The organism is Chryseobacterium balustinum (genome assembly GCF_900168205.1).
In the GTDB taxonomy this organism is placed as follows: domain Bacteria; phylum Bacteroidota; class Bacteroidia; order Flavobacteriales; family Weeksellaceae; genus Chryseobacterium; species Chryseobacterium balustinum.
In genome coordinates, this window is record NZ_FUZE01000001.1 from 689,662 (window position 1) to 747,332 (window position 57,671).

The 57,671-nt window shown below is 33.1% G+C and carries 55 protein-coding genes (1 of these 55 running past the window's edge); 23 read left to right on the forward strand and 32 right to left on the reverse strand.

Translation table 11 applies throughout. From position 1 onward, the window contains the following. Window positions 1-189 precede the first annotated feature (189 nt). Both B5X64_RS03340 and clpB read right to left on the reverse strand, forming a co-directional pair. Window positions 190-645 carry a hypothetical protein gene (locus tag B5X64_RS03340; RefSeq protein ID WP_079463872.1) on the reverse strand — a complete coding sequence of 152 codons (456 nt, stop codon included), beginning with the start codon at window positions 643-645 and terminating at the stop codon, window positions 190-192. Between the two features lie 174 nt (window positions 646-819). Continuing rightward, a complete protein-coding gene (gene clpB, locus B5X64_RS03345) occupies window positions 820-3,414 on the reverse strand; it encodes an ATP-dependent chaperone ClpB (protein WP_079463873.1) in 2,595 nt (864 codons plus the stop codon). A 400-nt stretch (window positions 3,415-3,814) separates the two neighbouring features. Here clpB and B5X64_RS03350 point away from each other — a divergent pair, with 400 nt between their 5' ends. Together B5X64_RS03350 and B5X64_RS03355 are read left to right on the forward strand one after the other, a co-directional pair. Next, window positions 3,815-4,390, forward strand: a complete 576-nt coding sequence (locus B5X64_RS03350; RefSeq protein WP_079463874.1) for a TetR/AcrR family transcriptional regulator — start codon at window positions 3,815-3,817, stop codon at window positions 4,388-4,390. A 101-nt stretch (window positions 4,391-4,491) separates the two neighbouring features. Then, on the forward strand, window positions 4,492-5,511 hold the full coding sequence (locus tag B5X64_RS03355; RefSeq protein WP_079463875.1) for an LLM class flavin-dependent oxidoreductase: 1,020 nt from the start codon (window positions 4,492-4,494) through the stop codon (window positions 5,509-5,511). A 43-nt stretch (window positions 5,512-5,554) separates the two neighbouring features. Here the strand turns inward: B5X64_RS03355 and B5X64_RS03360 are convergent, their stop codons facing one another. The 4 genes from B5X64_RS03360 to B5X64_RS22740 form a co-directional block, all read right to left on the reverse strand. Next, window positions 5,555-6,001: a PH domain-containing protein gene (locus tag B5X64_RS03360; protein WP_079463876.1), complete on the reverse strand. Its 447-nt coding sequence runs from the start codon at window positions 5,999-6,001 to the stop codon at window positions 5,555-5,557. Between the two features lie 114 nt (window positions 6,002-6,115). Further along, on the reverse strand, window positions 6,116-9,154 hold the full coding sequence (locus B5X64_RS03365; protein ID WP_079463877.1) for an AAA family ATPase: 3,039 nt from the start codon (window positions 9,152-9,154) through the stop codon (window positions 6,116-6,118). 171 nt (window positions 9,155-9,325) lie between these two features. Then, window positions 9,326-10,537: a metallophosphoesterase family protein gene (locus B5X64_RS03370; RefSeq protein WP_079463878.1), complete on the reverse strand. Its 1,212-nt coding sequence runs from the start codon at window positions 10,535-10,537 to the stop codon at window positions 9,326-9,328. Beyond that, the gene (locus tag B5X64_RS22740) at window positions 10,534-10,686 is read right to left on the reverse strand and encodes a hypothetical protein (protein ID WP_164463454.1); all 153 of its coding nucleotides are present in this window, start codon (window positions 10,684-10,686) and stop codon (window positions 10,534-10,536) included. Before B5X64_RS22740 ends, B5X64_RS03370 begins: the two co-directional genes overlap by 4 nt. A gap of 119 nt (window positions 10,687-10,805) precedes the next feature. On the opposite strand from B5X64_RS22740, the gene B5X64_RS03375 reads away from it, so the two are divergent. Both B5X64_RS03375 and B5X64_RS03380 read left to right on the forward strand, forming a co-directional pair. Continuing rightward, complete coding sequence (locus B5X64_RS03375; RefSeq protein WP_079463879.1) at window positions 10,806-11,057, forward strand: VF530 family protein; 252 nt, start codon at window positions 10,806-10,808, stop codon at window positions 11,055-11,057. A 102-nt stretch (window positions 11,058-11,159) separates the two neighbouring features. Then, entirely contained in the window at window positions 11,160-11,660 is a 501-nt protein-coding gene (locus tag B5X64_RS03380) for an FKBP-type peptidyl-prolyl cis-trans isomerase (RefSeq protein WP_079463880.1), read from the forward strand. A gap of 250 nt (window positions 11,661-11,910) precedes the next feature. Here the strand turns inward: B5X64_RS03380 and B5X64_RS03385 are convergent, their stop codons facing one another. After that, on the reverse strand, window positions 11,911-12,288 hold the full coding sequence (locus tag B5X64_RS03385; protein WP_079463881.1) for a YchJ family protein: 378 nt from the start codon (window positions 12,286-12,288) through the stop codon (window positions 11,911-11,913). Between the two features lie 196 nt (window positions 12,289-12,484). On the opposite strand from B5X64_RS03385, the gene B5X64_RS03390 reads away from it, so the two are divergent. After that, complete coding sequence (locus B5X64_RS03390; RefSeq protein WP_079463882.1) at window positions 12,485-13,771, forward strand: TlpA family protein disulfide reductase; 1,287 nt, start codon at window positions 12,485-12,487, stop codon at window positions 13,769-13,771. A 67-nt stretch (window positions 13,772-13,838) separates the two neighbouring features. Here B5X64_RS03390 and B5X64_RS03395 read toward each other — a convergent pair whose 3' ends face one another. Beyond that, window positions 13,839-15,980, reverse strand: a complete 2,142-nt coding sequence (locus B5X64_RS03395; protein WP_079463883.1) for a M3 family metallopeptidase — start codon at window positions 15,978-15,980, stop codon at window positions 13,839-13,841. Between the two features lie 144 nt (window positions 15,981-16,124). On the opposite strand from B5X64_RS03395, the gene B5X64_RS03400 reads away from it, so the two are divergent. Continuing rightward, on the forward strand, window positions 16,125-16,934 hold the full coding sequence (locus B5X64_RS03400; protein ID WP_079463884.1) for a head GIN domain-containing protein: 810 nt from the start codon (window positions 16,125-16,127) through the stop codon (window positions 16,932-16,934). A gap of 1 nt (window position 16,935) precedes the next feature. On the opposite strand, the gene B5X64_RS03405 is transcribed toward B5X64_RS03400, so the two are convergent. The 5 genes from B5X64_RS03405 to B5X64_RS03425 form a co-directional block, all read right to left on the reverse strand. Then, window positions 16,936-18,819 (reverse strand): monovalent cation:proton antiporter-2 (CPA2) family protein, encoded by a 1,884-nt coding sequence (locus B5X64_RS03405; RefSeq protein ID WP_079463885.1) that lies wholly within the window; start codon window positions 18,817-18,819, stop codon window positions 16,936-16,938. A gap of 1 nt (window position 18,820) precedes the next feature. Next, complete coding sequence (locus tag B5X64_RS03410) at window positions 18,821-19,342, reverse strand: NAD(P)H-dependent oxidoreductase (RefSeq protein ID WP_079463886.1); 522 nt, start codon at window positions 19,340-19,342, stop codon at window positions 18,821-18,823. 206 nt (window positions 19,343-19,548) lie between these two features. Next, window positions 19,549-20,352, reverse strand: a complete 804-nt coding sequence (locus tag B5X64_RS03415; protein WP_079463887.1) for a TPM domain-containing protein — start codon at window positions 20,350-20,352, stop codon at window positions 19,549-19,551. Beyond that, complete coding sequence (locus B5X64_RS03420) at window positions 20,333-20,764, reverse strand: TPM domain-containing protein (protein WP_079463888.1); 432 nt, start codon at window positions 20,762-20,764, stop codon at window positions 20,333-20,335. The genes B5X64_RS03415 and B5X64_RS03420 overlap by 20 nt, the downstream gene beginning before the upstream one ends. Continuing rightward, on the reverse strand, window positions 20,761-21,369 hold the full coding sequence (locus tag B5X64_RS03425) for a LemA family protein (RefSeq protein WP_079463889.1): 609 nt from the start codon (window positions 21,367-21,369) through the stop codon (window positions 20,761-20,763). Before B5X64_RS03425 ends, B5X64_RS03420 begins: the two co-directional genes overlap by 4 nt. Window positions 21,370-21,531: 162 nt before the next feature. Between B5X64_RS03425 and B5X64_RS03430 the strand changes: the two genes are divergently transcribed. Then, window positions 21,532-22,023, forward strand: a complete 492-nt coding sequence (locus tag B5X64_RS03430; protein WP_079463890.1) for a dihydrofolate reductase — start codon at window positions 21,532-21,534, stop codon at window positions 22,021-22,023. A 111-nt stretch (window positions 22,024-22,134) separates the two neighbouring features. Beyond that, the gene (locus tag B5X64_RS03435; RefSeq protein ID WP_079463891.1) at window positions 22,135-22,701 is read left to right on the forward strand and encodes a hypothetical protein; all 567 of its coding nucleotides are present in this window, start codon (window positions 22,135-22,137) and stop codon (window positions 22,699-22,701) included. A gap of 172 nt (window positions 22,702-22,873) precedes the next feature. On the opposite strand, the gene B5X64_RS03440 is transcribed toward B5X64_RS03435, so the two are convergent. From B5X64_RS03440 to B5X64_RS03455, 4 genes are all read right to left on the reverse strand, one after another. Beyond that, entirely contained in the window at window positions 22,874-23,284 is a 411-nt protein-coding gene (locus B5X64_RS03440; protein ID WP_079463892.1) for a hypothetical protein, read from the reverse strand. A gap of 5 nt (window positions 23,285-23,289) precedes the next feature. Next, window positions 23,290-23,922, reverse strand: coding sequence for a trimeric intracellular cation channel family protein (locus B5X64_RS03445; protein ID WP_079463893.1), 633 nt, complete (start codon window positions 23,920-23,922; stop codon window positions 23,290-23,292). 73 nt (window positions 23,923-23,995) lie between these two features. After that, on the reverse strand, window positions 23,996-24,460 hold the full coding sequence (gene coaD, locus B5X64_RS03450; protein WP_076557705.1) for a pantetheine-phosphate adenylyltransferase: 465 nt from the start codon (window positions 24,458-24,460) through the stop codon (window positions 23,996-23,998). Window positions 24,461-24,532: 72 nt separating this feature from the next. Further along, entirely contained in the window at window positions 24,533-25,522 is a 990-nt protein-coding gene (locus tag B5X64_RS03455) for a D-alanine--D-alanine ligase (protein WP_079463961.1), read from the reverse strand. A 154-nt stretch (window positions 25,523-25,676) separates the two neighbouring features. On the opposite strand from B5X64_RS03455, the gene B5X64_RS03460 reads away from it, so the two are divergent. From B5X64_RS03460 to murI, 5 genes are all read left to right on the forward strand, one after another. After that, a complete protein-coding gene (locus B5X64_RS03460; protein WP_079463894.1) occupies window positions 25,677-26,717 on the forward strand; it encodes a PASTA domain-containing protein in 1,041 nt (346 codons plus the stop codon). Window positions 26,718-26,787: 70 nt separating this feature from the next. Beyond that, complete coding sequence (locus B5X64_RS03465; RefSeq protein WP_079463895.1) at window positions 26,788-27,855, forward strand: RluA family pseudouridine synthase; 1,068 nt, start codon at window positions 26,788-26,790, stop codon at window positions 27,853-27,855. Window positions 27,856-27,906: 51 nt separating this feature from the next. Then, window positions 27,907-28,857 (forward strand): PorP/SprF family type IX secretion system membrane protein, encoded by a 951-nt coding sequence (locus B5X64_RS03470; RefSeq protein ID WP_079463896.1) that lies wholly within the window; start codon window positions 27,907-27,909, stop codon window positions 28,855-28,857. Window positions 28,858-28,908: 51 nt separating this feature from the next. Continuing rightward, window positions 28,909-30,033, forward strand: a complete 1,125-nt coding sequence (gene hemW / locus B5X64_RS03475) for a radical SAM family heme chaperone HemW (protein WP_079463897.1) — start codon at window positions 28,909-28,911, stop codon at window positions 30,031-30,033. Between the two features lie 65 nt (window positions 30,034-30,098). Next, a complete protein-coding gene (gene murI, locus B5X64_RS03480; RefSeq protein ID WP_079463898.1) occupies window positions 30,099-30,929 on the forward strand; it encodes a glutamate racemase in 831 nt (276 codons plus the stop codon). Window positions 30,930-31,047: 118 nt separating this feature from the next. On the opposite strand, the gene B5X64_RS03485 is transcribed toward murI, so the two are convergent. The 6 genes from B5X64_RS03485 to B5X64_RS03510 form a co-directional block, all read right to left on the reverse strand. Then, window positions 31,048-31,668, reverse strand: coding sequence for a hypothetical protein (locus tag B5X64_RS03485; RefSeq protein ID WP_079463899.1), 621 nt, complete (start codon window positions 31,666-31,668; stop codon window positions 31,048-31,050). A 191-nt stretch (window positions 31,669-31,859) separates the two neighbouring features. Next, a complete protein-coding gene (locus B5X64_RS03490; RefSeq protein WP_079463900.1) occupies window positions 31,860-32,447 on the reverse strand; it encodes an RsmD family RNA methyltransferase in 588 nt (195 codons plus the stop codon). Window positions 32,448-32,518: 71 nt separating this feature from the next. After that, window positions 32,519-33,235 carry a DUF3822 family protein gene (locus tag B5X64_RS03495; RefSeq protein ID WP_079463901.1) on the reverse strand — a complete coding sequence of 239 codons (717 nt, stop codon included), beginning with the start codon at window positions 33,233-33,235 and terminating at the stop codon, window positions 32,519-32,521. An 18-nt stretch (window positions 33,236-33,253) separates the two neighbouring features. Beyond that, window positions 33,254-33,748, reverse strand: coding sequence for a Smr/MutS family protein (locus tag B5X64_RS03500; protein ID WP_079463902.1), 495 nt, complete (start codon window positions 33,746-33,748; stop codon window positions 33,254-33,256). A gap of 97 nt (window positions 33,749-33,845) precedes the next feature. Further along, on the reverse strand, window positions 33,846-34,343 hold the full coding sequence (locus B5X64_RS03505; RefSeq protein ID WP_079463903.1) for a metallophosphoesterase family protein: 498 nt from the start codon (window positions 34,341-34,343) through the stop codon (window positions 33,846-33,848). Beyond that, window positions 34,344-34,793 carry a hypothetical protein gene (locus B5X64_RS03510; protein WP_079463904.1) on the reverse strand — a complete coding sequence of 150 codons (450 nt, stop codon included), beginning with the start codon at window positions 34,791-34,793 and terminating at the stop codon, window positions 34,344-34,346. 149 nt (window positions 34,794-34,942) lie between these two features. On the opposite strand from B5X64_RS03510, the gene B5X64_RS03515 reads away from it, so the two are divergent. Then, entirely contained in the window at window positions 34,943-36,484 is a 1,542-nt protein-coding gene (locus B5X64_RS03515; protein ID WP_079463905.1) for a serine hydrolase, read from the forward strand. A 59-nt stretch (window positions 36,485-36,543) separates the two neighbouring features. On the opposite strand, the gene B5X64_RS03520 is transcribed toward B5X64_RS03515, so the two are convergent. The 3 genes from B5X64_RS03520 to B5X64_RS03530 all read right to left on the reverse strand — a co-directional run bounded on the left by B5X64_RS03520 (window position 36,544) and on the right by B5X64_RS03530 (window position 39,177). Then, window positions 36,544-37,602 (reverse strand): T9SS type A sorting domain-containing protein, encoded by a 1,059-nt coding sequence (locus tag B5X64_RS03520; protein ID WP_079463906.1) that lies wholly within the window; start codon window positions 37,600-37,602, stop codon window positions 36,544-36,546. 227 nt (window positions 37,603-37,829) lie between these two features. Further along, entirely contained in the window at window positions 37,830-38,720 is an 891-nt protein-coding gene (locus B5X64_RS03525) for an archaemetzincin (RefSeq protein ID WP_079463907.1), read from the reverse strand. Continuing rightward, window positions 38,701-39,177, reverse strand: a complete 477-nt coding sequence (locus B5X64_RS03530; protein ID WP_079463908.1) for a SixA phosphatase family protein — start codon at window positions 39,175-39,177, stop codon at window positions 38,701-38,703. The genes B5X64_RS03525 and B5X64_RS03530 overlap by 20 nt, the downstream gene beginning before the upstream one ends. A 115-nt stretch (window positions 39,178-39,292) precedes the next feature. Between B5X64_RS03530 and ruvX the strand changes: the two genes are divergently transcribed. From ruvX to B5X64_RS03565, 7 genes are all read left to right on the forward strand, one after another. Further along, window positions 39,293-39,709: a Holliday junction resolvase RuvX gene (ruvX, locus tag B5X64_RS03535; protein WP_079463909.1), complete on the forward strand. Its 417-nt coding sequence runs from the start codon at window positions 39,293-39,295 to the stop codon at window positions 39,707-39,709. Further along, complete coding sequence (gene def, locus B5X64_RS03540) at window positions 39,706-40,278, forward strand: peptide deformylase (protein ID WP_079463910.1); 573 nt, start codon at window positions 39,706-39,708, stop codon at window positions 40,276-40,278. Before ruvX ends, def begins: the two co-directional genes overlap by 4 nt. 67 nt (window positions 40,279-40,345) lie before the next feature. Further along, window positions 40,346-40,909 (forward strand): DUF5606 family protein, encoded by a 564-nt coding sequence (locus B5X64_RS03545; RefSeq protein ID WP_079463911.1) that lies wholly within the window; start codon window positions 40,346-40,348, stop codon window positions 40,907-40,909. Between the two features lie 451 nt (window positions 40,910-41,360). Then, complete coding sequence (gene mazG / locus B5X64_RS03550) at window positions 41,361-42,128, forward strand: nucleoside triphosphate pyrophosphohydrolase (RefSeq protein ID WP_079463912.1); 768 nt, start codon at window positions 41,361-41,363, stop codon at window positions 42,126-42,128. After that, complete coding sequence (locus tag B5X64_RS03555; protein WP_079463913.1) at window positions 42,129-43,208, forward strand: FUSC family protein; 1,080 nt, start codon at window positions 42,129-42,131, stop codon at window positions 43,206-43,208. A 4-nt stretch (window positions 43,209-43,212) separates the two neighbouring features. Next, window positions 43,213-44,082 carry a hypothetical protein gene (locus tag B5X64_RS03560; RefSeq protein ID WP_164463453.1) on the forward strand — a complete coding sequence of 290 codons (870 nt, stop codon included), beginning with the start codon at window positions 43,213-43,215 and terminating at the stop codon, window positions 44,080-44,082. Window positions 44,083-44,122: 40 nt separating this feature from the next. Next, window positions 44,123-44,935 carry a hypothetical protein gene (locus B5X64_RS03565; RefSeq protein ID WP_079463915.1) on the forward strand — a complete coding sequence of 271 codons (813 nt, stop codon included), beginning with the start codon at window positions 44,123-44,125 and terminating at the stop codon, window positions 44,933-44,935. 69 nt (window positions 44,936-45,004) lie between these two features. On the opposite strand, the gene B5X64_RS03570 is transcribed toward B5X64_RS03565, so the two are convergent. After that, the gene (locus B5X64_RS03570) at window positions 45,005-48,718 is read right to left on the reverse strand and encodes a metallophosphoesterase (protein WP_079463916.1); all 3,714 of its coding nucleotides are present in this window, start codon (window positions 48,716-48,718) and stop codon (window positions 45,005-45,007) included. 26 nt (window positions 48,719-48,744) lie between these two features. Here B5X64_RS03570 and B5X64_RS03575 point away from each other — a divergent pair, with 26 nt between their 5' ends. Then, window positions 48,745-49,917 carry a Pycsar system effector family protein gene (locus B5X64_RS03575; protein ID WP_079463917.1) on the forward strand — a complete coding sequence of 391 codons (1,173 nt, stop codon included), beginning with the start codon at window positions 48,745-48,747 and terminating at the stop codon, window positions 49,915-49,917. 17 nt (window positions 49,918-49,934) lie between these two features. Continuing rightward, window positions 49,935-50,849, forward strand: coding sequence for a bestrophin family protein (locus B5X64_RS03580; protein WP_079463918.1), 915 nt, complete (start codon window positions 49,935-49,937; stop codon window positions 50,847-50,849). 1 nt (window position 50,850) lies between these two features. Here the strand turns inward: B5X64_RS03580 and B5X64_RS03585 are convergent, their stop codons facing one another. The 5 genes from B5X64_RS03585 to B5X64_RS03605 form a co-directional block, all read right to left on the reverse strand. Continuing rightward, window positions 50,851-53,154, reverse strand: a complete 2,304-nt coding sequence (locus B5X64_RS03585) for a GAF domain-containing protein (RefSeq protein WP_079463919.1) — start codon at window positions 53,152-53,154, stop codon at window positions 50,851-50,853. 390 nt (window positions 53,155-53,544) lie between these two features. Further along, entirely contained in the window at window positions 53,545-53,904 is a 360-nt protein-coding gene (locus B5X64_RS03590; RefSeq protein WP_079463920.1) for a hypothetical protein, read from the reverse strand. 663 nt (window positions 53,905-54,567) lie between these two features. Continuing rightward, window positions 54,568-55,149: a hypothetical protein gene (locus B5X64_RS03595; protein ID WP_079463921.1), complete on the reverse strand. Its 582-nt coding sequence runs from the start codon at window positions 55,147-55,149 to the stop codon at window positions 54,568-54,570. Between the two features lie 45 nt (window positions 55,150-55,194). Then, window positions 55,195-55,830, reverse strand: coding sequence for a hypothetical protein (locus B5X64_RS03600; protein ID WP_123920995.1), 636 nt, complete (start codon window positions 55,828-55,830; stop codon window positions 55,195-55,197). Further along, window positions 55,811-57,671: the 3' portion of a peptidoglycan DD-metalloendopeptidase family protein gene (locus tag B5X64_RS03605; protein WP_123920993.1), read on the reverse strand. The gene runs 281 nt beyond the window's last position; the window shows 1,861 of its 2,142 coding nt (coding positions 282-2,142); its start codon lies beyond the right edge, outside the window; the stop codon is at window positions 55,811-55,813. The genes B5X64_RS03600 and B5X64_RS03605 overlap by 20 nt, the downstream gene beginning before the upstream one ends.

Here is a 57,671-nt window from a genome sequence, read left to right on the forward strand (position 1 = left end):
AAGAAATATAGTTTTCAGCAAATTTCCCGAATATTTCACAACAGAAAATAAAAATAAGGAATATTGAAAAGTATCGATAGTGACTTCCTTTAATTCTTTTAAAGAAAACAATTGATGCAATTGCAGCAAGACCTTCTGCGAAGATCATGCAACTCTGTAAAAAAAATTGAAAGTCACTCATGGGGTTGATTAATAAGACTCTACTATTGAAGTATTTGGAGGTATTAGAGTTCCATGATTTTCGGCTAGTGCAATTCCGGTAACGCTAAGTGCTTTTCCTTCTTCTTGAAAAGGATTGAAATCATAGTGTAAGCCTTCTTTTTCTTTTGTAGGGATCATCACCAACGTATGTCTTTTAGCATAGTTGGAAGGAATAGGTTGTGCCGGATCTTCAGGGTATGCTGCATAATAAAATCGGATTCCCAAATCATTACTTTGTACATTAGGATCGACTATTTGAGCCTGAGCTTCTATTTCTGCAATAAAATTTTTTAGCGCTGGCAAATCAAACCATACTGAATGTGCATCGTCTATCTTTATGTTTTGATTAATACAATTTAGTTGATTGTTTCGGTAATTGTCTACCAAATCTTGAATAAGATCCACAGCAAGTGTATTTGGATTGTTTAAGTTGGTGTTGGCCATTTTCTTAGGTTTTATGGGTGTTTTTACAAATTTGCAAAAAAAACTCCTTACAACCCTCCGTTTTTTTACTGTAAATCCTGTCTTTGCAGTTTATTTTTTAATTAAAAAAAATAAGTACCACAGAATGAGATCCGTGGTACTTATTAAAAAATAATATATATGAAAAAAAACTACTTATTTTTCAGCAGGTCTGAAAACCAAACCTGTTTCTTCGAAATAATCAAGCGTAATTCTGTCACCGTCATTCACCGTTCCTGCAAGAATCTCTCTTGATAATTTATTGAGAACTTCCTGCTGAATCACTCTTTTCAAAGGTCTAGCTCCAAAAACAGGATCATAACCTTTGTTAGTCAAATAATTCAAAGCATCTTGTGTTGCAGTCATAATAATATTTCTTTTTGCAAGCATATCATTAAATCCTCTCAACTGATACTGAACGATTTTTCCAATTTCTTTTTTTCTTAAAGGTTGGAACAATACGGTCTCATCAATTCTGTTCAAAAATTCCGGACGAAGCGTTTGTTTCAATAAATCAAAAACTTCAATTTTCGTTTTAGCTACAATTTCGTCTTGGTTTTCTTCCGTGATATTTTCAAAATTCTCCTGAATAATATGCGAACCTAAATTCGAAGTCATAATAATAATAGAGTTTTTGAAATTCACGACTCTACCTTTATTATCGGTCAATCGTCCATCATCCAAAACTTGAAGTAAAGTATTGAAAACATCAGGATGTGCTTTTTCAATTTCATCTAAAAGCACGACTGAATAAGGTCTTCTTCGCACAGCTTCTGTCAACTGACCGCCTTCATCGTAACCAACATACCCAGGAGGCGCTCCAACCAATCTCGAAACTGAATGACGCTCTTGATATTCACTCATATCGATTCTCGTCATATTGTTCTCGTCATCGAATAAAAATTCAGCCAAAGCTTTTGCCAGCTCAGTTTTACCAACACCGGTTGTTCCTAAAAACAAGAAACTTCCGATTGGTTTTTTCTCGTCACTTAAGCCTGCTCTGTTTCTTCGGATGGCGTCTGCAACTGCTGTAATCGCTTCTTCCTGACCGACCACTCTGTGATGAAGTTCAGTTTCAAGATGTAATAACTTTTCTCTTTCGGATTGAAGCAATTTGGTAACAGGAATTCCTGTCCATTTTCCAATCACTTCTGAGATATTATCAGCCGTAACTTCTTCTTTAATTAATTCATTCTGATGGTTTTGCATCTCCAATTCAAGTTTCTGCAAAGCATCTTCCTTCTCCTTAATTTTCCCGTACTGTATTTCAGCAACTTTTGCGTAATCTCCAGCTCTTGAAGCTCTTTCCGCTTCGTGTTTCAGAGATTCTATATCTTTTTTAATCTGTGTTAAATCCTCAGATTTTTGTTTTTCTTTCAGCCATTTAGCATTAATTTCGTTTCTCTGCTCAGAGATTTTCGAGATGTCTTCTTTTAAATGGTCAATTTTCGTTTGATTGCCTTCTCTTGAAATGGCAGCCAATTCAATTTCCATCTGCATCAATTTTCTGTCTAAAACATCCAATTCTTCAGGTTTTGAATTGATTTCCATTCTCAACTTTGCTGAAGCTTCATCAATCAAATCGATTGCTTTATCCGGTAAAAAACGGTCCGAAATATATCTTTGAGACATTTCCACCGCCGCAATAATCGCCTCATCTTTGATTCTTACTTTATGATGTGCTTCATATTTATCTTTAATTCCACGAAGAATAGAGATTGCAGATTCTGTATCTGGTTCTTCCACCATCACTTTCTGGAAACGTCTTTCTAATGCTTTATCTTTTTCAAAATACTTTTGATATTCATTTAAAGTGGTTGCACCGATCGCTCTTAATTCTCCTCTTGCCAAAGCAGGTTTCAGAATATTGGCTGCATCCATCGCTCCTTCACCACCGCCGGCTCCCACCAAAGTATGGATCTCGTCGATGAAAAGAATGATTTGTCCGTCAGATTTTATTACTTCATTTACAACGGATTTTAATCTTTCTTCAAATTCTCCTTTATATTTTGCACCGGCAATCAATGCTCCCATATCCAATGAATACAAAGTTTTATCCATCAGGTTTTCAGGAATATCTCCACTGATAATTCTATGTGCAATGCCTTCTGCGATTGCTGTTTTACCAACTCCGGGTTCACCAATCAGAATAGGGTTGTTTTTTGTTCTTCTCGAAAGAATCTGTAAAACTCTCCTGATTTCTTCATCACGCCCGATTACAGGATCTAATTTTCCTTCTGCTGCTAATTCGTTGAAGTTTTTTGCATATTTTTTTAAGGATTGATACGTCTCTTCTGAGCTTGCAGATGTTGCAGTACTTCCTTTTCTTAATTCTTTAATTCCGCCTTCCAAAAGACTTTTGGTCACGCCCATATCTTTCAGCATTTTCGAAACTTCTGAACTGGTTTCTAAAAGGGAAAGCCATAAATGTTCAATCGTTACAAATTCATCACCCATCTTTTTAGCAATGTTCGGAGCGTCAAGCAAAACTTTGTTTGCGGATTGTGAAAGATAAATATTTCCTCCTTGTACTTTTGGAAGTTTTTCTAAATTTTCACGGTTGCGCTCTCTTACCAAATTAGCATCTGCTTCAGATTTTTTTAATAAGAAAGGCGATATATTTTCATCAACCTGAAAAATTCCTTCCAATAAATGTTGAGGTTCTATGCTTTGGTTACCAAATTCCATGGCTACTTGTTGAGCAGCTTGGATGGCTTCCTGAGATTTTACGGTATATTGATTTAAGTTCATATTTTATGTATTTTTTGGTTTTTATTATTTTGCTGTATTTACAGATTTTAGACATCAGATTTCAGACCATAAAGACTTGAATAAATATTATTTTTTTAAATCTAATCTAAAGTCTGATGTCCTTCAATCTGATTCAATCATTTAATTCGAAAAGTATATCTCAAAAACTGTTCAATTATTAAATTTTCAAAAATAACGGACAAAATTTCCGAAATATTCATTTTTAAGTCTGTTTTGAGAAGACAAAATTTCCGATTTCAAAGGATCAACTGAAAGTTAGGGAAATATATTTCAACAAAAAGTGGAAAATAGAGTGTTTTAAAATTTAGTAAGATTGTATTAAATGATTACATGAAAATCAGAATATTAAAATCAGAATAATTACTTTTGCACTCAACCTATGGAGTTAAAAGAAAAACAGATCAAAATACTCGAAGTCGCAGTAGAACTTTTCAAAGAGAAAGGGTATATGGGCAGCTCGGTAAGGGATCTTGCCACGAAACTAAATATAAAAGCGGCATCATTATATGCACACATCCGTTCTAAAGAAGAGATTCTTGAGTGGATTTGCTTTGGGGTTGCGCATGAGTTTTTTGAAGAGCTTCAGGAAGTAAAAAATACACAAGTCTCTCCGAAGGAAAAGCTTAATTTATTTTTAGATAAACATTTGTCGGTTGTTCTTAAAAACCGCGACGTTACACATATTTACTCTAATGAATGGAAGCATTTGGAAGAAAGATTGCCTGAATTTATTGAATTAAGAAAAAATTACCAGCAAGAAGTAGAAGAACTAATTTCTGAAATTTATCAGGCTGAAAACTGGGAACTAAAATCTTCTGCTTTTACTACAAGATTTATTCTTCATACCCTGAATAATTCTTATTTCTGGTTTAAAAGAAATATAGAATCAACGTCTGAAATTACCGATGAAATAAGGGATAAACTGCTTTTTGGTCTCTTGGGACATCAAAAATAATTTAAAAATCAGCAAGAATTTTTAAACTTGTCAATCTTATCATTCATCAATGTTTTTGAATTTTCGTTCCATTACTTTTGTCTTATCTAAAAATCAAAAATATGGAATTAGGAATAGGAATGTTTGGCGACTTGGCTTTTGACCAAACTACCGGAAAATATAGAAACGCAGGAATTAAAATCAGAGAAATTCTTGAGCAGGTAAAATTGATGGATGAGCTGGGAATTGATGTCTTTGCAATGGGAGAACATCACCGTGCAGATTACGCAGTTTCTTCTCCTGAAATCGTTTTAGCAGCAGCGGCAAGTATTACAAAAAATATAAAATTAGCGAGTGGAGTAACTGTTTTAAGTTCGTCTGAACCGGTTAAAGTCTACGAAGATTTTGCAACATTAGATTTAATTTCTGATGGAAGAGCTGAAATCTTTGTTGGTCGAGGAAGTTTCATTGAATCTTTTCCGCTTTACGGATATTCACTGAACGATTATGAAGAACTTTTTGATGAAAAATTAGAATTATTACTTAAAATAAATTCTGAAGAAAACGTTTCATGGTCTGGGAGATTGCGTGCACCAATGCAGAATCAAACTGTTTATCCGAGAGCAAAAAATAATGGAAAAATTCCAATTTGGAGAGCGGTTGGCGGAACTCCGCAATCGGTTTTAAGTGCTGCACAATTAGGAATGCCTTTAGTAGTTGCTATTATTGGAGGAATGCCAATTCAGTTTAAAAATTTAATAGAATTCTACAAACAGGAGTATCTTAAAGCAGGACATGATGAAGCTGAAATGCAGATTGCCATTCATTCACATACTTTTGTAAGTGACGAAAAGGAAGTTGTAGACGGATATTTTCACAATTATAAATCTCAGATGGATAGAATCGGCTCGTCCCGAGGTTGGTCTCCTTATACCAAAATGCAATATGAAGGTGGAAGAGCCAAAGACGGTGCTTTATTTATCGGAAATACTAATGAAGTTGCCGATAAAATCAATTATATGAAAGAAATTTTTGGAATCACAAGATTTATAGGTCATATGGATATTGGCGATCCTGCGAATGATGTAATGATGAAATCTATTGAGCTATTTGGTGAAAAAACGGCGCCACAAGTAAGATAAAATAAAAGCCTCCATTGAAATATTTCAACGGAGGCTTTTAAATTTAAACCCTATCAAACTTGGCTTTATATTCATTCAAAAGATCAGCAAGATTTTTAGCAGACATTCCGTAAGTATCAGGAAATGCTCCGGTTTTTCCTTTCATTTTGGAGCTTTCCAGGAGTTTTTCATCGATGGTAAAAGTGACCAATTTATTAACGAATATCAATTTAGTTTTAAAACCACTCACTGCCTGCCAAGGAATAAATGTTGTTCTGAAAAGGTTTTTCATTTCAATTCCTTTTTCATCGATTGTAAGATAAGACGAATTGGGAATTATATTGATTACAAAAATAATAAGACAGATTCCAAAAAACACAATATTTAAAACTGCAATGAGCATGTTTTTTTCTAAAAGTGATATTCCCAAGGTGATAAAGCCAATGCTGATAAGAATTAGGATGATATTTTTTATTTTTGAAGGCTTCAAGATAAGAGGTAAATTTTGCATGATAATTTTTAATGGTTCAAATGTAAATAAAAAATGAAAATCTTTGATTTTCTACTGATGTGTTCTAAAATATTTTCAAAATATTAAAACTAAAACGACTTAAGTGTCAAAAAATTAAGCAATCTCAATTAAACTTCCTCTTTCCTCGTCTTTTGTAATATTCAGCGAAACCGGAATTTTTTCTTTCAGTTCTTCAACGTGCGAAATAATCCCCACGATTCTGTTTTCTTTCTGCAGATTCATCAGTGTTTCAAAAACGATATTTACCGATTCCAGATCTTGGGTTCCGAAGCCTTCATCGATGAAAAAGAAGTTTTTCTCAGACTGCGCATGGGTTTGTACACTTTCTGCCAATGCCAAAGCAAGACTTAGAGAAACCTGAAAAGATTGTCCGCCAGATAAAGTTTTTACACTTCTGCTTCGGCCTTCATTCAGGTAATCGATGATTTCAAAATCATGATTTTCGTTCAGTTGCAAACTCAGTTGGTTTCGTGTCATTCGATGAAAACGAACATTCGCATGGTCGCATAATTGACGAAGATAAATAGATGAAATATACTGCACAAAACCAGCTCCTTTAAAGAGATTGGTCATGATTTTTAGATTTTCGCCACGTTTTTGAAGATGCGCTAAATCTTTTAAAAGATCTTCTTTTTTCTTAAATTCTTTTTCCAGTCTCTCAATTTCGGTGACAATTTTTACGACAGAATCATTGGCGATTTTTAAATCATTTTCAAAGCTTTTTAGCTGGTTTTCAAGGGTTAAAAACTCTTCCTGATCGAAAGAGAGATCTTTTAGTTTGGTTTCAAATTCAAGTATGCTGTTTTTTAAAATCTCAAAAGTAATTCTGAATTGCTGAATTTTATTTCTTGTTTCCTGAACATTAATTTCCAGTACGAGAATTTCCTGAATTTCTTCTAAAGTATTGAATTCCTGTTCTGATAAAGCTTTTTTAATCAGATTTTTATTTTCTGAAATTTCTTTTTCAAGTTCAGAGATTCGTTTTTCCAGCTGATTGGCGATTGTTTTTTGTTCAGCTAATTTTGGCGAAATTTCTTCTTTTTCCTTATTTAATTTTTGATAATTCTCTTCAGTTTCAAGATTCGATTGTAATAATTTATTGTAGATTTCTTCGGTTTCAGCGATTGGTTTTTTTTCGTAATCAACCCATTGTAAAAGTTTTAAATTAGCCTCATTTGTTTTGATTTGCTCTTCTTTTTTCGCTTCATCAAGTTTGAATTTTTCTAAAGCTTTATTGTAATTATCAAGATTTTCTCGCTCTTTCTCCAGGTTTTTTTGTTCCAGACCGATTTGCTGATTGAGTTCATCGATCTGTTTTTCAATAGTAAAAGATTGCTGTCGTTTTTCTTCAAAATCATTTTGATTTTCTGCATTAAATTCTTTCCAATTAAAGTTTTTTAAATGCTCTTCAATGTTGATTTGAATCTGCTTTAAACTCTCTTCTTCCGATTTTAATTGTTCTTCGAAAATCTTTTTGCGGTCAAGAATTTTTTCTATTTCTAAAGATTGTTTTTGAATCTGATCTTTTTGAATTTCAATTTGCTCAATCTTTTTCTGAATTTCGTTTAATTCAGAATTCACATCATCAAATTCTACAATATTCGGATGTTCTAAAGCACCACAAAGTGGACACGATTCTCCGTCGTGTAATTCGGTGGCAAAATGAGACAGTTTTTGCTGAACTTCCAATTGATTTCGTTTGTCAGAAAGTACTTTTTTCTGATTTTCTAAATTTTCAGTCTGAATTTTAAAATCATTTCTAAAAGTTTCAGGATTGATGTTGAAAGGTTTTAACTCCTCAGAGATTCTGGTAATTTCAGCTTTTTTAGTATTGGTCTTTTCAAATTGTATTTGATTGGTTTCAACTAATTTTTTCTTTTCAGAAAACCAGTTTCCGACATGTAATAATAAACTGGAATCTAATTTTTTAGGTTTTAAAAGTTCTGCATTTTTAGAAAATTCTACAATTTTTTGCTGAATTAATTTTTGATTCTCTTCAACTTCTTTTACTTTTTCCGAACCTTTTTTTGTTCGTTCTTTTAAGGTCTCAATTTCTCCGGAAAATCTCTGCATTTGTAAGATCAAACCCAAATCATTTTCTTGAATTTTAGACTGATTTAATGCTTCATATTGAGGTTGAATTGCCGAAAGTTTAATTTTTATATCTTCAAACCGAATTTCAGTTTCCTGTACAATTTTAAGTTGGTCTTCTTTATGTTCCTGTTGATCTGAAATTTCTTTTGCAAGCTTATTTCTTTCGGAAATCAATGGCGTGAAGATTCTGAAAATTTTGTCGAATAATTCAGTTTTTGCTTCTAAAATATCGATTTCAGTTTTCTGTTGATTCAGTTTTTCAAACTCAGTTTTTTTATGATTAAAAACTTCAAAATCTTCTTTCAGACCTTTTAGTTTTAGATACTTTTCTTCTGTTTTTTTGAATGTTTTTTGTATTTCATCAAATTTCTGTTGTTCCAGTTTTAAATATTCTTTTTGAGCTGAAATCTGCTCTTCATTCACTTCTTCAAAACCTTTTAATTGACCTTCTAATTGGTCGAGTTCAGATTTGTTTTTAGCATTTAAAGCTGATACATTATTCTGCAGATCAAAACGCTGAAGGCTGAAAATTTCCTTCATCATATTGGTCCTGTCGGTAGCGCCAAGTTCCAGAAATTCTTTGAACTGGCCTTGTGGAATGATAATAGTTCGCTTAAAATTGGCATAGCTCAAACCAATGAGTTTTTCAGCATTAGAATGTTCTAAAGGAATCCAGTTCTCATTTTTCCATTCGTAGAAAGTGACGGTCGGAGTTTTTACATCTTCAAAATTTTTAGAATTACGTTTAAACTCTCTTGTAGCACGGAATTTTTTGTTTTCAAAATTGATGAAATCAAACTCAATGTAAGATTTATTCGATTTCAAATTCATCATATTATAGGCACGCTTGTCTCTGGAATTGAGGCGCTCCGTTTCGCCGTACAAAGCAAACGAAATGGCTTCCAAAATAGAAGATTTCCCGGAACCAACCGAACCAAAAATGCCGAAAAGACCAGCTTGCGTAAGGTTTTCAAAATCGATCTTCTGACGTTCCTGATAAGAATAAAGACCTTCTAAAGTCAATTGAATTGGAATCATAATAATAAATTAAGAACTAAAAAAGATTGTAATTTGAACCGTTAAGTACATTTAAGAAGTTGAGAATAATTAAGTCTTTGCAAGCAAAGTAAAGACTTGTGTCTTAAGAAATTTATTTCTCTTAAAAAACTTAACTTCTTGAATCCATCTTAATGGTTTAATAAAATTAAATTATTTATCAGAACTAACAATTTCGTTAAATAAATTAATGAGTTCTTCATTGGCTTCCTGACCGTTATTTTTAGATTTAAAATAATCATTGAATAAAGTTTGAATATCCTGGCTTAGATTGATTTCGCTTAATTGATTTTCATTAAAATTCTGATTTTTAACTTTCGGAATGAGATGTACAATTCCATTATGTGATTGATAAATAAGTTTTCTTTCTTCCGCAGTGAGGAAAGTTTCGCTTTCTAAGGTCAGCTCAACCAAAGAATTTGGGTTTTCCTGAAGCCAAGTAATGGTTGTTTCGATAGAATCAAAAGTTCTCCTGAATAGTTTTTTACCGTTTTGTAACGCTATTTTTTCAAATGAAACGTTTTTATTAGGTTCTGCTTTAATAATGGAAATATATTTGGTTTGTCCGGCTTCGCTAAAGCTGTAACACAAAGGCGAAGATGAATAAACAACAGGTTTTTCATCAGTCCCGATATTTTGAAAACTATGCAAATGTCCTAAAGCTGTATATTGAATTTGACAAGGAATAATATCTGAAAAGACAAGGTCTGCATTTCCAATTTTGATGGGTTTTTCACCTTCCGGTTCTTCCAAGATCGGAGCGTCTTTTTTGTTCATATATAAATGCGTTATCAAAAGGTTGATACCATTTTCATTACAAAATTCATCGGCAGTTTTTCTCCAGTTTTTGGCTAAAACTCTATTAAGTTCTTCTTCTTTGTTTTCCCCAAAATATTCTTTCAAACGAATTTCATTGGCATAAGGAGTATGCAAAATCCGAACAGGGAAATTTTGATTTTTAAATTCTAATTCAATAAACCCTTCGGCTGATTTTGAAATTTTAAAATGTTCAAGCTCAAAAGGATGAACTTTAGCTTTTGGGTGTCCGATTAAAATAATTCCGCATTCGCGCGCTAAAGGATCGGGCGCGTCAATCAAACTTGGCGAATCGTGATTGCCGGAAATTGCAATGACTGGACGTTTCCCGTTTAATGATAAACGTTTTAAAGTTTTATAAAAAAGTTCTGTCGCTTCTACACTCGGATTGAAATTATCAAACAAATCTCCGGCAACCAAAACTAGATCAACATTTTGTTCATCGGCAATCTGAACAATTTCGTTCATCACCAAAACCTGTTCTTCCAATCGTGAAAAACGGTCGAGACGTTTACCCAAATGCCAATCGGCGGTGTGGAGGATTTTCATAGTTTGTTATCGGCTTCTTTTGCTTTAAAATCTTCTCGAATTTGTTTTAAACGTGCTTTTCTTTCTGCTTCTGCATTTTGTATTTTACGCTTTTTCTGATCGATTGTCTTTTTATTTTTTTTCCTGTTCGCTTCGTTATTCTTGCTCATGTTTTTTTCGGAATGAGTGATTTTTATAAGTGAGAAATACCTTCATCAAAAATACTAAAGATTAAGAGTATAAACAATTTTAGTATTAAGTCTGATAAAATATTTAATTTTACTGCGTTATGGAAGAAAAATCAAAAGATCCTTTACACGGAAAACGTCTCGATGCCATTCTTGAAGAGCTGGTAGAATATTATCAGGGTTTTGGGGAATTGGGGAAACAAATCAATATCAAATGCTTTACAGATAATCCTAGCATTAATTCTTCATTGAAGTTTTTGCGAAAAACAGATTGGGCAAGAGCAAAAGTAGAGAGTTTGTATTTGTATGTTTTAAGACAGAAAAAAAGAGAAGAATCAAAAAACAGGAAGTAGTATGGTTAAGATTATTCTTTACATGGATTTCCTTAATCAATTCTTTCAAAAACAGTATATTTGTGCCGTTAATCGTGATAAAAATCACGCAAAAAAAGAAATATGACTATTGATAACAATCATGTGGTAGCTGTAAAGTACATTCTTCACACTATCGAAGAGGATGGAAGCAAAATCCTTGTAGAAGAAACAACTGCAGAAAATCCGCTTACATTTTTATACGGTATGGGAATGATGATCCCAAAATTTGAACAAAATATCCTTGGATTGAAAGCTGGTGATACTGCTGCTTTTGTAATTCAGCCTGAGGAAGCGTATGGTGAAAAACAAGAAGATGCGATTGCACAATTGCCGATCGATATGTTCGGAGAAGCGGGTATTCCTCCTGTAGGAGCTATCTTGCCTCTTTCTGATAATGATGGGAATAATTTCCAGGCTTTTGTGGTAGAAGTTACGCCAGAAGTTGTTATCGCAGACCTTAATCATCCAATGGCTGGTAAAGTTTTAGATTTCCAAGTTGAAATCGTGAATACACGTCCTGCAACGGAAGAAGAATTGTCTCACGGTCACGCTCATGGAATTGACGGGAACGAGGCTCACTAAAAATATTTACATACAATATGAAATGTCCGGTTTTTTAATCGGACATTTTTTGATTAAAACGTAAAAGTTTTTTTTAACACATTAGATACATTAGTTTAGTTTTAATACTTGAAAATATTTTAGAGCATATAAGCTGAAAATCAAAGATTTTTAAAATTTAGCGTTTTTCAATTTTATCTTTGATAAAATCTTTGCGCCTTAAAATATAATTAAAGTAAATTCTTTTGCGTCTTTGCGATTTACCAACAAATTAGTCTAAAAATTCTCCGTTCACATAAAACCAGCGGTTTTGTATCGTTTTAAATGTTGATAACTCGTGATGCATTTGTTTTTGCCCATCTTCATCAGTATAATATGCTTTGAATTCTACTTTATTCATCGAAGGGTTATTCACAATTTCCAATTTCGTCCATTCATTGATTTCTCCCCATTCCTGCAAATCTTTTGTATTGTGGAATTGCCTTTTGCCGGGAGAAGTTGTTTCCATTAAATATTTTCCATTGGGAATGGCAAATGCCGAAAATCTTGAGCGCATTAATACTTCTGCAGTTGGAGCGTATTTTTCTCCGGTATGGTAAGGTTTGCAACATTCTTCATAGGTTTTTCCGGAGCAGCAAGGACAGTTCATTCTTATATTTTTTTGACGTACAAAAGTCGCAAAAGTTTTGGAATGTAGGTTTAAAATTTAATTTTCATTTAATTCATTAAAAAGCAGGAAGATTATTAAATAATAATTAAAATAAGATGAAATTTATAAAACTTATTTTGTTCTTAGAGAGATATTAATATTTTTGTGATACTTTACAAGTGTAAATACTTTATCGATGAAAAAAAATATCTTCATTTTACTTTTCGGATTTTTCAATTTATTCTCGGCGCAAAATGGTTATGAGATCAGTATCAAAACCAAAGGAATTGCGAAAGATGTAATGTATCTTAAAATATTTAACGGTACTGTTTCAGATTCTTATGCGGTAGATTCTGCAAAAATCAGCGGGAAAACGCCGGTTGCAAAATTTGTTCAAAAACAGAAAGTGTTAGGAGGAATCTATAAATTAGAATTAAAATCTAATAAATCAGCCTTAAATATTTTGGTCAACAATGGGGCGAAAATATCATTTAACCTTGAAGGAAGTGAACTTTTAGGACTTATGGCTGAACAAGAGCCCAATATTGGTTTCCTCACTTACGAAAGACAATCAGGAAATATTGAGAAAAAATTAGAGTTTCTTAAAAGTGTTCAAAAAAAATATCCAAGTCCCACGCTTGATCTTTACACAAAACTGGAAGAGAATAAGAATATAAAAATACCGGAAAGTTTAGATGAAAGAAAAAAAATACAGGCAAATTTTCTGTCAGATGTAGATCTCAACGACAGAAGAATTCAAATACTTCCCAACTCGTATCAGTTTTTGAACAAGTATTTTAATATTCTGCCAATTGATAATGAAAACTATAAAATCGGTGTAGATCGACTTCTGAAAGGACAAAACTGTGATTCTAAAAATTATCTGTTTTATCTGAAATGGATTTTTAAAAACCTAGAATATTACAGTCAGAAAGGAATGAATGATGCGTATAAATATACATTCAATACCTATCTGAATGATATGAAATGCGTCAATAAAAATGAGACATTCTATAAAAGTATTGCTTCAAAACTTTCTGCTTTGAAAGCTGTACCGATAGGAAGTACTATTACAAATACAGAGATGCAAAAATTAGATAAAACAATGTTAAACCTTTCTGATATTTATACGAAATCGAAATATACTTTTGTAATGTTTTACGATCCGGATTGTGTGCATTGTCAGGAAGAAACGCCAGGAATTGCAACTTATATAGCAAGTCTTCAAAATTCTGGTGTAGATATCCAATCGGTTTCTTATCTGAATACGCCTGATGATAAAAAATGGCAGGGTTTTATACAGGAAAAAGGTTTACAAAACTGGATCAACGTGAAGAGTAAAAATAACGACCGCACTTATGTGGAAAAACTGGAAATCTCTTCTAATCCTAATTTTTTATTATTAGATTCTCAAGGTAAAGTTTTGTTGAAAAAATATAACCAACAGGAAATTGCAAAGATTTTAATGTCATTAAAAAACTAAATGAATTATTTTAATAGGAATTGTTCCAACAAAAAAAGCATCCAAAAAAAATGGATGCTTTTTAAATTTATTTAATAAAACCTCTGTTTCTCAACAACGGCTTAATGTCTGGGTCGTGTCCTGTGAAATCTCTGAATGCCTGATTAAGATCTACAGAATTTCCTACAGAAAGAATATATTTTCTGAAACGGTCACCATTTTCTCTTGTAAGACCGCCATTATTTTTAATCCATTCCCAAGCATCATTATCTAAAGTTTCAGACCATAAATAAGCGTAATATCCAGCAGAATATCCACCGCCCCAAATGTGTGCAAAATATGGTGTGTGATATCTCGGAGGAACAGTAGCTAAAGTAAATCCGTGATTATTTAATGATTGTTTTTCGAAATCTAAAACCGGAAGCAATTGACTTTCATTGGTTACCGAATGCCAATCCATATCCAAAGCAGCAGCAGAAACCAATTCGGTCGTCATATATCCTTGGTTAAAGGTTGATGCTTTTTTGATTTTATCAACCAAAGCCTGTGGAATAGGTTGCTTGGTTTCGTAATGAAGTGCATAATTTTTCAAAACAACAGGATCTAAAGCCCAGTGTTCGTTGATTTGAGAAGGGAATTCCACAAAATCTCTCGGTACATTTGTTCCTGAAAGGGAAGGGTATTTCTGACTTGCAAACATTCCGTGGATAGAGTGACCAAACTCATGGAAAATTGTTGAAACATCATCATAACTAATTAAAGAAGGCTTTCCTGGAGCCGGTTTCTGATAATTATAACAGTTTACAATTACAGGTTTTGTTCCCAATAAATACGATTGCTCAACGTAGTTGCTCATCCAGGCTCCACCGCTTTTAGAATCTCTTGTGTAGAAATCAAGATAATAGATTGCGATAGATTTTCCGTCATGATCGAAAACTTCATAAGTTACAACATCAGGATGATAAACAGGAAGATCTGTTCTTTTCTTAAAAGTTAATCCATAAAATTTTTCGGCAGCGAAGAAAACTCCTTTTTCCAAAACGGTTGTAATTTCAAAATAAGGTTTGATTTGGTTTTCATCTAAATCAAATTTTGCTTTTCTTACTTGTTCAGCATAGAAATTCCAGTCCCAAGGTTCTACTTTGAAACCTCCTTTTTGCTGATCGATTAAATCCTGAATGTCTTTTGCTTCACGTCCTGCCGTTTCTACAGCAGGGGTTGCAATTTGATTCATCAACTTTACGGCAGCTTCAGGGTTTTTAGCCATCTGATCCTGAAGTTTCCATTCTGCGAAACTTTTTTTGCCTAAGATTTGAGCTTTTTTAAGTCTTAATTTGGCTAATTTTTCAATCGTTTCTCTCGTATCATTGGCATCACCTTTTTCGGCTCTTTGCCAAGATGCTTTGAATAATTTTTCTCTTGTTGCCCTATTAGTAAGATTTTGTAAAAGAGGTTGCTGAGTTGTGTTTTGTAAAGCCAAAAGATATTTCCCTGGCTGTCCTGCTGTCTTTGCATCGCTTGCTGCTGCAGAAATTTCGTCAGCGGAAAGTCCGTCTAATTCTTTAGCATCAGAAAAGAAAACGCCTCCTTGTTTTCTCGCTTCCAATAATTTGTTGGAATATTGAGTAGCAAGTGAAGCCAATTCCTGGTTGACCTGCTTTAATTTTTCTTTGTCAGCAGAAGAAAGATTCGCTCCTGCGATTTCGAAATTTTGTTTGTAAAACTGTACTAATCTTTTGCTTTCAGAATCTAAACCGTTTTCTGTGATTGATTTAATTCTTTTATAAAGATTTTCATTGAGGAACATTTTATCAGAATGTGCTGCAAAAATTGGCGCATACTCTTCATCAAGAGCCTGTAAAGTAGGATTAGTATTCGCACTTGTTAGGTTTGAAAATGTGATAACGGTTCTTTTCAAAACTTCACCGCTTTTTTCTAATGCCACAATGGTGTTTTCAAAAGTTGCAGCTTCGCTATTGTTGGCGATTTTCAGAATTTCGGCATCGTGTTGTTTTAATCCAAATTCGAATGCCGGTTTGAAATGTTCATTTTTAATTTTATCAAACTCGGGAGCTTCATACTGAAGTTTGCTTTTCTTCATAAAAGGATTTGAAGATAGAGAAGCATCAGGAACAGGAATTTCCTGTTTTATGTCGTTTGTTTTCATTGTGGTACAAGAATAATTGAATGCTAAAGCAGAAATTAACAATACTGATGAAATATTTTTCATGGGCAAATGTTTATTATTTTAAGGGTTATATTAGAATCTCTTTTGATTTTAAAAATTGTTTTATTGTCAATTGTAAGAGATTTCATAATTTAGTTGTTATTAAAGTATAAAGATATTAAAAACTAAACTTCTAAACATTAAAACATGAAATACACAGCAATTTTACTTTTTTCAGGACTACTGATTGTCTCTTCTTGCAAAAAAAATGAGAACAGAGAAGGGAAATCAACTTGGTTACCCGACGTTACCAATAAAGACCACGGATCTTTAAAACAAAAAGAATTTAAAGGAGATTTTAATGAAATTGAAGTTTCTCAGGCTATTGAAGCTGAGATTATTAAGTCTGATGTTGAAAGAGTAGTAATTTCTGCCCCTGCAAATATTATTGATGAAGTTTTGGTGGATAACAGTGGTGGCGAGCTTCATATTCACTACAAAACCGGAGTGCGTGTGATGAATACGAATAATGTGAAAGCTAAAATTTATGCTAAAGATTTTAAAAAACTTGAAGCCAACTCTGCGGCTATAATTATTGTTAGAGATCAGTTCACTCAGGAGAAAACGGATATTGAAATTTCTAGTGCAGCTCATATTTCCGGAAAACTTGAAGCGAATGATATGGAGATTGATGCGGGAAGCAGTGCTACTTTCAAAGGGCAAATCTGGGCAGTAAATCTTAGTATTGAAGCTTCTTCAGCAGCAGATGTTACGATTTCAGGGAAAGCTAAAAATGCAAATCTTACTTCATCGTCGGGAAGTGGTATTTCTGCAAAAGATGTGGTTGCAGAGAATGTGAAAGCCGAATCTTCAAGTGGAGCGAGTATAGAAATCGGAGTTTCTTCAAAATTTGAAGGTCATGCATCTTCAGGGGGAAGCGTAAAAGGTATCAAAAAAGGAAATGTAACGATTGTAAGCAAAGAAGAAAGCAGTGGTGGAAGCGTAGATGTGCAATAATTTATTCCGGGGTTTCTTCATCATCGTCTTCATCTGTTGATGAGGTTTCCCAATCTCTATTTTCAAAATTTAAATTATCATAAGCCAACAAATCCTCCTCTCGCTGGAGGATTTCTTTTGTAGTAAAAAGACGGATGTCTTCATCGTCTTTTGATTTTGCCAGTTTTCGGATCGATGCTTTATCGATTGCCATAAATCTCTGCCCAAGACGGCGTGCTGCATACTTTCGCATTCCGGTTTCCTGTAAAACATCAACGGCCATGTCAACTGCGGTACCTAAAGTTTCGCGGTAAATATTATCAATTCCGTTGTCTAAATAAGCATACGCATCGATCCTGTTTTTGGCGCGGACAAATATTTTTACATCAGGATATTGCTCACGAACCAATTCTGCAACAAATCGATTATCGTCGGGATCGTCAAGGCATAAAACTAGGATTTCTGCCTCTTCAATTCCTGCTGCTCTCAAAACGGGAATTCTTGTCGCATCTCCGTAATAAACTTTAAAACCATAACTTCTCAATAATTTTACCCTGTCAGAATCTCTGTCGAGAACGGTTGCCGATATTTTATTGGCTTTCAGAAGTCTTCCTACAGTGCTTCCAAAATGACCAAAACCTACAATGATAATTTTTTTCTGTGAAATATTGTTGTCGAGAATATCGAAAGCTGACTTTGCTTCCGGAACCTCTTTGATGAATTTTGGAGTAATCAGTCTGTCATTAATGATTAAAAGAATAGGGGTAATGCACATTGTGATTGCAGTGACCGCCATCATTTGCGCATTCATTTTTGCATCAAAAAGATAAAGATCGGAGGCGTAATTTATTAATACAAAAGCAAATTCTCCAACCTGAGAAAGTGCAAAAGCATAGAATAGACTTTGCGGAGTATCAATTTTAAAGAATTTTCCAATTGCAAAAAGTACAAAGAATTTCACCGCTAAAACTACAAGAACTGTACTAAAAATGAAAACAGGATCCTGAGCAATCACATTAAAATTCATTGTAGAGCCAACACTTACAAAAAACACGGCGAGAAGAAGGCCTTTGAATGGATCGATATGGGCTTCCAATTCGTGGCGGAATTCACTATTTGCCAACATTACGCCTGCTAAAAATGCTCCTAAAGCCGGAGACAATCCAATCGCAACCATTAATTCTGAAACTCCTATCACCAAAAATAGGGAAGAAGCGGTTAATAATTCCGACATTCCTGCTTTTGAAACGTATCTTAAAAAGGGTACAAAAACATATCGTCCCAATAAAATTAAAATAACAACTCCGAAAATTACGGTTCCAGCCTGAAGCCATTCCGGAAGTTTCTGAATTAAGATCTGAACTTCATTATCATGATGCCGCGCTTTATAATTGGCAATGATTGGTAAAATCGCCAAAATAGGGATGACAGCAATATCCTGAAATAAAAGTGTAGAAAAAGAGGCTTCGCCGGCTGTGGTTTTAAGATTGTTTTTTTCCTGTAAAGTCTGTAATACAATTGCGGTGGACGATAGTGCAAAACACATAGCAATGGTAATGGCTCTGTCGACTTTCCAGCCAGCCAAAAAAAAGATCAGGAAAAGTATTGAAATGGTAAGAGCCATCTGCGTAAGACCGAGCCCAACGATTTTCTTCCGCATTTCCCAGAATTTCCTGGGTTCCAATTCTAATCCTACCAAAAAAAGAAGCATGATAACTCCAAATTCACTGGCGTGCATAATGTTGTCTACATCATGTCCTGTAAGTCTTAAAACATACGGCCCGATGATAATTCCACCTAAAATATAACCAATCACCGAGCTTAACCCTAGCTTTCTTGCGAGCGGAACCATGATAATGGCAACGCCCAAAAAGAGTAAGGTGTTCATCGCTAAGCTAGATTCCATATTATTGATTTAAGGTTTCTACAAATTTCTTTTTCTGTAAAATGATTTCTTTTTTTGACAGTTTATTGGCTTCGTAAACGATGGTAATGTCTTTGATATTGGCATTAAAAACGCTTAGAGAAACAATCAGTCCGCTAATCAATTCGTCGATGGTATATTTGTAAGTTCCTTCTTTTGAAAAAGATCTTTCTTTTCCGCCGGTGGTTACAACGATATACACTTCTTTGTTTTCCAGAGGATTATTTTCGCCTTCTTTAATCCAGTTTCTGTCGAATACTTCGTCAATCCACAATTTTAGTAAAGGAGGAATTCCGAACCAAATAATAGGAAACTGAAAAATAAAACGGTCATATTGCTGAAGCCTTTTCCGTTCTCTGAAAGCTGCAATATGAAAATCGGGATATTCTTCGTACAAATCACGAAGAGTAAAATGCTGATGCCGAACATAGAAATTGATTAACTCTACATTTGAGTTTGAATGTTCCAGATAAGGATGGGCAAAAACCACCAGCGTTTTTTTCATAGACCCCGTTTTCAGTAAAAATAATGAAAATTGAGTGAAATATGAATAATTATAATAAGTTTAATTAAATTTTAATTGAGAAAAAGAGAATTAAAGATTAGAATTAAAAATTATTTTCCGTGGGTAAGCTTAATTACTTTTCCTTCTTGGGAGCTGATAATGATAAGAAAAGTTTCATGTGACGGAAGTTTCATACTTTATTTTTTTTACCATCCACCAGAAGCTCCGCCACCGCCAAAACTTCCGCCACCGCCGAATCCTCCAAAACCGCCACCGCCACGAGAACTTCCGCCACCGAATCCGCCTCCAAAACTTCCCGGGAAAGGGAATGGGAAAAATCCGCCTGGATAATTTCTTCGTCCTCTTCGACTTATAGTAATGTCGCCATCATCATCGTTTCCACCACCTCGATTTCCGAAAAAGATAGCGAGGATAATGAAAATAACGAAAGCAATAACGAGTAGCTTTGTAACACTTATGTCTCCAGATTTATTCTTGTTAGCAATCGGTTTAAATTTTCCCTGAACCGCTTCCATGATGGCATTGGTTCCCCCATTAATGCCTTCGTACCATTTTCCCTGTCTGAAATTGGGAGTAACGATATAATCTAAAATTTGTCCGGCAACTGAGGCTGTTAAATACTGCTCAACTGCTCTTCCTTGCTGAATCGACATCGTTCTGTCATCTTTAGCAATCAGAAAAACAACTCCGTTGTCTACATCTTTTTGGCCGATTCCCCATTTTTCCCCAAACATCGTTGCCAAATAATTAACATCTTCACCTTTTGTGGATGGAATGATAATAATTTCAATCTGCGTTGAGGTAGAATCTGCGAATTTGATGAGTTTATTATTCAGTTCATTTTTTTCCTGCGCTGTAAGTAAATTTGCCTCGTCATAAACAGGGTATAAAACTGCAGGTTTTTCAGGAATAGTGTACTGTGCTGATAAAAAACCATAACAGCAAATGAAAATGAGTGTAAAAACTATTTTAAGAGAATGTAATCTCATTGGGTAATTCGTTGTGATTTTCTCCTTTTATTGGAAAATGTTTTTTTAATTCTAAACCGGTTTCCAGAATTCCACTTTTTAAAGCCTGATAAAAATGACCTTTTGCAAACTCTGACGTAATATAATCATGCAGATAATCCCAATAAGACTGATGTACTTTTTCGTGGATTCCTGTATCACCGATAATCGTTAAGTATTTTTTCTCAAAATTAACATGAAAAAGCACCGCATTTTTTTCTACAGTTTTATCTTTACACAATTCTTTAAATACCTCGAAAGCAGTTGCCGCAATCTGATTATTTGATGTAGAATCAATGTGTACACGAATTTCTCCGGTAGAATGCTGCTCTGCCGATTGGATGGCTTCTACAAGAGAAGTAATCTGCTTATCTGTTAAAAAACGATTCATTATTCTGTAAATACGCTTGGTGCATTTTCAGTTCCGGTTTGTGCTTTAAATAAAGGTTTTTCTTTGAAATTGGTAAAGTTTGCCAAAATATTATTAGGGAACTGTTTAATCGAAATATTATAATCTCTCGCAGCATCGTTGTAATATACTGTTTCTGTTCTGATGCTGTTTTCTATGGCAATATATTCTCTTTGGAAATTGATGTATTGCTGATCTGCTTTCAGATTCGGGTAAGATTCTACCACGGCCATTAATCGGCTCAATGCTCCGGAAAGTTCACCTTGTGCAGCCTGGAATTTCGCCATATCTTCTTCCGTTAAATTAGTAGGGTTGATATTAATAGAAGTTGCTTTTGAACGAGCTTCGACAACTCTCGTTAATGTTTCCTGTTCAAATTTTGAATATGATTTTACCGTTCTTTCCAAATTAGGAATTAAGTTGGCTCTTTTCTGATATACCGTTTGTACATTAGACCATTTTGCATCAACTTTTTGTTCCTGTGCTACAAAATTGTTGTAACCGTTTTTTCCCCAGAAAAAAAGTACTCCAACGATAATAAGAAGAGCAATGCCGATGGTTCCGGCGCTCAGACAGCCTTTATTTTTCATATGTGAATTTTTAATGTTTTAAATAGTCATATGCAATCGCCCATCTTTATGAATGTATTTTTGAAAATTTTGAAATGGCGATTTCCTAGTTTTAATTTTTAATTATTTTTTGTGCTAACCAAATATACAAATTAAGTGCTAATTTTGCAGAAAATTTATTGAATGACAACAATTGTGGTGGCAATGGGAGAGAAAAACGAGATTGGTTCTGGTAATCAGTTATTGTGGCACCTTCCGAAAGATCTAAAACATTTTAAAGACTTAACTTCGGGACACCCGATCATCATGGGGAGAAAAACCTATGAAAGCATAGGGAAAGCGCTTCCCAACCGTACCAATATTGTTGTTTCAAGAAAGAAAAACTGGTTTCAGGAAGGGGTTTTAATTGTTGGAAGCCTTAAAGAAGCTGTAAAATTTGCAAAGAAAATTGATGAGAACATCTTCATCATCGGAGGCGGAAATGTTTACGAACAAACCATGGAAATTGCAGACCGTCTTGAAGTAACTTTGGTAAAAGCAACTTTGGAAGCCGATACCTATTTCCCAAAAATCAACGAAAAGATTTGGAAAAAAACTGGAGAAATCTGTCATGAAAAAGACGAAAAAAATCAATACGATTTCTGCTTTCAGACGTATGAAAAGGTTAATGGTTAATAGTTGTAGGTTGATAGATTTTTAATGTGTGGAAATTTAATTAGAAACCGTCCTCTATCAACTAAAAACTAACAACCAAATTTCCTATCTTTGCACTTCTAAAATTTAATAATGAATAAGTACATAAAAGTCATAGTTGCAGCACTTCTGATTATCGGAGGTCTTTATATGATGTTTTTCACAAGGAATTTAGGCTGGGGAATTGTGATTTTCCTTTTGGCTGCATTGCCAATTTTCTTATTTTTTAAGAACGAAAATATCCTTTTAGCTTTTTGGCAGTTGAGAAAACAAGACATGATCAAAGCTTCAAAATTTTTAAATAATATTAAAGATTATAAAACTGAACTTCATAAAAACCAATACGGATATTACCATTATTTACAAGGTTTAGTTTTGGCTCAGGAACATCCTACACAAGTAGAGCCTTTGATGAAAAAAGCTTTGGATTATGGTTTGAATATGAAACATGACCGTGCGATGGCAACGCTTAATTTGGCAGCCGGAGCGATTTCTAAAGGAAGAAGACAGGAAGGGCAAAAACTTTTGGAAGAAGCAAAAAGATTAGACTCTGCAGGGATGATGGCTGATCAGATCAAAATGCTGAAAGACCAGTTGAAAATGCCAACCATGCAAAAGCATATGCACAATCCTAATATGAGAAATAGAGGGAAGTTTTAATAACATATAAAATAATAAAAAATGCACTAATTGATTTTAGTGCATTTTTTATTTTTTGGACGGAGGTGGAGGAGGAGGTTCTGGCGTTTCAAAGAATTTATCATTGGGATAAAGTCTTTTTCTAATTAAAGAGAGTTTATCCAATTTCGTGAACTTATCATCTAAACCGTCATCATTGAAATATTGTCTTTGATTTTTTATTAGGATAATAAACTGTTACCAAGGATGAACCATATTTCCGTTTAGCTTTATTTTCGTTTTTTAAATATTTAAAATAATTTTCAAAAGAAAAAGAATTGTTGGGTTTAAAAGGATAAATGATTTTGGGCAAAGTTTGTTGCTTCTTTTCAAATGAGCTTATTTCGGAATGGGTTTCTAAATATAAGGTGTCATTTTCTTTTAAGAAATTATATCTTTCAGATGCAGCAAACATACATGCTGAAAGATTAACATAAACCTCCAAGGTATCTCCATTTTCCATTTTTTCTGAAAATTGATAGAGATCTTTTTCAAGATCAAATTTACTTTCATTGTTACAAGAAAATAATATGAATAAAGCGAATAGGAAGAGTGCTTTTTTCACAAAGTTTACATCTCAGAATTATTCTCATAGCCATAAAATTTAGGCATTTGCCAATGGTATTTTACAGCCAATGTTCTAATGGCAACAATCAATAAAATAGTGAAAATTTGGATAATTGTATAAGACAGACTCGTAAAAGTGGTCAATAGCAAAAATATCGCTCCACCAATAATACAGGCGCTTGCATAAATTTCTTTTCTGAAAATTAAAGGAATTCGATTGAGTAAAATATCCCGGATAATTCCGCCGAAACAGCCGGTGATGGTTCCAAGTCCGATGCAAATTAAAGGATGGATGTCTGCGTTTAATCCTTTCTGGACACCGATGATGGTAAATAATCCCAGTCCGAAACTATCGAAAATAAATAAAGTTACTTTAAAATTTTTCTCAATAGATTTAAATATCATCGAAAAAATGCAGGTTACCAAAATCACTCCACACAGCAGGAGATCGTGCATCCAAAAGACAGGAATGTCGAGCAATAAATCTCTCACCGTTCCACCACCAACTGAAGTAACGAAGGCAATAATCAAAACTCCGAACGGATCTAATCTTTTCTGCATTGCTGCAAAACTTCCCGACATCGAAAATGATATCGTACCGAGAATTTCTATTGCAAAATTGATTTGTTCGTGCATCTTTGATAAATGATTTTCGATAAATGATAAAAGATTGAATGTCTGAAATCATTAATCTCTTATCATCTATCATTTATTTCTCAACTCTTACCGCTTCAGGAACCAAAAGTTCATATTCGCCACCGTGATTGATGATTTCTCTTACGATGCTGCTGCTGATGAATGATTTTCCAGAGGAAGTCAAGAGGAAAACAGTTTCCAGTTTTTTGTGGGCTAACGTGCGATTGGTATGAGCAATTGCTTTTTCAAATTCGAAATCGGCAGGATTTCTTAAGCCTCTTAAAATAAATTGAGCATTTTTTTCAAAACAATAATCAACGGTTAAGCCTTCAAAATAATCAACTTCTACATTAGGAAATTCTGCGACCGAATTTTGTATGAATTCCATTCTTTTTTCAATGGGAAACATATATTTTTTTTGAGAATTTTGACCAATGGCAATAATTACTTTGTCGAAAAGCGCCGCTGCTCTTTCGATAATATCATAATGTCCTAAAGTAATCGGGTCAAAAGAACCCGGAAAAACAGCAATTTTCATGCGCAAATAAAGTTATAAGTTATGGGTTATCAATTATGAGTTGTTTTTACTCTAATCTCTAACTTCTAATATCTAGTTTCTCTTTTGTAAAGCTTTTTCAACCTCATTTCCACAGAGGTCTTTTATTGAAATTCCGTAAATTTTTGCCTGTTGAGGAAGGATACTTGCCGGAGAAAATCCTGGGTTGGTATTCATTTCAAGCATATAAGGAATTCCATCCATCAAAATAAATTCACTTCTTGAAAAACCACTCATTCCAAGAGAATTGTAAGCTCTTTTTGCAATTTCTTCTACTCTTTTTGTAGTTTCTGCGTCAATTCTTGCGGGGGTAATTTCTTCTGAAGCGCCTTCATATTTAGCTTCATAGTCGAAAAATTCGTTTGTAGGAACAATTTCTGTAATACCTAAAACGATGGTTTCACCTTTAAAATCAATAACTCCTACAGAAACTTCCATTCCGTCTAAGAAACTTTCAATTAAAATTTCATCATCTTCTTTAAAAGCAATTTCGGTTGCAGCAATCAGTTCAGATTTTTGTTTTACTTTAGAAATTCCCAATGAAGAACCCGACTGATTAGGTTTTACAAACACAGGAAGACTTAAATTATCAATAATTTCGTCAACATTAATATCTTCTCCTTTTCTTAAATAAACACTTTTTGCAGAAGGAATTCCATATTTTGAAAGAACGGCTAAAGTATCTTTTTTATTGAAGGTTAATGCGCTTTGGTAGAAATCACAACCTGTATATTTTTGTCCGATAGCGTCCCAATACGCCTGTAGAATTCCGTTTTCACCGGGTGTTCCGTGAATAATATTAAAGCACGCGTCAAACTTCAATACTTCATTATTATCTAAAGTGACTGAAAAATCACCTTTGTTTATGGTTTTTTTATTATCATTTTCATCCAGAAAATACCATTCATCTTTCAGAATAATCACTTTATAGACATGATAAAGATCTCTGTCCAAGGAATCATATATTAACTGGCCACTTTTTAGAGAAACTTTATATTCGTCAGAATAGCCTCCCATAACTACGGCAACGTGTTTTTTGCTCATATCCATATTATCAATAAAGGCAAATTTAAACATTTTATATATTGAAATAAATGAATTTTGATTTTTTTGAAGGCAAAAATGAAATCTGCTAAATAAAAACTTCAATATAAAATTATTAATTATCTTTGTCGTTATTATTAAAGTATTTTTAAGTATGCTTAAATCACTTTTCAACTGGAAAGTTTTACTGAATTTATTAGTAGCCATCGGTATTTTTATAGGATTGGTATGGCTTACTTTCCGTTGGTTGGAGTATCACACCAATCATGGGCAGGAAATCCCTGTTCCTAATGTTATCAACAAATCAGTGCACGACGCTGTAAAAATTTTAGAAGATACAGGACTTGACTATGAAGTTGATAGTGCAGCTTACAATCCTAAATACAGACCGCTTCAGGTTCTGAAGGTTTATCCTTCTCCTGGATCTCGTGTGAAAGATGGAAGAGCTATTCAACTAATGGTAAATCCTAAAAGCTGGGCTCCGGTTGCAGTTCCTGATGTTATTAATAAATATTCGGGATTGGCTTTCCAGAGATTAGAGCAGGTAGGTCTTAAGGTTGCAGATACTATTTATGAACCGAGCATTCAGAAAGATGCTGTTTTAAGAATTTTATTTAAAGGAAATTCTATAAAACCAGGAACTAAAATCCCAAGATTCTCGGTGATCGATGTTGTGGTAGGATCTGGTCCTATGCGAAATATTGCCATTCCTAATGTTGTAGGATTAACGGTGAAAGATGCAAAAGCTTTGATTGCAAGAAATCTTTTTGAAGTTGGTCTTGTAGATCATGAAGATGGTGGAAATGATGATTCAGATATTGTGTATTATCAAGATCCGGCATCGGGAGATGCGCGAGATCAGGGAATGCAGATTGATCTTTGGGCAAGTAAAAAAACACCTGCCGAACTGCGTGGAAAAATAGAAATACTTAACTCTACTTACCGTATGAGAGTAGATACTACTTTGCCTCCGGTGAGATATGATGAAGTACCTAATTTCCAGGATCCACCACCGATGAATGATCCTGTTCCGGCTCCTGCACCTCAGAAAAAGGAAGCTCCTAAAACTGAGACGGCAAAACCAACCGGAACTTCAGCAAAACCTACAACTACTGGAGATAAACCAAAACCTGCTGCATCGACGACAACTCCTGCAACAGAAAAGCCTAAAGCTAAAAAGGTAATTATAAATTAATTTTTAATTTAATATAAAAAAATAAGGCTTCAACTTTAATTATGTTGAAGCCTTTTATATAGATAAAGCAATGACAGAAGATAACGAGGATTTTTTAGACGAAGAATTTTTAGATGCCAATAACAGTGTTGACATTGATGATGAAAATAAAGGTCTGTATGAGCATCTTAATATTACGGTTGATGGTAATCAGGAACCTTTAAGAATAGATAAATTTTTATTTAATTTCAGACAAAATTCTTCCAGAAACAAAATTTCGCAGACTTGCCGTGCCGGAAATGTAGTGGTTAACGGAAATCCTGTAAAGCAGAATTATAGAGTAAAACCTGGAGATCAGATTTCTGTTTTGCTAACTCATCCACCTCGTGAAAATACGATTATTCCACAAGATATTCCTATTAACATAGTATATGAAGATGATGATTTGGTTGTGGTAGATAAAGAGCCGGGAATGGTGGTGCATCCGGGATTTGGAAACTGGGATAAAACTTTGGTGAATGCTTTAGCTTTTCATTTTCAGAAAAATGGTCAGAAATCAGATTTAGACAGGGTAGGTTTGGTTCACAGAATTGATAAAGATACATCAGGGCTTTTGGTGATTGCCAAAAATGAATATGCTTTAAGCTTTCTTGCTAAACAATTTTTCGAAAGAAAAACCAAGCGTCTGTATTGGGCTTTTGTCTGGGGCAATGTGAAGGACGATGAAGGTACCATTACGGGGCACATCGGAAGGCACCCTAAAAACAGGATGCAGATGTACACTTATGTTGACGGAAGCCAAGGAAAGCATGCTGTTACCCATTATAAAGTTTTAGAGCGCTTCAGATACATGACTTGGGTAGAATGTAAGCTTGAAACCGGAAGAACCCATCAAATTAGGGCACATTTTAAACATATCGGCCATACTTTGTTTAATGACGAGAGATATGAAGGGAATATCGCCTTGAGAGGAGTGAATCTCCCTAAGTATAAGCACTTTATAAAAAATGTATTTGATGTTTTACCTAGACATGCACTTCATGCACACACTTTAGGGTTTATACATCCAACCACGAAAAAGGAATTGTATTTTGAGAGCCCAATGCCTCAAGATATGACGGATGCTGTAAAAAAATGGAGAAATTATTTAGAAAACTAAAAATATATTGAGATTTTTTTTATATTTGTTGAATTGAAATCAAGATTTGTTATGAGAAAACTATATGCTATCGTATGTTTAGCTCTTTTGTCGAATGCATACAAAGCACAAGAATCACTACCATACTATCAACAATATCTTTTGGATGGTGAGTTCCTGTTCAACCCTGCACAATACGGTAAAACAGACTACGTACAACTTAACCTAAACTATCAACAACAATTTTCAAAATTCAGCGAGTCTCCAAACGTGCAGTCTGTGGGGATCAACGCTAATATTTTTGACAGAGTAGGAGCGGGTATTTCCGTTTTCAGAGATAGCAACGGTCCTATTTCAGCTGGAGGTATTACAGCTGGTGCATCTTATTTCATCCCACTAAGTAGTGAAGGGGAGAGAAAAGATCAGTTTTCTTTTGGTACAAGTGTTAACTTCTACAATATGAATTTTGATTACTCAAAAATCAATACAGAAGACGGTTATGATCCATTGTTACAAGGTAACGAAAGTAATATCTTTATGGCGTATGCAAACTTCGGTCTAGCAGCTACATATAGAGGGATTTTCGGGGGTGTTTCGGTGAACGATATCGCATTAAGCAATGACGAATCTATCGTAAACAATTACGAGCCTTCTCCAATCAAATTTTTCTTAAACTTAGGATACGACTGGAAGATTGCAGACAATATTGCAATTAGTCCTTCAGTTTTGGTTAACTTAAATACCAATTCTACAAGAATGACAGACTTCAACTTGATGGCTACATTCTCTAACGATATCAATGCATTCTCTTTTGGAGTAAGCTACAGAGCTGTTCAAAACAGATTTGATAATCAGGAATTAAGTGTTTCACCTATTGTAAAAGTAAGATTCAACAAATTTATGATTGGTGCTACTTATAACCTTGGAATGTCTGATATTCAGACTTATGGAGGAAATAGCTTTATGCTGGGTCTTGGTTATAACTTCGATAACTTTATTAATCATAGAGGATTTAGATATTAATCAATTTAATTTAAATAAATTTGAGCTCTGAAATTTTTCAGGGCTTTTTTTATGATTTACATTCACATCCCTTTCTGCAAACAAAAATGCAGCTATTGCAATTTTCATTTTTCCACTTCTTTGAATTTTAAAGATGAAATGCTGGATGCGATGAAAAAGGAAATTTTCCTTAGAAAAGACGAACTTCAGAATAAAAACTTAAAATCTCTCTACTTTGGTGGAGGAACACCTTCTGTACTTTCTGCGGATGAAATTAAGTCTTTAATTGATGAAGTTTTAAAACATTTTAGTTTTAATAATGATATTGAAATTACTTTAGAAGCTAATCCCGATGATTTAAATGCTCAGTTTTTAAAAGGATTGTCAAGTTCTCCGGTTAATCGGCTTTCTATCGGAACACAGAGTTTTTTTGATGAAGATTTGAAACTGATGAATCGTGCGCATAATGCATCCGAAGCAGAAGGTTCAATTAAAAGAGCGCAGGATTTCGGATTTGAAAATTTAAGTATTGATTTAATTTACGGTTCACCAACTTCCAATCTGGAGATCTGGAAGGAGAATTTAAATAAAACCATTGCGCTTGAAATTCCACATATTTCGTCTTATGCTTTAACGGTAGAGCCGAAAACGACTTTAGAAAATTGGGTTTCGAAAGGGAAAGTTTTAAAACCCAAAGAAGAAGAGCAGAACCGGGAGTTTTATTACATGATCGATTTTCTAAAAGATCATGGTTTTGATCATTATGAAGTATCCAATTTTGCAAAAGAAGGGTTTTATTCAAGACACAATTCTGCGTATTGGAAATATCAGGAATATTTGGGGATTGGTCCTTCCGCACATTCTTACAACGGAAATGATGTAAGAAGTTGGAATGTTGCCAACAATCAACAATACATCAAAAAATTAAATTCAAATATTTTAGCCAAAGAAACCGAAATTCTTTCACAGCAAGATCAGTTTAATGAAATGATTATGATCGGTTTAAGAACGATTTGGGGGATAGATTTAGATAGTTTAAATCAAAAATTTTCTGAAAATATTTTAGACAAATTTAATAAAGAGATTCAATATAAAATAGAAGAAGGTATTTTGAAAATTGAAAATAAACACCTTAAAATTCCTGAAAAACATTGGTTTATGGCAGACGGAATCGCTTCTGATTTGTTTCAGGTTTAAAAATCTAAAATCTAAAATCAAAAATTTAAAATCTTTAAGTATTTTTGTATTAAATTTCGCATCGTTTGAAAACTAAAAAACAAAACTATTCGCATCTTTCGCCAAAGCAGCCTATCGGGATTTTTGATAGTGGAGTGGGAGGTTTAACGGTTGCTAAAGAAATAAAAAGACTTCTTCCAAATGAAGATATTATTTATTTTGGGGACACAAAGCACCTTCCTTACGGTGAAAAGTCTAAAGAAGCGATTATAGAATATTCTACGAAAATTTCTAATTTCCTTTTAGAGCAAAACTGTAAAGCCATTGTAATTGCCTGTAATACGGCTACAGCAAATGCATTGAAGGAGGTGATGAATTCAGTTGCAGGAAAAGTTCCTGTAATTGATGTTATTAATCCTGTTGCTGAAAAAGTGGCGTATGAACTTCATAATAATGTAGGGGTTATTGCAACCAAAGCGACGGTAAATTCTGGTTTGTACAAGAAAAGCATCCGTAAGCATAATAAGTTTATTAAAGTGGATGAATTGGCGACTCCGCTTTTGGTTCCTGCGATTGAAGAAGGTTTTAAAAACCATCCGATTACACATTCTATCATTTATAATTATCTGAGTAATGCCAAATTGAAAAATATTGAAACACTGATTTTAGGTTGTACCCATTATCCTCTTTTGATTGACGAAATCAAACAATATTACGGAAACCGCGTTCGTGTAATAGATTCACCGAATATTGTAGCGAATCATTTGACGATTATTTTAGATAAATATCATCTTTTGAATGATAATAATCCGAAGCCGAATTATAAATTTTACCTTTCTGATATTACCAAAAATTTTGAAAAGATATCTAAAAAATTCTTTGGTAAAACAATAGACTTAGAACTGAAAGTATTATAACAAAAAGGACTCAATTTGAGTCTTTTTTTTTGTATTCGTATTAACGTTATTTTCAGCTATTTATTTACATGTAAAACTCGAACGTAGGAAAGCCAAGTGAAATTTAACTTATTAGATTTTAAAAATCAGTTAGATTACTATCTTGAGGCATCGCCCAAGAATTTTTCATATTATATTTATTAAAATCATTATCTGTAATAATTTTAAATTTGAAAATATATTTAACTTTTACCCCATAAAATTTTGCAGGTTTCCATTTATTGAATTCTCTGGAGAATACAACTTTTCTTATTTGTCTGAATATATTCTTATCGAGTAATTTATTTGCATACAACTTTACGGGTTTACCTTGTTCATCAATTACAAGCGAAAAAATGTTTTCTCCACCTTTAGTTTTTGCGTTTACTTTTATTTTTTCAATTAATTTATTTTTAAAACGTATAGTCGCACTGTCAAATATAGGATATTCCAAAATTCGGTCATCTATGAAAGAATAGCCATTGTTACCAACATTTTTTAAACTGTCGATCATCTTTAATGATTTCGCAACTTGGTCAGATTCTTTTTTATATTCTAAATATCCTTGTTTGTCAAAAATGAACTTCCCTTTTTCAATTACAAACCTTACCTCAAAATCAGTCTGTTGACTATATAAAAAAGCTGAAATAAGCAGTAGTAAAAATGAAATACTTTTTTTTAGCATTAATAAATTCTGAGTTAAAACTCTATTGTTTTTCATTGTTGGTGGAGAAAGGAGTGATTTAGAATTACTTTTACAAATTATTTAAAAAATGAAGAGTATAAAAAATTGTTGAGCAAACTAAATTGCTAGCATTGAAAAGTAATGACTGATTAAGAAATAGTTGATTAAATTTTAATTTATAGAATATTTTATTATAAAAATAAAAAAGACTCAATCGAGCCTTTTGTTTATTCTGTAGTATCGTTGATTTCTGTTTCAACTTGCGGATTAGGTTCGTAAAAACTAAAACTTACATTTCCGTATTTTCTGGTGAATTTATAATTCGGATGATCTAGGTTTAATCTGCTTTGGTGCTCTACAATTAGAATTCCGTTAGGTTTTAGGTATTTGTTGTTTAAAACTAAAGAAAGCAATTCATGGTATTTTTTTTCTTCGGTTTCAAACGGAGCATCTGCAAAAACAATCTCGTAAGATTTATTATTTCTAAACTTTTTTAGCCAGTCAAAAACATCACCACGTTGCGTACTCACTTGTAAGCTCATGTCTAATTCTGATGCTGTTGAGTTGATAAAAGAAGTATGTTTAGGATTCATTTCTACCGAAGTCACGTCTTGACAACCTCTCGACGCAAATTCAAAAGTAATAGACCCAATTCCTGCGAAAAGATCAAGAACTGAAATCGACTGCATATCGTAAGTGTTTTCCAAAATGCTGAAAAGGGCTTCTTTAGCAAAATCGGTGGTTGGTCTTACATCAAAGTTTTTGGGAGCGGCTATTTTTTTGGCTTTCCATTTACCGGAAATTATTCTGTACATTTTTTTTAGGTTTTAGATAAGAGGTGAAAGGCAGCAGTAGAAACTAAATCTTAAAATCTGCAACCTATAACCTAATTAAGGATGAAATTCTTATTTGGGATATTATCAAAAACAACTTTCAGATTCTTTACAAATTTCTGAAGTTCAGAGATGAATGTTTCGTTTTCTGTAGTTTCGCCATATACATAAAAATTGGTGTCGTTGATTCCAAAACCAATTTTACTTAAGGTAAACATTACAAAATAAAGAAAATCTACTTCCGAATTGACATCCAGATTGTTGTATAAAATTATTTTTTTATTCGAAATCGCAAAAAACTCACATTGATTGTGATAAAGATTAATATGAATTTCTTTATTATTTTTATTATTAATTGAGTTTAAAAACTTTTCTCCCGAAAAATTAAACTTTATAGGGATTGAAAGGTCTTTTATTTTCTGATAAAATTCTCTGGGAAAGGTATAGTAAAACTGTAGCTTAAATTTTTTGTTTACAGAAAGCATCAGTTCTTCATTTTCTTTATCTACAGGTGCATTAAAAGCAATGAGGTCATATCCCGAATCGTGACTTTCAAAACCCTCAGGCATTAATGTGAAATGATTCAGTGCAGACACCACAGAAACTTCATCATATCTTTGTTTAATTAAGATATCTTCTAGCTTTCCTGCGATAAAATTCTTCGGAGATTCTTCATCTACGAAATAAGACTTTTCCTCCAAAACACTTTTGTTTTTGATAATTTGGTAGACGAGTCCGTCTTTGGTAAAAAGTAAATTTAGTACGCTCATATTACAATTGTTGCAAATTTAGTGAAATTCTACCATTACCGCACCCGATTGATGATGAAGTATTTCCTTATTGTAAAAATCCAGACCTGTTTGACTTTCAAGAACGTCAAAAACCATGCGTTGCAAAGTGCCATCACCAATTCCGTGTACAATTTCGAGCCTTTTAAGATGATTTTTTCTGCAAAAACTGATGGTTTGAATTAATTTTTCTTTCTGAAGAAATAATCTTTCGAAACTATCGTAATCATAAGGGTTTTTAACAAGATTTTCAAAATGCAAATCTAGAATTAGAGGATTTTTATCATGCTTTTTAGAAATTATTTTTTTCGGTTCTGCTTTTTTTATGATTTTAATATTTTCATAGATTTCAGCATCTTTCGGAACCAGTTTTTCTTTCGGATATTGGTATGTGAAACCGTATTCGTCTTTAAAAACCACAATATTTCCATTCACCGAAGTAATCACTCCGCTTAAATCTTCATCTACCACCGAAACTTTATTGCCAATTTTCATATGTTTTAAACACTAATCTGCACAAATTTTTAGCACGAATTTTCACAATTTTCTAGTGTTATTAGTGAAAAATATTCGTGATATTTGTGTTTTAAAATTAAACTTTTGGTCCTAATTCAATCACTGCCAAATCTTTTATTTCTTCTCCATCAATTACAAACTGCATCATCGTTCTCATTTTATGCCAACCTTGTTTTCCGCAGGCTCCGGGATTCAGATGCAGCAATTTATTTTTGTCATCATACATTGCTTTTAAAATATGAGAATGTCCTGAAATAAATAATTTTGGAGCTTTTTCTGAAATCTCTTTCTTAGCTAAAGGCGTATATTTTCCGGGATAACCACCAATATGAATCATTAGAACTTCTACATTCTCACAAAAAAAGCGATTTACTTCAGGAAATTCAGAACGGATTTTTGTTCCGTCGATATTTCCGTAAACCCCTTTTAAAGGTTTAATTTTTTCAAGCTGTTCGATAATTTCAAAGCTTCCAAAATCTCCGCAGTGCCAGATTTCATCAGCTTGTTTTGCATAATCTAAAATTCGGTCATCAATATAGGAATGAGAATCTGAGAGGAGAAGTATTTTGGTCATTTATCTTATTGTTCTTTCAGTAATGTTTTGATCGTATTTTTCTTTGAAAATTGCAAGACAATCAGGATTTATTTCTCCATCATTTGTAAGTACTCTTTCTTTCAAAAGCCATTTTATAAGTTTTTCCATAGACTTTTTAGAATTCATAAAACTTGCAATTTTATAAAAATCATTAGATTCTACTTTTACTTTTTCGGTCAGAAAATTCAGTACATAATAATCATCATCTTGATATCTTGATGTTTCATTATTCATCTGCCTGTAAAGCAATATTTCATCGTCACTTTTCAAATTGTAAAATGAATATTCAACCATATTGATTTTTTCTGCTTTCAAGATCTGTTTTCCGTCAAGCAAAACTTTGTCATCTTTAATCTCGACTTCCTGAGTAAAATAAAAATTAAAGCTCAGTACTAATAATGAGAACGTCAATAATTTTTTTATAATCATTTTAATGTTTATTTTTTGCAAATATAAAAATGCTAATTGTTATAATCAGTTTTTTTATAGTAGCAATTTATTTTTATTAAATTTTAAGTATTGATGAAATGAGAATTTAATTATACTGAATTGATTAAATTTGGGAAAATTTAAAAATAATGAAGCATAACTTATCTTTATTCTTTCTTTTAGTTTCTTTCATCTCTTTTGCACAGGTTGAAGAGAAAAAATTGGACGAACTCATTCAGAATACTTTAAAAACTTTTGATGTTCCCGGAATGTCTGTTGGTGTTATCAAAGACGGTAAAATGATTTACTCAAAAGGTTTTGGAGTACGTTCGTTAACAACGAAACAACCAATGGATGACACAACTTTGGTGGGTATTGCTTCTAATTCTAAAGCTTTCACTTGTGTTGCTTTGGCAATTTTAGCTGATGAAGGAAAACTGAACTGGGACGATAAAGTTTCAAAATATATTCCTGAATTTCAAATGTATGACCCGTATGTTTCTCAAAATGTAACGATTAAGGATTTGATTACGCACAGAGCTGGATTAGGTTTGGGACAGGGAGATTTGATGTTTTTTCCAGAAGGTGGAAATCTTACGGTGAATGATATTGTGCATAATGTAAGATATTTAAAGCCCGAAAATCCTTTCAGAACGACTTTAGATTACAATAACATCATGTTTATTGTTGCCGGAGAAGTTATTACCAGAATTTCAGGGTTAAGTTGGGCAGATTTTATCGAGCAAAGAATTATGAAGCCGGTAGGAATGAATTCAAGCTTCGGAAGTTACAACAGAGCAAAAGCAGTTGCTAATAAAATTGATGCGCATGCTCCGGTTGATGGAAAAGCAATTGCAGTTCCTCATGATTGGAATGAAACGGGAAATGCCGCAGGTGGGATTATGAGTAATATTAAAGATATGACGATTTGGGCAGAATTTCTTTTAAATGGATTCACAACGAAAGACGGCAAAAAATTAGTTACAGATAAAAATATTCAACAGCTTTGGAGTTTACAGATTCCTGATAGAGTGGCAATGAAAAATCCTTACGATACAAGTTTTTACGGATACGGTTTAGGCTGGTTTTTAAGTGATGTGAAAGGTCATAAACAAGTACAACATACCGGTGGATTGATTGGAACAGTAACTCAGTTCACTTTAATCCCGGATATGAAATTAGGAATTGTGGTTTTAACGAATCAACAGTCTGGAGCAGCTTTCAACACAATTACCAATACGGTGAAAGATTCTTATTTAGGAATTGCCGATAGAAATTGGCTGAAAACCTACGGTGACAGAATGCAGAAAGTAGAAGCTGAATACAATAAACAAAAGAAAGAAGCTTTTGCAAAGTCTGATGCTTTCAAAAAAGATAAAAATCTTCAGCCTAAAGCTGAGCAGTTTGTAGGAAAATACAATGACCAATGGTTTGGTGATGTAGAAATTGCTCAACAGGGAAATACTTACAGAATTTCTTGTAAAAATTCCCCAAGATTAAAAGGTGAATTGCTTCCTTTTTCAAACAATACTTTTATCATCAAATGGGACGACAGAAGCTATGATGCCGATGCTTATCTTATTTTTAGTTATGATGAAAACGGAAAAGCAGAATCTGCAAAAATGAAAGCGATTTCAGATATTACAGATTTTAGTTTTGATTTTGATGATCTTGATTTGAAAAGGAAATAATCAACATAGAAATATTACAAAGAGGCTGCGAAAAACAGCCTCTTTTATTTTTAATTCAATTATTTTTTTATGAATTTCGTAGTAGTTTCTCCTGTTTTCAGAATGTAATTTCCTGAAGAAAGATGGTTTACGTTGATGGAGTTTCTTTCTAATATACCTGAATTTACTACTCTGCCCGTCATATCAAATATTTTGTATTCTTTTGAGTTTGAATTGTAAACATTTAGTTTGTCAGTTGCAGGATTTGGATAAACTTTCAAACTTTTACTACCCGTTGCATTTAATTCTGAAACAGATAAAGTTGCTAAGTCGACTTTATATACTGCGTTGGCAAAGAAATCTGTAATATACATCATGTTATTATGCATTAACAATCCAGAAGGGTAACTTAACAGGCTTGATGTTACTGCGTCAGAAACCGTAGGATTTGTAACTGAAGTACTGATCTTTGAAATTTTTGAAGCTCCAGCTTCTGCAACATATAATTGTTTTCCATGTGAGGCAAGACCTGAAGGATAGCTTAATCCTTGAGCGACAACTTCACTGGTCGCAGAACTGTTGTTCATGTCAAATCTTACAATTTTTCCTTCAAATCTCTCGGAAATATAAAGTTGATCGCCAACAAGCTCAATTTCAAAAGGACTTGAAGCATTGGTAACTGTTGTTGGTAGAGGAGAAGCTTGGGTGACATCTATTTTGATGACTCTGTTTTCCCCTTCAAGGGCTACGTACAGTTCGTTTCCAATAAACTCAAGACCAATAGGACTGTCTATGTTTGATATTACAGTTTCAGGAGCAATACCTGTGTTTGAAAGGTCAATTTTAGAAATTTTGTTACCTCCGAATTCTGAAATATAAAGTTGATTATCTTTTATCGCTAATCCATAAGGTCTGTTTACTCCCGTTGCTATATCAACTGGAGAAGTATTTGGATTGGTAAGATCAAATTTCACAACTTTGTCTGAATAATAATAACCAATATACAAGTCATTACCATCTGTGATCATAGGATTGGGAGTTGTTAAATTGTCTTGGAATACGCTTATTGAAGCTTGAGAATAAACATTGCTTCCCAATAATAAAAAGAAAGCAAACAGTAAATAAATTTGTCTGTACATAATAATAGAGTTTTAAGCTTTGTTTTATTTAGAATAAATAAAATTTAGACAAATTTAATTGTTTTATCCACAAAGGAAAAATGCGCATTCGGTTGCATTTAAAGAAAGAGAAATAACAAAATAAAAATGTTGTTATTAATCAGTTTTTAAAAAATAAATATAAAATAAACTCAATAATTTTGGGTTCCCATCCAGTTTTAGAATAAAAGATGGGAGCAGGATAAAAACTATTTTAAAATTTTAAAATCAGTTTCTGCTCTTAAAAATTCACTATTAAGATTTTGCTTTTCGAAAAAATCTCTTAACTCAGTCAAACGTTTTTGATTATCATATTTTAAACTTGAATTCAACTTTTGTTGGCAAAGAGAGCAGGCTCTTGCAAAATGAGAATCTGTCTCGGTAAGATTATTGGTTCCATCCATTACGCAATTTGCATTCAGGCAATGGCTTATTCCAAACATATGACCAATTTCGTGCGAACTTATTTTCAGTAATCTTTCAAGGCTTTTATTAAAGTTTGATTCTGTTAAATTTCCATCGTAAAATCTGAACATCGAAGTTACACCAACTCCATTTTCGTAGGAAGCAAGCCCGAAAACATAATTCCATTCAGGACTTGGAAAAAGGTCTTTTTCCGTAATTCCCATTAAAACAACGGCATCTTTAGGTTTTTTCTTTATTAAAATACTGTCTAATAGATAAGTCGCCAAAATTTGTTCTTGATTATTGCTTCTAATTCTTTTGGCCGATTTTGGAAAAATAGTATTAGATAAAGTGGGCAAGATCTTAGTTTCCAACTGAAAGTATTTGGCTAAATATTGTTTCGTTAACTCAATTTGTTTTTTCTGCAGGATATTAAATTCACCGATGGGCTGAAGGTAAATTATGTTCTTTCCTTCTTCCGGTTTTATCTTTTTTAATTTTTGAAAGTCTTGAAATGTCTGAAAACTTTCTTTTTTATTGTATCTCCATTCTTCTTGTGTAGGATTTTTTAATGCTTCGTCATTAAATGCAATCTTTTCAAAATAAGATAATTCTTTCTTTTGACATGAAAAAAGAAAGATGAGAAGAGGTAAATAAATTAGATTTATAAACGAATTAAATTTTCCCGGGCTCATAAAAGAAAAGAAGCTTTTTATTGGCTCCATCAAATTGCGACCAAGAATCGCAATCAATTTGAAAGCCTGCAACACCGCAAGTCGGAAAATGAAAAATATCCTCAGAAATAGAATTTGCAAAATTGGAAATGCCATTGTTATGGGAGAAAAACGCAACAGAATTCAAATCGTCATTTAAATCATAAATAACAGATTCAAAATTACTTTCAGAAGGATTGTAAAGTTTTTCGTCGGTTCCAAAAGTTAGATTATAGGTTTGATTAAAAATTTTACAGGTTGATAAAGCTCTTACTGCAGGGCTTGAAACGAAATAATCAATACCGATACTGTTATTTTTCAAAAATTTAGACATTTTCAGGGCATCTAGCAAACCTTTGTCTGCCAAAGGTCTGTCGAAGTCGCTAGTTTCTTCAGGCCAGTCACTTTTTGCATGTCTTACGAGGATGAGTTGCTTCATAGTCTTGAGTTTGGATAAGATAAAATTAAACAAAAATTAACGGATAAAAAACATGATTTATAAAAAAAACTGTGTTAGGAATATAATGAGTAAAATTTCTTAAATTTGCAGACTTATGGGACAGATCATTGCTATAGACTACGGAAAAGCACGTTGTGGCGTTGCAGCAACCGATGATATGAAGATTATCGCAAGTGGTCTTGATACTGTGGAAACACGTTTTCTGATGGATTTTTTGAAAAAATACGTCGTTGAAAACCGTGTGGAAGAAGTTGTAGTAGGTCTGCCAACAGACTTGAAGGGAAATGCTTCAGAAGTGGAAACCGATATTTTAGGGTTTATAGAAAACTTTAAAAAAGAATTTCCGCAGATTGAAGTTCATCGTTTTGATGAAAGGTTTACCTCAAAAATGGCTTCGTTTTTTATTTCGCAAAGTGGGAAAAGCAAAAAACAAAGACAACAAAAAGGATTAATAGATAAAGTAAGTGCAACCATCATATTGCAGAATTTTTTAGAACAAAGAACAAGATGATTTTACCAATAAGAGCTTTTGGAGATCCTGTATTGAGAAAAACAGGAAAAGATATAGATAAAAATTATCCGGATCTGCAACAACTGATCGATAATATGTTTGAAACGATGTACGAGGCAAACGGTATTGGTTTGGCGGCACCTCAGATTGGTTTAGATATAAGAATGTTTATTGTAGATGTTACGCCTTTGGCGGAAGATGAAGATTACGAAGATATTGCTGAAGAGTTGAAAGATTTTAAAAAAGTTTTCATCAATGCTCAAATTCTTGAAGAATCTGGCGAAGAATGGAAGTTTAACGAAGGCTGTCTTTCTATTCCTGATGTGAGAGAAGATGTGAAAAGAAAAAGCACAATCTTAATCGAATATTATGACGAAAATTTTGTGAAGCATACCGAAACTTTTTCCGATATTAGAGCCCGCGTAATTCAGCACGAATATGATCATATTGAAGGTACCCTTTTTACCGATCATTTAAGCCCGCTGAAGAAAAAGCTGGTAAAAGGAAAACTTACAAAAATTACTCAAGGAGAAGTATCTATTGGCTACAAAATGAGATTTCCAAAATAATTTAAACTAAGAAATATATTATTATAAAAAGCGTTATAGCTTTTACTGAAATTAAAAAAATAAAATTATGCTGTTAGAAAAAATAATTTCAATCTCTGGGAAACCAGGTCTTTACAAATTGGTATCGCAGTTGAAAAACGGATTCATCATTGAAGAAGTTACTACCAAAAAGAAAGTGAGCATCGGTAATTCAAGCCAGGTAAGCTTGTTAGATAATATCGCAATGTTTACTTTTGATAAAGAAGTTCCTTTGTTTGAGGTTTTTGAAAATATTGCTAAAAACTACGATTACAAAGAAACGATCAATCATAAATCTTCAGAAGCTGAATTGGCTGAATTTATGGTTGCATCTCTTCCAAACTACGATACAGAAAGAGTTTACAATTCTGATATTAAGAAATTGGCTCAATGGTACAATATCCTTCACAAAGCGGGATACATCACTCCAGAAAGTTTTGTAAAAGCAGAACCGGAAACTGTAGAAGGTGAAAGCGCTGAAGGTGATATCACTGCAGACAAAGCGGCTCCGAAAAAAGCGGCTCCAAAAGCAGACAAACCTGCAACTCCAAAAGTAAAAGCAAGTACAGGAGCTAAAGCAGCTACGAAAAGTACACACAGAAAAATGGGATAATTTAGTTTATCTTAATTTATATAAAACCTTGTCAGCAATGATGAGGTTTTTTTTGTTTTTAAATATTGGTTGCAAATATTTTGGTGTTTCGCTTGATGAATGTACATATTCTAATTATTGGGTTTAAAGTTGGACAATCGCAAAGGCGCAAAGTTTAATTTATAAACATTGATTTTTAAGGCGCAAGGATTTTATCAGAGATAAAATTTAATAGTTCAGTTTATAAAGTTTACTGAAAATCTTAGATTTTCTTACGCCTTATCAATATAAAACTTTGCGACTTTGCTATTGTCCAACATTTCTTTAAAAACAAAAGAACATTAATCCGTAAATTTGCTGTATCGTAATTTTTAATATCAGCTAAATTTTTGTAACATTTAGTACTATATTTTTATTTTTTGAATTTTCGTCCATCAACTAGCAACTAAAAACCATCAACTATTAACAACTTATGAATACCAGACAAGAAAAACTCGAAGCTTTCGGAAGACTTTTAGATATTATGGATGACCTTCGTGAAAAATGTCCGTGGGATCAGAAACAGACACTTCAGACGCTTCGTCATTTGACGTTAGAAGAAACATACGAACTTTCGGATGCGCTTTTGCAGGAAGATCTTACCGAAATTAAAAAAGAACTTGGCGATGTGCTTCTGCATCTGGTTTTTTATGCTAAAATAGGTTCAGAAAAAGAAAGCTTTGATATTGCTGATGTTATCAATTCATTAAATGAAAAACTCATTTTCCGTCATCCTCATATTTATGGAGATGTAGAAGTGAAAGATGAAGAAGAAGTAAAACAGAATTGGGAAAAACTAAAACTGAAAGAAGGTAACAAATCTATTTTGGGTGGTGTTCCTAAAGGATTACCAAGTATGGTAAAAGCCTATAGAATTCAGGATAAAGTAAAAGGAATTGGCTTTGAATTTCATGATGCTGAAGATGCCTGGAAAAAAGTGGATGAAGAAATCAATGAGTTTCATGCAGAAACCGATTCAGAAAAAAAAGAGCAGGAATTGGGCGACGTATTTTTCTCTTTAATCAATTATGCAAGAATTTCAGGTTTAAATCCTGACTCGGCTTTAGAAAGAACTAATCTGAAATTTATTTCAAGATTTCAGAAAATGGAACAGTTTGCAACTGAGGCAAATTTAAAATTAGCTGATATAACTTTGGAAGAAATGGATGTTCTCTGGGAAAAAGCAAAACGTTTTGAATAAATGAAAGTCGATCATCCTGTAAGAAACCGGTTTCAATATCTTATTGAAATGAAGAAAACCGAGCGAAAATGGCATTTCCCGTTTTTGGCTGCATTGTGCATTGGTATTCCGCTTTTGTTAGGCTGGTTTTCAGGAAAGCCAAATTACGGAAGTCTTTCGAGTTTGGGAGCGTTAACGATATTGTATTTTACCACAGCACCAATCAGTCAGCGAATGATTCATTTGGCGGTTTGTGCTTTCGGCATCATATTTTCGTTTACCATCAGCCTATTTTTTAGTTTTAATATTTATACAGCGGCATTATCTTTCGGGATTGTTTCTTTTCTGTCACATTTTATTACTTCTTATTTTAAAATTCCGCCACCGGGAAATTTTTTCTTTATTATGTTGGCGGCGATGGCAAGTACCTATCAGTTTGATTTGGAAATGATTCCTATAAGAGTTGGTTTGGTAACAATGGGCGCTATTTTGTCGTGTTCATTGGCTTTTCTTTATTCTGTTTTTGTTGAAAAAAGTGAAGTGGTAAATGTTCCCCGAAGAGTTTTTAAGAAAAAAAGATATACGAAATTTGTTGAAAGTACAATCATAGGCGTAATTATGATGCTGACTTTAATTGTCGGTCATCTTTTAAAATTTCAAAATACATATTGGATTTCAATTTCAACAGTAGCGATTATTCAGGGCAGAAATTTCGAACATGTCCGACAAAGAAATATGCACCGTATCTTCGGAACTTTCATTGGTTTGGGTTTAGCATGGCTGATCCTGCTTTTTGACCCCGAAAAAATTGTCATGATAGGAATTATTGTAGTTTTACAGTTCGTTGTAGAATTAATGATTGTAAGGAATTATGGTTTTGCCGTTGTATTTATTACACCGCTCACTTTACTTTTAATAGAAGTGGGAAGTACTGTTCATCATGAGGTTGAAAACTTAATGGAGGCAAGATTACTCGACACTATTATTGGAAGTTTAATGGGATTGGCTGCAGGATTTTTTCTCCATCACCAACAAATGATTAATCAATTGGAGAAAAATATCAGGTACTCTTTCTTTCAGTTTAAAAAATTAAAAAAATAAAATTATGCGTATTCTCGTTGTATTTGCTTTTATGCTAATGAGCTGCAATCCGAAAGCTCAGGATTCGGTAACAAAATCGCAGGAAGATTTAAAAACAGAATTTTCACTTCCCAAAAAGCTGAAAGAAGTTTCAGGAATTGCTCTTTCACAAGACCAGAAAATCATTTGGGCGATTGAAGATGCAGGAAATAAAAATGTAGTGTACGGACTCAACCGACAAGGAGAATTGGTTAATGACGTGCTTGTAGAAAATGCTGAAAATACTGACTGGGAAGACATTACAAAAGATGCTGCCGGAAATATTTACATTGGCGATTTTGGGAATAATGAAAACGACAGACAAAATCTTTCCATCTTAAAATTAGATCTGAAAAGTGATTCTCAGAAATCGACAAAGGTCATTCAGACGACTAAATTCCATTATGAAGGACAGACTGAATTTCCTCCTAAAAAATCTAATTTACTGTACGATTGCGAGGCATTTGTAGAAAAAGACGGAAGTTTTTATTTGTTTACAAAGAACAGAAGCAAAGGTTTTGACGGAACTTTCTTAGTTTTCCAGATCCCGAATAAAGAAGGTGATTTTGAAGCAAAATTAATTGGAAAACTAAAGCTTGAAGGAGGTTACAATGATGCTGCCATTACATCGGCTGCAATTAATTCTAAAAATGAAATTGTGCTTTTAACGCATAAAAACATTCATGTACTTTCAGGATTTACGGCAAATGATTTTAACTCAGCTAAAATTCAGAAAATGCCTTTAAACCATAATTCACAAAAAGAAGCTGTCGTTTTTGTTGATGATAAAACCTTGCTGATTGCCGATGAAAAGGACAAAAAAGAAGGTGGGAATGTATATAAATTTACTTTGTAGTTTTTAAATAAAAACTATTTTTGTACTCTTAAAATTAACCATGAAAAAATTTTTTTATTTTTTATTCATTTTAGGAATAATTTCGTGCGCAAATTCGGATGATATTCTTGAAAATCAACAAGTTTTACAAGATTTAGAACCAAATAAAGCATTTGTGAATTATATGGAGTTTCCTAAATTAGCATTACTTTATCCATCGTGGTATTATACTTTTAATTATCAAAACGGAAATCTAACAAAAATGACGGGTAAATTAGTAAACGGAGGAACGTTATCTTCGCCTGATATTTTTTATCCTGACTCATTTATTTCTTTATCATACAATAATAATCAAGTAGAAGTTAAAGATTCAGAATCTCCATATACGAAAACAGTTTATACGATGGAGAATAGTAGGCCTAAAAAATCAGAATATTATCAATATTATGTGGACATTGGAGAACAATTAGAGATAACAAAAACATATATGTATGAAGCAAATACTATAGCTGTTTACGAAAACTTTTATAATGGAAATAAGGAAATTTATACCACGTATTTTTTTGATTCAAATAAAAATCTGATAAAAAGTGAAAAATTAGAAAAAACTTATGGAGTGAATAATAGATTGAAAATAACTAATTATTCTGACTTTGATAATGCTAAAAACCCATTCAAAAAAATGTTTTTGATTAATGATAATTTATACGAAAAAAGCTTGTCTGCCAATAACTTTAGAGCAATAGAATCAATCATTCAATACTTACCGAATCCACTTAATGGTAATGTTCAACTTCCTCCAGGAAAAGAAAGTGCCAATTGGACCTATCAATACGATTCAAACGGACAAGTATTACTATACCATCCTTTATAAAATAAGATCCGCAGAAATTCTCTGCGGATTTTTTATGATTTATTTTTTAGAATTTAGAAAAAAGCGTCTTTAGAAACTCAAACCTACACCACCGGAAATTCTTCCACCATCTTCACCTGTAAAGTAATCGATTCTTGCAGAGAAAGACTCCAGCATATTCATCCAAAAACCACCACCGACTCCCTGATGCCATTTGTTTGATTGTTCTCTATCCATCCACACTCTTCCTACGTCATATCCTACTAAAATTCCCATATTGACAGGCACGATATTGTTTTTTACTCTTCCAAAATCCCAACGAACTTCTGCATTGTTGATAAGATATGATTTTCCGGCAAATCTTTCGTTTCTGTAGGCGCGCATTCCGTTGTTTCCACCAATCGCGGCCGCCTGATAAAATTCAAAATTATTATTGCTGATGACCATGGCATTGGTAGAGTTAGCAAAAACAAATTTACCTTTCTTATCAATTCTGTGGAAAAGGCTCATGCTTCCCTGAAAACTTGCAAAATTTCTTTCAAGTTCTTGTAAATTAGCTTTCCAGCCTGCATTTAAAATTAATTCTAACCCTAAAGTAGGGAAGGCATTATTATCAAAGTTTTTAAAACTAAAAGTATAGTTGGCGCCTCCAAACTGTTGATGGTCGAAAACTTCAGGTCTTACATCTGGTGAAACTACAGCAAAACGGTCATCATTTTTCTGTAGTTTAGAGTTTTCAAAAGTCAACTGGAACTGATGTTTCAGATTGAGCCAGCTTGTTTTTGAAATCGAAGGCGCAAATTTGCTCTGTGAGATTCTTACACGATTGTAATCTTTGTCAACAGCATCTTTGTCGTATTGCGTTTCGTTTCCAAATCCAAAAAATGTTCTTGCAAAATGTGGAGTGGTGTGTGTAGCATCAATTCCTGCATCCCAACCGAAAATTGCTTTTTTAAAGACGCCTTTATATCCTAAATTAAATCCTCCTGTTGCGGTGTATAAATTAGCACTGAAACTATGTTTTTGAGTAAAACGGTCACGAATGAAATTATTGACCGTGAAATTAGCTACAAGTCCCAAAATAACTCCGTCATCAGGATTGTAATTTGCCATTGGATAGCCCGCAAAGAAATTATATTTAGGATGTTTCCAGTTGTAGGTGTTGACATCATAATCATCGGTTATATGTTTTGTGGCTCCTTTTGTTTCGTAAGTGTTTTTCTGAGATTTAAAATCATAAATCTTTACGTTTCTTCCGTTGGATACATTATAAACATCGTGGTTATAACCTCCAATTAATCTAATATTTGTCTTTGATTTTCCATCACCTGAAACTTCGTAAATATCGTCATCATCCAATCCGTAAACCCAAAGTTCTTTGGTCTTTTTTCCGTCGTAAGTTTTTTCAAAAACCAATTCTTCGGTTTTATCTTTATTAATTTTGTATTGCTTTACATCAACTGAGTTTCCATTTTTTACAATGACAAACTTGTCTGGGCTGAGAGTACCTACCAACGGAACTTTTTCCTGAAGAATGTGATAGTATTCAACTGCAGAAGATTCTATTTTGTCTTTTCTGAGTTTCAGTTTTCTCTGTATATCGGCAATCGTTTCATCCTGAACTTCTTTCGGAAGATTTTTAAAAGCAACATCAATATCTGCATCTGTAAGGTGTGTCTGGATGTATTTTGCCTGCTCGCTCCAGTTCTGTTCGGTAGAACCTTTCAGGAAAATTAAATCTAATGGATAAGGTTCCATATTGACCCAACGTACATTTTTTATTTCATCTTTAAAAGATTTCATGTGACGAATCATCGGGATGTTCATAATAAAAGTAAATGCAGCGCCATCATAAGTACTGAAAGCCTGATCTCTGTCTCTAGGGATCGGTTTGTAAATAACCTTATTTCCTGTTTTATATTCTGCCCATTTCCATTGATCTTCATGTCTGTCCCAATCTCCAATCAGCATATCAAAAATTCTTGCTCTGATGTATAAATCCTGCTCGACGGAATATTTACTGTCCTTCCGCATATTTTTCAAAACATCTGACGTAGAAACAATATCTGAAGCATTATCAAGCGACTGCAAAGTTTTAGGATCGGAAGAAAAACGCTCTTCAATCATGTATAATTCGTCACCATAATTTTTGTTGTAGCGACCCAAAGATTTTTGTTTTGGGATGTAATATAATTCTGGATTGCTGTGAAAAATATCCAGCTTATCGATCATATTATTGACTGCAAATCCAGTGAAAGGATGATTGGTCGTGTAAAAATCGAGTAAGAATCTTTCAGGGAAAGTATTGTTTAATTCGTTTCCGAAATCGTTTTTCTTAAAAGCTTGTGCATTGAGAAAACGAACCGCACTTTTTTTGATTCCGCGCATTACAAATTCCTGTCCGTCATTGGTTTTCAGCCGAAGACTGTTCGACTGGTTTCCGCCGCCTTCTCTAAAAGGAGAATAACCGGGATTCATATCCGAAAGATCTTTTGTTTTTGCTTCGATCGGAAGTGCATAATATTTTCGGTAATGATCTCCCCAAAGCCAACGGTAAATTTTCCCTTTTTTAGTCAGTTTATCAGCGTAAACAGTGGTTGTGTATTTTGCAGGAAGCGAGCTTGGGAAATTATTTTCAAATACCTGAGGCTGAGGAATTACTGAAATCTGAGTTAGTTTTTTAAGCTCATTATTTTTTGTTGAAAAATATTCTACATCCGAACTCAAATCTTTTCTGAGATTTAAAACAGCAAAGCCACTTCCGCCGTAAGAAAAATCGGTTTTGTTGACAATCGTAGCAGGATCTGTTTTTGAACCGGCTCCACTGATGATTTGTCTGATATTGTTGTCTGCATGATACTGCAGATTATGATCGTGTCCCGATACGAAAATCACATTTTCTTTATCTTGAACAATACTTTTTAGTCTGTTGGCAAAATCTGCATAATGTCTGTTGTTGATGTCTTCCATGCTTGCTCCGGAAGAACTTCTCAATGTTGTAAGCACAGTGGCAACTCCAGGAATAGGAACTTTTCCATTAAAAGCTGAAAGATGAGATTTTGCGGAATTAAATCCGGCATGAACGCCTGAACTGATTACCGGATGATGTAACGCAACAATAATTCTTTTATCCTGATTTTTTGTAATTAAATCTTTGAATTCGGTATAAAAATCGTCTCTGGTTTTAATATCACAACCTTTATTGATTCCGGGATATTTGTCCCAATTAACTAAAGCCCATTCAGAATCGATAATGATAAGTTTGATGTCTTTGGTTAAATTAATATCATCAATCGGACATGAATTTTTAGGCAAAAAAGATTTTTTATCATTCAGATATGTTTTCACGAAATCTTCCTGAGCTTTTAGACCATCTAAACCGTGATACCAATCATGATTTCCGGGAATAACCAGCGTTTTACCTTTGAAATTTTTGGTAATTGCGAGTTGGTTTTCCATTTTTTCTTTTGCCAGAGGATAGTCTTTGTCACTTTCTTTCGGCATTCCGAGAGGATAAATGTTGTCGCCTAAAAATATAAGCATCGAATTGCTGTTGGCAGAATCTATCTTATTTTTAAGAAAGTTCAACGTTTGCTGCGCCTGAATTTCTTCTGAATTTCCGGCATCGCCCACCAAGAAAACCTGAAAATCACTATCTATTTTTGATTCAGATTGCGATACCTCACGTAAGTTTTTACCCTTTTTTACGTTGTAGGTAGCACAAGACAAAAGAAGTCCCGAAAGCAGAACAGTTTTTCCTGCCGGTGATATTTTTTTTAAATAAGATTTAAAGGATAAATTCATACATTTACATTAAGAAAAATTCTGTGATGAGCATCTTAGACAAAGCTAAAAATTATGTTGAAAACTTATTCAAAGATAAACTATCTTCAGTTTACTTTTATCATAATTTTATCCATACCACATACGCCGTTCAGAAAGCAGATGAAATCATAAAACATACCAATTTGTCTGAAATTGACAGAGAAAAAGTACTGCTTGCGTTGTGGTTTCATGATGTTGGTTTTACAGACTGTAATGCTGAAGGTCATGAAGCAAGAAGTTCTGCCATTATGAAAGATTTTCTTAGAAAAGATAATTTTTCGGATGAATATATTGAAGAAGTTTCTAAATTGATTCTTTCTACTGAAAAATACCATCAACCTCAGGGTTTTTTAGAGGAAATTATGAAAGATGCAGACTTCAGTCATTTTGCAAGTCCGTTTTACAATGATTCTGCAGAAGCTTTGCGTAAAGAATGGGAACTGACAGGAGGAATGTGTTTTTCTAATGATGAATGGAATGAGATGAATGTAGATTTTCTTAAAAATAAGCATAAATATTTTACAGATTATGCCAAAGAAAACTGGGAGCCACTCAAATTGAAAAATGTAAAAAAATTGGAAAAGAAGATGGATAAAATGGACAAAGAGGAGAAACCCAAAAAAGAAAATTCAGAAAAAAAAGATCAGAAATCTGATAGAAGTGTAGATACGCTTTTCAGAGTTACCTTAAATAATCATACAAGACTGAGTGATATTGCAGACAGCAAGGCGAATATTTTACTTTCAGTGAATGCAATTATTATTTCGGTATGTTTGTCTGTATTGGTTCCAAAATTAGATGCACCTAAAAACACCCATCTTATCATTCCAACTTTTTTCTTGTTGATATCGAGTGTATTGACCATTATCTTCGCCATTCTTTCTACAAAACCAAATGTGACGAAGACAACTTTTACCGATCAGGATATTAAAGACCGTAAAGTAAACCTTTTGTTTTTCGGTAATTTCCATCAAATGGAATTTAATCATTATCTGAATTCTATGCATGATCTCATCAAAGACAGAGATTATATCTACGATTCTATGGTGAAAGATCTTTATTATCTTGGGAAAGTTTTAGACAGAAAATATAAGTTGCTTTCTATTACTTATAAAATTTTTATGGCAGGAATTGTGATTTCTGTACTGTCTTTTGCGTACGCTTTTCTTTCGCTTTAATTAAAACTTCACAAAACATGATTGTAAGACAGCGAACCCACTGGCTGAAAATGTTATTTATATGGAGAGGTTCTGTACTAAAGAAAATAATTACCCAACTTTTCATCATTACCATTTTCTCTGTAGCGGTATATTATTTTAACGGAAAAATTTATGATTACAAAGTTAAGCTCAATCCTACTGTTTTTACATTGATAGGTTTGGCTTTAGCCATTTTCATGGGCTTTTGCAATACCGCAAGTTATGACCGTTTTTGGGAAGGGAGAAAACTTTGGGGACTGCTGGTCATTGAAACCCGATCTTTAACAAGACAAATCTTATCTTTTATACCTAATGTTTCAAAAGAAGAAAAACAGGAAATTGTAAAGCTTATTTCTGCATTTTGTTGGTCTTTAAACTATCAATTAAGAGATAAATCGGAAACAAAACCTATTCAACATTTACTTTCTGAAGAGCAGTTTCGTCAGATACAGGGTAAAAAATTTATTCCTAATATTGTTTTGGGCTTTATTTCAGATTGGCTGAATGCGCAAAATAAAAAAGGAAATATAGATACGATTGTTTTGACTTCTATGAATCATCAATTAAATCAGTTTTCTAATATTTCCGGAGGTTGTGAGAGGATTTACAATACGCCGCTTCCATTTGCTTACAGTGTTTTGCTTCATCGTACCGTTTATTTATACTGTTTTTGGTTGCCTTTCGGATTACTCGACAGCTTAGATTGGATGATGCCGTTGATTGTTTTGCTGATCAGCTATACTTTTATTGCTTTAGACGCAATTATTCAGGAAATCGCGGAACCTTTTGGTGAGGAAGAAAATGATTTGGCGCTAAACAGTATTTGCAGAACGATTGAATTTTCTATTTTTGAGCAGGCAGAAATTCCGCAAGGAGAACTAAAAAAGCCTGATTCCTATTTTGTAGATTAGTTTACGCTAAAGAAACTCTCATGGCAAGCAACCCTGTAATTCCCTGTAGATCTTCAACTCTTAAAAGTTCAACATCAGATTTTAAAATATTTTGTTTCTGAAGTTTATTGATGTATTGTAGATATTCACGTTGATTTTCCAATCCGAAATATACAATGGTAATTTTTCCGGGGCAGGTAATTCTTTCGGTAGAATCTTTGATATGGGCTTTTTCCAATCTTTTTTTGATGATCTCAAAATTAGAATTAAATGCACCGTCTACATCAAAACGTTTTTCATCCATTCGGAAACGGATATCTATTTTTTCATTATATACAAAAATCAAAGAAGCAATATCGAGCGGAACCGGAAGATCTTTTTTGAATAAACGAAACTCATGTTCCATTGCACAAAGTGTTTCCAGCTGCCAATATCTTAATTCATTAACGATTTTCGAAGAATAGGGTAGTTCTGGAGCAATACTTGGACCGATGTAAAGATTGTGCTCAACACCATCCGACTTAAACCTTTCGAAATAATGCGGGAAAATTTCCTGTGCGGCCACCTGTTTTTGGTCTAAAATATCGGCCAGTTTACGGTTGAGAAGCGTAATAGAATCATCTAGATTTTTTCTGTTGGCATAAAAAAGATCATTCTGCGTAAAAACCTGACTAAAGTAACCTTTGATTTTATCTTTAATGTTTTCATCACTTTTCACCTCAAGCTGACCCTGCAGGTAAGGATGGATTTCTTCCCGTAAAAGTCTTTGGAAGCGTTGTTCTGTATCTGCTTTTATTTCATTATTCAATTCATTTTCAAAAACATCCAATGCCAAGGAATACTTTTCAGATTCTGAGGAATTCAGTGTTGTCATACCTCCCTGAAGTCCGTCTATTTGCTGATTGAGATCTTCCAGCATCAGATTAAAACGCTTGTCTGATGAAGCACGAATGTCTGAAAAACTAAACAAAGGAGTGAGATTTTTAAATGAAATCTCTTTTAAAGTATATATTTTTTTTGCTAAATAAGCATTGAAGTAACGCTCTGCTTCATTCCTGAATTTCCAGATGACGCTGTCATGAATCGTTGTATATTCACGCTGAATGATCGCTTCAATCTGATTATTTCTTTCATACGAAAATCTGCTGAGTGAGAAAATAATCATATCGGCAACAAACTCGAGTTTTTTGAGTTTTAAGCCATTCAAACTATTGGCTATAGGCGAAGTAAACTCCATCATTGCTAATAGCTCATTGTCTTTCATAATCGGAATGACCATGAAGCTATTGATGTTATTATCTTTTAAAATACTGAAAGAAGGGAGTTTTTTAATCTCATCATCAAGCTTGTCGACGTTAGAAACTACGACAGGCTTTGAGTTGTAACTAATGTTTTCAAAAGCAGTTTTCCTTACCTCTTCGTCAAAGGTATTGATCCAAAAATCGAGAAGATAATTGGTGAAAACATTCTCATAAATAGGTAGCTTTTCGAGCCTTTTGTTTTTAGTATTAAAGAGCATCAAACCAAAATTGAGCTCGGCAACATCAAAATAGGATTTAAATATTTCTTTTAAATTTTCATCAGGTGACGGATTTTCCAAGTCAATTTTAATCATGCTCGACTTCAAATCAGATAATGCTACTTCTGAAGTACAGTCGATGAGAGAAATAATGCTGAATCCGTTTAAAATCCACGATTCCGGTTGGAAGTGTTTTTTCCAAAGCTGTACATCATCTAAATTTTCAAGCAGGATATCTAAAATATCATCCGGCGGAATTTTGGTTCCTTCAGCAGGATAAACATCGCTGAAATCTGAATTGACCGTGATTTTATAATGCTTCATAATTCCCTGTTTATCGGGAATGTCGTAATAAAATGGGATGGTAACTTTAATATCTTTTTTAAGGTAAGTCTGCAAAATCAGGCAACAGCAAAAGACGTAATATTCGTCATCACTGATGTCTCTGAACTCGATTTCAAAATCTTTTCCTGCGTCATTTAAAATATTCTGAAATCTTTCGGTATAATTGAACGTAAGATTGGTAAGCGGAATTCCTGCGGCTTTAATTTCATTTCTCGTTAAACCGGTAGGGAAGAGGTCTGCCAATAAAAGTCTGATGAGGTCTTTGTGCTTTTCAAACACCGAAAGATCCTGAAAACCGTCTCTTAATTCTTTGAAATTTTTGGTTTTCTCAATCAAAGATTCTGCATAATTGGCGCGATACTCTAAACGATCATTGTACCGAATATGCTCCAACACATCCAAATATTTTTTGAACGATATAAAAACCTGAAACGGACTTTCTTTCTTGTAGAGATTTGCCAAAATGTAAGAAAAATTGTGAGGGTAAAGGTATGAAAAGTATGAGGGAATTAGCTGTTATAGGTGTTTAAATTTGTATAAGAGACTGGCTTTTTTGTTGTGTTGGATATTTTTATGGTTGTGTTGATAATCTTATAAAGTTTTTGTTTCCATATACAAAATGGTTTTTTTTTAATACAAAACCCACTGCAATTGAGCTGGGTTTATTTTTATATGCTCAAAAGTCGGGAGACTTTGCACAGCGGGGATTGATGTTTTTATTGTCGTTATAGAAGTGGAGGAAAGCTATATACAAAAATAGAATGCTTTTTAACACAAAAGCCTCACATTTTGCGAGGCTTTATTTGAATTATTAGCTCAAAGTCAGGAGACTTTGCGTAGCGGGACTTTATTTTATGGTGATGGCAATTTTAAATCTTGATCCTCATAATTAAGTCTCTCAACTTTATTTGGATTTTTAATTAAAAGCTCTAAAGATCCTTTGGGTTTTAGTATTGAATCTTGTATTTCTATCTTGTTTTCCCAATCTCTATATATGATTATACTATCTTTTTTTCCATACACGATATATGGTATACCATGATTTTCAAAATCAATTGTTTTTTTATAAACTATTGATTTTATTTCTCGATTTCTCATTTCATCTAAAAAACTTCTGTTATTACGATTTTTGGAAGAAAAAATAAAATTATATAAAATTACCACACCGATAATAATTAGAATTATTATTAGATTTTTGTTCCTTTTTGACATATTCTAATTATTTTATGGTTTAAAAACTTAGTGTTTGTTCTGGAAAATGCAGCTCCAAAAGTAGGTTTTGATAATCCATATGAAACTCTCAAGGTAGATAGAATACCCACCATCATATTGTCCCCATTCTTGACTTTTCGTATTATCTACTCCAAAAAATCTTGCAGAACTAGAAGATCCTCCCCCTGAAAAAGCTCCACCAAATCCGGAATTCTATTTTAAAAATTAGTTGTTAATATTTCTTCTTCATACTTTTCGTAGTCTAAAGTATCTATTTTTTTACTGTTCTTAATTATAATCTTCAAAGAACCCTTTGATTTTATAATAGAATCTCCAATTTCTATTTTTTCATCCCATCCTGTATGAGTAGGTAAACTATCTCTTTCAAACACGACATATGTAGCTCCGTGATTATCATAATCAGTACTTTTACGAATAACAACTGATTTAATTTTTTTACTTTTAATTTTTCTATATAATAAACTATTTAAAGTATCATAATTTAATGGTCGATTATAATAATAGATAAAAATTAAACATATAATACTTAAAACAATGTCTAAGTTGGTTTGAAGACGTACACCTCAGCAATTCCTTTTTCGTTTACCCTTGCCCAATAAGATTTCGGTATTCCAGTGTTATTAAAAATAGTAACTTCAAAATTTATTTTCCACTTCTTAATGAATCTAAAAATTCAGGTGTAACAGTTTCCATTTTAACTTTTCCAATTGCTTTTTGGTCGAGACGGAGTCCCTCAACATCATCTTCAAGATTATGAATATTAGTATAATCAACAGCATACTTATACAAATAAATAAATTGATCTTCTTTTTTAAATGTAATATATTCATAATTTGTATAATCTCCCTGTCTATAAGATTGTTCAATAGTAAAAAAAGGATGTTTAATTACCATTTTCTCAAGACCTGTATAAGGAGAATCTTCTTTAGGAATTCTAACAAACTTATCAGAATTAATACTTCCAATTTTAAGATACCCATAATTGTAAAATTCATCTGATTCATCGGAAGAGAAAAGATAAATTTTTTCTTTATTAAAAGTCCATTCTTTAATGGTTTTTTCTTTGGTAATTATTGTATCAGAAACAGGTTTTTTAAATACAATCTGATTTACGTTCGCTGTTTTTGACTGTGGTTCTTTATTCTCATTTATTGTATTATTCGAATGTTGCTTGCAACTCCAAAGGCTAAATAATCCTAAAATTATAATTACTATATACCTCATTTATTTTTTTATTATTTATTAATGTTATACGTATTTCATTTATGATTAATGATTTTCAAACCAGTATCTAGTAAACTTTTTACCTCCAACAATTCCAAATTTATATGAATCTGGTTCTTCGTCTTTTACATAATCACTTGGTGCTGGACAATCAAAAATATTTGTATCCAATTTAATTATTTCAAGTTTTCCATTATTATTTATTTGATATAAATAATGAATTTCAAAAAATTCATTTCTATCATTTATTTTATACTTACCAATTGCTAATCCATGTTTTTTGTTTTCTTTATCTAATTGACAAATTGAATAATCAAATTCTTTCTTTATTCTTAAAGTATCTTTTAATATATCATTTTGAACAACAAATAAATATCGTGTATTCGTGTGAGGCTTTATTTTTAATAAATTAGCTTTATCACTAGCAATTAATTCAGTAATAGTATTATTACTTTGTTCTATTTTTTGCCATCCTTTTTGAATAAAATACTTAGAATTTTCTTTGAAAATTTTCTTAAGTATTTTTGATTCTAAAATAATAAATGTTTCATTTTTAGAGATTTTATCCGAATAACTCTCCAAAGAAAATGGCTTATTTAGTATACTGTTTTCTTGTCCCTTACAAAAAAAACAAACTAATATTAGTATTATAAAACGAAAGTTATAAATTCCTTTGGTCATTTTTGGGAGGATTCCACTTGGTTTTTGTACCATTTTGGTCGTATTTATAATTAACGGCATCATCTTGATCTTTTGTATTATATGAGTTTAGCTTAATAAATCTAGCAGGATTAGTTCTTTTTGTTTTTCCTGTTCCGTAAGCATTTTGAACAGTTGCAATTTCTAAATGTAAATGAGGACTCGGAATATCGTTTGCAATACTACCAGAAACACCAGAATATCCAATAAGAGTACCTGCAGTAATTTTCCCACTATTTACTACTCTTTTACTCAAGTGCATATAAATAAAATATACGTTGTCGTCTTCTTTTATATCAATACCTTTTTCTTCTCCTCTTGTAAATTCTAATTGATAATTTATCTTTTTTTCTTGTTCAAGTAAGTCTTTTACATTTTCAATTTTAATTCTAATTGTTTGACCTGCAGAATTTCCTGGAGTTGATTCTACAACTTCACCATCCAAACATGCATAAACCGGCGTTCCTTCCGATTCACCTTTAATAAATGGCAATGCAAATAGATCTAAACCAGAATGATATTTTGTGTAACCATTTCTAACATCACCATATGCTCCACTAACTGGTTTAATGTTTCCTGCAGAATTATATTTAGTTCTTTGAGGATTATCAACTGGGTCATGCCATTTGCCCGATGATTCTTTTGCAGGTTGAGTAACACTAGGCTCACATTCATCTATTCTGAAAACTTTGCTTGTAATATCTTGAAAATTAGCTTTCCTTTTTTTCTTAGATTCTGTATCATCATCTTTGTTAATAAGATAAGTAACTTTATCTACGATGTCGGGAGATTTGTCTTTTTTTATAACATCACTAATCTTTTTCCACTTCCAAAAACCCATTGCACTATAAACAGCATATTTTTTATCTGTAAGAATTTTATTTGGAGAAGAAACAATATCTACACTTGGATCGAAAGGTTTGATTTCATTATTTACTTTTTCATAATTTTCCTTCCAAGTTAATTGAATAAGTCCTTTACCCCTATATTTACTACCATCACCCGATTCTACATTTCCATTGCCATATTTATCAGAATAAGCATAATTAGCAAGCATATCTTCATATGCAACTTGAACTCCTTTATCTCCATATTTATTCAAATCTTTTCGACCATATTTTTCCGCAATATCAGGATGACTTCTAAAATAAGATAAATTACAAGAACTTTTTTTACTACCATTTGCATAATATCCACCTTTTTTATTTCTTATATCACCTTTAACCCAATTTGCACCTTTACTATACCAATAGCCATTCTTAAGAGCATCTGTAGAATAATTCATGCTCTCTGGACTTTTAATTGTTAAAGTATTTCCAGTTTCTTTAAGAACTTGTGCAAAAAAATGAGCTTTCTTTAAACAAGTATTGATTCCGAAATATTTTGCTCCTTTATTGAAAAATGTTACAATCTCTTCTAAATCACTAGAATTTTTAACCCCTGTAAATATTTTCTGAAGTTCGCCAAGAGTAACTTTTTCACATCTCGGGCATTTTCCATCCTCTTTCGTTTCTGTTGCCGCTTTACCTATACTCGTTGGTGTTTTCGTTTTATCACCAAAAAGCTCAGCCGTTTTCACCACTCCTATAAGAACAATCTCAGTAAGTTTCTCAATCGGTCCGCTTTGCTTCTTTTTTGTTTCGGCTTGTTGTTGTTGTTGTTGTTGTTGTTGTTGTTGTTGTTGTTCAGTAACAGTAACCGGTGTTTTATTAGTGACCTCTTTGAGTTGATAAGATGCGGTTACAAAAAACTTTTTTGTCACATTATCATCACCTGTAAAAAAGCTCATCAATGTTTGTGGTGTGGCATAGTCGGAAAGAGTG

Bases quoted from the DNA above. Each gene is read 5' to 3' on its own strand.
- clpB (WP_079463873.1), bottom strand. From the start codon at position 3,414: ATGAACTTAAATCAATATACCGTAAAATCTCAGGAAGCCATCCAAGCT.
- B5X64_RS03360 (WP_079463876.1), bottom strand. From the start codon at position 6,001: ATGCAAAATTTACCTCTTATCTTGAAGCCTTCAAAAATAAAAAATATC.
- B5X64_RS03600 (WP_123920995.1), bottom strand. From the start codon at position 55,830: ATGACCAAAGGAATTTATAACTTTCGTTTTATAATACTAATATTAGTT.
- B5X64_RS03355 (WP_079463875.1), top strand. From the start codon at position 4,492: ATGGAATTAGGAATAGGAATGTTTGGCGACTTGGCTTTTGACCAAACT.
- B5X64_RS03565 (WP_079463915.1), top strand. From the start codon at position 44,123: ATGAAAAAATTTTTTTATTTTTTATTCATTTTAGGAATAATTTCGTGC.
- B5X64_RS03490 (WP_079463900.1), bottom strand. From the start codon at position 32,447: ATGTACAGAATAATTTCCGGTAAATGGAAAGCCAAAAAAATAGCCGCT.
- B5X64_RS03580 (WP_079463918.1), top strand. From the start codon at position 49,935: ATGATTGTAAGACAGCGAACCCACTGGCTGAAAATGTTATTTATATGG.
- B5X64_RS03410 (WP_079463886.1), bottom strand. From the start codon at position 19,342: ATGAAAAAAACGCTGGTGGTTTTTGCCCATCCTTATCTGGAACATTCA.
- def (WP_079463910.1), top strand. From the start codon at position 39,706: ATGATTTTACCAATAAGAGCTTTTGGAGATCCTGTATTGAGAAAAACA.
- B5X64_RS03365 (WP_079463877.1), bottom strand. From the start codon at position 9,154: ATGATTCCAATTCAATTGACTTTAGAAGGTCTTTATTCTTATCAGGAA.
- B5X64_RS03515 (WP_079463905.1), top strand. From the start codon at position 34,943: ATGAAGCATAACTTATCTTTATTCTTTCTTTTAGTTTCTTTCATCTCT.
- coaD (WP_076557705.1), bottom strand. From the start codon at position 24,460: ATGAAAATTGCTGTTTTTCCGGGTTCTTTTGACCCGATTACTTTAGGA.
- B5X64_RS03575 (WP_079463917.1), top strand. From the start codon at position 48,745: ATGAGCATCTTAGACAAAGCTAAAAATTATGTTGAAAACTTATTCAAA.
- B5X64_RS03400 (WP_079463884.1), top strand. From the start codon at position 16,125: ATGAAATACACAGCAATTTTACTTTTTTCAGGACTACTGATTGTCTCT.
- B5X64_RS03570 (WP_079463916.1), bottom strand. From the start codon at position 48,718: ATGAATTTATCCTTTAAATCTTATTTAAAAAAAATATCACCGGCAGGA.
- B5X64_RS03425 (WP_079463889.1), bottom strand. From the start codon at position 21,369: ATGAAAAATAAAGGCTGTCTGAGCGCCGGAACCATCGGCATTGCTCTT.
- B5X64_RS03395 (WP_079463883.1), bottom strand. From the start codon at position 15,980: ATGAAAAATATTTCATCAGTATTGTTAATTTCTGCTTTAGCATTCAAT.
- B5X64_RS03590 (WP_079463920.1), bottom strand. From the start codon at position 53,904: ATGTCAAAAAGGAACAAAAATCTAATAATAATTCTAATTATTATCGGT.
- B5X64_RS03485 (WP_079463899.1), bottom strand. From the start codon at position 31,668: ATGAAAAACAATAGAGTTTTAACTCAGAATTTATTAATGCTAAAAAAA.
- B5X64_RS03460 (WP_079463894.1), top strand. From the start codon at position 25,677: ATGCTTAAATCACTTTTCAACTGGAAAGTTTTACTGAATTTATTAGTA.
- B5X64_RS03435 (WP_079463891.1), top strand. From the start codon at position 22,135: ATGAATAAGTACATAAAAGTCATAGTTGCAGCACTTCTGATTATCGGA.
- B5X64_RS03415 (WP_079463887.1), bottom strand. From the start codon at position 20,352: ATGAGATTACATTCTCTTAAAATAGTTTTTACACTCATTTTCATTTGC.
- B5X64_RS03385 (WP_079463881.1), bottom strand. From the start codon at position 12,288: ATGAACTGTCCTTGCTGCTCCGGAAAAACCTATGAAGAATGTTGCAAA.
- B5X64_RS03560 (WP_164463453.1), top strand. From the start codon at position 43,213: ATGCGTATTCTCGTTGTATTTGCTTTTATGCTAATGAGCTGCAATCCG.
- B5X64_RS22740 (WP_164463454.1), bottom strand. From the start codon at position 10,686: ATGAGCAAGAATAACGAAGCGAACAGGAAAAAAAATAAAAAGACAATC.
- B5X64_RS03465 (WP_079463895.1), top strand. From the start codon at position 26,788: ATGACAGAAGATAACGAGGATTTTTTAGACGAAGAATTTTTAGATGCC.
- B5X64_RS03350 (WP_079463874.1), top strand. From the start codon at position 3,815: ATGGAGTTAAAAGAAAAACAGATCAAAATACTCGAAGTCGCAGTAGAA.
- B5X64_RS03500 (WP_079463902.1), bottom strand. From the start codon at position 33,748: ATGAAAATTGGCAATAAAGTTTCGGTGGTAGATGAAGATTTAAGCGGA.
- B5X64_RS03510 (WP_079463904.1), bottom strand. From the start codon at position 34,793: ATGATTATAAAAAAATTATTGACGTTCTCATTATTAGTACTGAGCTTT.
- B5X64_RS03555 (WP_079463913.1), top strand. From the start codon at position 42,129: ATGAAAGTCGATCATCCTGTAAGAAACCGGTTTCAATATCTTATTGAA.
- B5X64_RS03595 (WP_079463921.1), bottom strand. From the start codon at position 55,149: ATGAGGTATATAGTAATTATAATTTTAGGATTATTTAGCCTTTGGAGT.
- B5X64_RS03445 (WP_079463893.1), bottom strand. From the start codon at position 23,922: ATGCACGAACAAATCAATTTTGCAATAGAAATTCTCGGTACGATATCA.
- B5X64_RS03375 (WP_079463879.1), top strand. From the start codon at position 10,806: ATGGAAGAAAAATCAAAAGATCCTTTACACGGAAAACGTCTCGATGCC.
- B5X64_RS03380 (WP_079463880.1), top strand. From the start codon at position 11,160: ATGACTATTGATAACAATCATGTGGTAGCTGTAAAGTACATTCTTCAC.
- B5X64_RS03430 (WP_079463890.1), top strand. From the start codon at position 21,532: ATGACAACAATTGTGGTGGCAATGGGAGAGAAAAACGAGATTGGTTCT.
- B5X64_RS03520 (WP_079463906.1), bottom strand. From the start codon at position 37,602: ATGTACAGACAAATTTATTTACTGTTTGCTTTCTTTTTATTATTGGGA.
- B5X64_RS03390 (WP_079463882.1), top strand. From the start codon at position 12,485: ATGAAAAAAAATATCTTCATTTTACTTTTCGGATTTTTCAATTTATTC.
- B5X64_RS03525 (WP_079463907.1), bottom strand. From the start codon at position 38,720: ATGAGCCCGGGAAAATTTAATTCGTTTATAAATCTAATTTATTTACCT.
- B5X64_RS03545 (WP_079463911.1), top strand. From the start codon at position 40,346: ATGCTGTTAGAAAAAATAATTTCAATCTCTGGGAAACCAGGTCTTTAC.
- B5X64_RS03340 (WP_079463872.1), bottom strand. From the start codon at position 645: ATGGCCAACACCAACTTAAACAATCCAAATACACTTGCTGTGGATCTT.
- hemW (WP_079463897.1), top strand. From the start codon at position 28,909: ATGATTTACATTCACATCCCTTTCTGCAAACAAAAATGCAGCTATTGC.
- B5X64_RS03495 (WP_079463901.1), bottom strand. From the start codon at position 33,235: ATGAGCGTACTAAATTTACTTTTTACCAAAGACGGACTCGTCTACCAA.
- B5X64_RS03505 (WP_079463903.1), bottom strand. From the start codon at position 34,343: ATGACCAAAATACTTCTCCTCTCAGATTCTCATTCCTATATTGATGAC.
- B5X64_RS03455 (WP_079463961.1), bottom strand. From the start codon at position 25,522: ATGAGCAAAAAACACGTTGCCGTAGTTATGGGAGGCTATTCTGACGAA.
- B5X64_RS03530 (WP_079463908.1), bottom strand. From the start codon at position 39,177: ATGAAGCAACTCATCCTCGTAAGACATGCAAAAAGTGACTGGCCTGAA.
- mazG (WP_079463912.1), top strand. From the start codon at position 41,361: ATGAATACCAGACAAGAAAAACTCGAAGCTTTCGGAAGACTTTTAGAT.
- B5X64_RS03470 (WP_079463896.1), top strand. From the start codon at position 27,907: ATGAGAAAACTATATGCTATCGTATGTTTAGCTCTTTTGTCGAATGCA.
- ruvX (WP_079463909.1), top strand. From the start codon at position 39,293: ATGGGACAGATCATTGCTATAGACTACGGAAAAGCACGTTGTGGCGTT.
- B5X64_RS03370 (WP_079463878.1), bottom strand. From the start codon at position 10,537: ATGAAAATCCTCCACACCGCCGATTGGCATTTGGGTAAACGTCTCGAC.
- B5X64_RS03405 (WP_079463885.1), bottom strand. From the start codon at position 18,819: ATGGAATCTAGCTTAGCGATGAACACCTTACTCTTTTTGGGCGTTGCC.